The organism is Pseudoalteromonas sp. SR41-8, from assembly GCF_014163915.1.
Lineage (GTDB): Bacteria > Pseudomonadota > Gammaproteobacteria > Enterobacterales > Alteromonadaceae > Pseudoalteromonas > Pseudoalteromonas rhizosphaerae.
On sequence record NZ_JACJEE010000015.1, the window covers coordinates 57,672 to 110,047 of the forward strand.

The following is a 52,376-nucleotide window of genomic DNA, read 5'->3' on the forward strand; positions in this document are numbered from 1 at the left end:
GTAATTTTACTTGACGTGAGTATGCCACAAATGAATGGTTATGAAGTATGTAGAAGACTAAAAGCAAACCCTCGTACGGCTCATATCATAGTCATGTTTGTATCAGCCAGAGGCACAGTAGAGGAGCGGATGGAAGGGTATGCTGTAGGTGCTGAAGATTATATTGTTAAGCCATTTGGACAGGATGAACTTAAATCGAAACTGAAAATTCTTAATCAAGTACTGATTGAAAAAAAATCGTTAGAACAGCAAATTGAAGAGGCCACATCAACTGCATTCAATGCTATGGCAAACAGTAGTGAAATGGGGCAAATAGTTAATTATATTGAGAAGATTGGTATGATTAACAACACCAAAGCGCTTGGGGAGGCCCTAGTTCATTGTTTAAGATCGTTTGATTTACAAAGTAATATTGAGTTTAGAGTTATTGCTGATGCTCCTGAGCACTTTGCCCTCAATGGTACGTGTTCGCCAATTGTAATTGAGTTGTTTGATATGCTCAAAAATAAGGGCCGCTTACATGAGTTTTCTCACCGTATCTTAGTTAACTATGAATTAATTAGTTTATTGATTTTAAATATGCCAGATCACGATCCTGATAAGCATGGCCGGATCCGTGACCATGTGTGCTTTATTGTCAGTGTCACAGAGCAACAGCTACGAGCAATCATGACTCGTGAAGCTTTACAGTCGCAACAAACAAAGCTAAATGATGCAATTACTATGGTGAATAGCAAGTTTCATGGCTTAATTGAGCTGTTAAATGAAAACCGTAAGAGTAATGAAGCGGTGTTCAAGCGTTTACAAGAAGAGTTAGAACAGCGTATTCCATCAATGGGGTTAGACGAAGATCAAGAAGTGTTTATTTATCAGAAGGTAGATCAAGCGATTCAAAACTCAGTTGCCCGTGAAGAGTCTGTGCAGGGAGTGAAAGCCGCTTTTCATGAAATTGAGCAAGACCTATCTATCTTATTGAAAAAGTAACAGTAAATAATCAAGGGGTGTGAAGCTACGCATCTCTTGGTAAGCCCTTTTCTACGATACGTATCAAACGGGCGGTTTTTCGTAGCAATTTATCTTGTTTTGAGCGTTGTTGCTTAAGCGCCCACTCTATATGCTCTTTTACCAACTCGGTTGATTGATCATAGCTGGCGCTGAGCGCGTCAACGATCGATTGGCTAAATTGCGCATTACCTAAACCTACAGCAATATTTCGTAGCCAGCGCTGATGGCCAATTCGACGGATCGGACTGCCTTCGGTATTTTTTAAAAAGGTAGCTTCATCCCAACTAAATAAATCAAGTAAATCTTTATCTTTTAGTTGTGTTCGTGGGTGAAAGTCGGCTTCATCGGTAATTTGCCCGTAGCGATTCCATGGGCAAACTAATTGGCAATCATCACAGCCGTAAACGCGATTACCTAATAGTGAGCGATACTGCTCAGGGATTGGTCCTTGCAGCTCAATAGTAAGATAAGAAATACACTTGCGTGCATCAACCACGTAAGGCTCTACAATTGCGCCGGTTGGGCATAAAGTAATGCAGGCTACGCATTTTCCACATCCCTCAAACTCATTGGGCTTATCAATTGGTAAAGGGATATCAACAAATAACTCACCCAAAAAGAACCAAGAACCGGCTTCTTTATTGATTAGCAAGCTGTGCTTTCCACGCCAGCCTAAACCTGCTTTTTCAGCAAGTTGACGTTCTAATACTGGTGCTGAATCAACAAATGGCCGATAGCCTAATTGACCGATTTTCAGCTCAATTTTTTGACCTAATTTCTTTAATCGATTACGCATCAGTTTATGATAATCACGCCCTAACGCATAACGACTAATATAAGCTTTATCGGTATTTTTGAGGGTTTTAGCAAAGCTTGCATCGGGGGGCAGGTAATTCATTTTTACTGATATAACCCGCACAGTACCAGGGACTAGCTCCGCAGGGCGAGCGCGTTTCATTCCATGAGCGGCCATATATTCCATATCGCCGTGATAGCCTAAATCAAGCCAGCGCTGTAATTGTGCTTCGTGTTTGCTTAAATCAATGTCAGTGATGCCAACTTCAGCAAAGCCAAGTTCTTTACCCCACTGTTTTATATCAAGGGCTAACTGCGTGTGATCGGATATTGAACTACTCACATGGGTACATCATTAAGAAAAAATAACGGCGCAATTTAACACATTTACAGCGCAGTTAAAACGCTTGTACTTAGACAAAACGCTTTAACTGCTGCTGAGTTTGCTCACTTAGTTGTTGTGATAATTGACAATCACCTAACGCTACATCAATTTGTGCTTTTGCTTGGCTGCCTAATGCAACGATTTGTTCAACTGATTGATGGGTTTGATTTTGTGTCTGTTCGAGTAAGTGCACAGCGCTTACAATTTGCTGTAATTGTTGTTGATTGTGTTCAAATTCAACAAGCCGATCGGTAAATCCATGGGATGTATTACTAATGGTTGTTTCTGCATTATGTGAATAACTGACAAGTTGCTCAGATTCTTTATTTGTTTGATTTACTAAAGAATCCATTTGGTTGATGAAATCGCTGATCTGGCGAGTTGCATCACTTACTTTAACCGATAAAGTTCTTACTTCATCTGCTACAACCGCAAAACCACGACCTGCTTCACCCGCACGAGCGGCTTCTATTGCAGCATTGAGCGCCAACAAATTAGTTTGATCTGAAAACTCTTCAACCATTTTCAGGATGCTACGAATATTCTCGCTGTTTTGTTTTAAGCCAGAAATCGTTTCTGAAAAACTGCTCAATACATGACTAATCGATTTAACTTGAGTGACTAGTTTTGTGAGTTCTTGTGCAGAGTGTGTAACAAAGTTTAAATGCTCTGCGTTTACTTGATGAACATCATCGGTATTGGTAACGATACTTTGCAGACTATCAGTTATTTGATTACTGGCTGCGGTTATTGTTTGGCTAAAATCAATTTGTTGTTCGCTTAGCTGCGCCGTATGTTGCATTGACTCAGTCACTTGATTATTACTTTGTGCGCTGGCCTGCGAACTTTGGTAAGTGGTAGCGAGTAATTGGCTTAGATGATCAGTAAAGGTATTGTACTGTTGGCTGATCTCACGAAATTCATCATAGGTAAAGTGGGGGAGTTTAGCTGCTAAGTTTGCATCTTGGCGGTTAATTTTTATTAAAGTATCACGCATTGCTGTAACTGGGCGCACGATCAGAAAGCGCATGTAAAAGAGTGTAAAGGCAAAGCCGGCAATAATAATCACCGTGAGTAACCAAAATAGGCTAGTGTCTGCGTCTTGCGTAGTTAGACTTTTATATAACCAAATCAAAGTAATAGCTTGGAAAAAAAATACAAAGCTAAGATTGCCAACAATCTTTCGGGTTAAAGTAAAAAAGAAGCTTTGTTCTATAAAGTTATAAATACGCATATACCCACTCATCAATTGCCCGCTCGGCTGTTGTATTGTTTTACTCAGTATCGTTCAAATTCACTTTAATTCAAGAATATAGGATGAACGGCAGCCATTTTTGATAACTACAGTGAGTTTAAAATCATTTTCGTGTTGCATGGGTAATTAGTAAAAATTCCGTCGACACCAAAACTCAGCATTAACTCAATATCTTCTTGTTTATCAACCGTGTATGCATAAACTTGTAAGCCGCGTTGTTTGGCATCCGCGACAAACTCATGGTTAATAAAGTTTTTATCAACATGAATACTAAACGCCTGTAAGCGTTGGGCAAATTCGGCATAGTTGATAGGAATGGAGCCCGTTAACGCGCCAATTTTTAGCCAAGGTAGTTTTTGTTTAAGCCACATTAATTGATGATGATCAAATGAAGAGACTAACAGCATATCCTGAGATAGTTTGTTATTAACGATATTTAACTCAATCAGCTCAACAAATTTATCCAACGAGAAAGTGTGTTTTAACTCAAGGTTTAAGAGCACTTTATTGGCTGTCCAATCAATAGTTTGCTGTAGGGTTGGGACAAATTCGCCATTGCCAGCATCAAAACATTGAATTTGCTCTCGGGTGAGTTTATTTATTTTGCCACGGCCGCTGGTGGTGCGATCTAGCCAAGTATCATGGATGATCATGTAATCATCCAAACAGCTTTGTACATCGACTTCAATACCATCGACTTCAATTTCGACTGCTGCGGTTATCGCACTCTGGGTATTTTCTGGATAAGTGCCACTGGCGCCGCGATGAGCAAAAACTTTTATCATAATGTGTGTTTCCGAGTAACTGACCATGTTTCGTAAAATGCTGCACTGATCACTAAAGCACCGCCAAGCAGGGTCTGTAGTGAAGGTTGTTCATGCAACAGCAAAAAAGCTAAAAATGTGCCGTATAAAGGCTGTAAACAAGAAATAAGTCCCGCTGTTGATGCTGATAAATACTGTAAACTTGCTGCAAATAAAGAGTGCGGAGTTGCAGTAAAAATTACGCCAGCGACGAGCAATAACCCTAGATCTTGGTTCGATATATTAATCACTGGTACTTCAATAAAAGCACATAATAACAAGCTAGCCACTAATGTTTGATAAAACATAGTTTGTGGCCCACCGTAGTGGCTAAAGTATCGCTTATGAACAATATTTCTAAATGCGAAAAAAAATGCTGAAATAACACCTGTTACCACGCCTAAGGTGACATCATTACCCATATCTGCATTTGGGGTCAGCAAATAGATCCCAGTTATTACTACACCTGCGCTGAGCAAATCGTTTACTTTGGGTTTACTACCATTAAAGAATGGTTCAATAAATACGGTGATCACAGGGTAGGTAAAAAATGCAATCATGCCAACCGCAATCCCAGCCATTTGCATACCAGCAAAGTAGGTGACCCAATGTATACCTACAGCAGCTCCTAACAACAAAGCAATTAAGTAATCTTTAGCACAGCTGAGTTTAATTGCTTTTTTTTGCCATAACAGCAATATCATAATAGCCAGACCCGCGATGGCTGCGCGGTACACGGTAATATCTAATGCGTTTAGATTTATTAATTTGGCAAATAGTGCTGTGCCACCAAAAAGTAATACCGCAATGTGTAAATAAACTAAACTTTGCTGTTGAGCCTGCATCTATGAACCTTTTTATTTTTTTAATACCAGCACTTTGCCTGTTATCAAAGAGCTTAGTGTCTAGGTGTTATGACTAGGTATTGTGTATCTTTATGTATGACAAAAGTCAGTTTTATTCATGACAATTTACACTACACTCACTCATCATTAAAAGGGATAGTTAAGTTATTAAAGGTAATAAACACCATAAATTTAATAACTAAGGAGTGATAAATTGATGAATATTGCAGCGTGGGTTAGTTTACTAATAGCAGGTATATTTGAGGTCGTGTGGGCGTTGTCTATGAAGCAATCCAATGGTTTCACTAAATTATGGCCAAGTGTGATTACTTTTTTAGCGATGTGGGTAAGTTTTGCATTTTTATCATTTGCTTTAAAGTCTTTACCTTTGGGTATTAGTTATGCTGTATGGGTAGGAATTGGTACTTTAGGAATAACGATTATGAGCTTTGTGTGGTTTAAAGAGCCATTATCTGCTTTTCAAATTGGTTGTATTATTTTGATTCTTATAGGTATTGTTGGTCTGAAAGTGCAAGGCAATTAAATTAAGGATGAGTATGCTACTTAATAAATTAACCCCAAAGACTAAAGCAAAATCCTTTTGGAGTTGGGGGCATTTACTTTTTTCGGTTTTTTATTTATTGCCTACCATTTTTAATTTTTCCCACTTAAGTACACTTAATATCAGTGCTACTTTAGGTTTTTATATAACATTTATTACACTGTATATTCAGGCTGTAAATAAAAAACAAGGGGAAGTAACGAAATTATTTATTGCGATGCTCTTAGTGTGTATTTTTGCAAGCTTTTTAACGACAGGTAGCTCTACATTATTTGGTTTTTCAGCTTTTATTGCCGGTTTTAGTTTTGCAAAATTATCTCGAGCGATGTCAGTTACAGGGGTCTTTATTGGTGTGGTGTTTAGTACTTATATTACAGATATTGATAACCCACAATATTTTTTAGGTGGCTCATTAATATTGAGTATTGCACTTTTTAGTTTTGGTGTCGCTACGCGTAAAGAGCATATTCATAAAATTCGTGAGCAAGAAAGTGCAAAACAATTAGAGCAATTAGCAGCTATTGCTGAGCGCGAGCGTATTGCTCGCGATTTACATGATATTCTAGGCCATTCTCTTTCATCTATTGCTTTAAAAGCAGAGCTTGCTAATAAATTAAATCAAGGTGAACGTTACACACAAGCAAATACTGAAATTGCCCAAGTTGCAGAGCTTGCAAGGCAGCTATTGAGTGATGTGAGAAGTGCTGTCAGTGATTTAAAACAGCTCAATCTTGCGAGTCAAATTTCACAATTAAAACAAAGGCTAATCGAGCAAGGTTTTGAGGCCGATTTTAACGTGAAGTTAAATGCGTTACCTGCGAAAGTAGAAGGCATAGCAAGTCTTATAATTAAGGAGGTTGTTACTAACTTACTACGCCATAGCAGCACCAAGAAATGTATAATTAGCATAACGCAAAATCAGCAGCAATTAATAATCAATGTGATTGATCATGCACCAGGCAGCTCAATAAAACCTGGAAATGGCTTAAATGGCATTAAAGAACGAGCAGAGCAGCTAGGTGGTAAGGCTACATTTACCTGTGAGGATAACTTTAGTTTAAATGTAATGCTGCCTTTAACAGCGAAGGGTTTCTAATGATCAAGGTGTATTTAGTAGAAGATCAGGGGCTTGTGCGCGACGCAATCGCAGCATTATTAAGTCTAGATTTTAATATTGAGGTAATTGGTCAAGCAAGTAACGGGCAAGATGCATTAACAGCCATAAACATGCTAGACAGTAACTCTCTTCCTGATATTATTTTAACCGATATCGAAATGCCTAGCATGAACGGCATCGAACTCAGTGAGCAAATTGCATCAAAATACCCTGCTATAAAAATAGTTATTATGACCACCTTTTCGCGAGCGGGTTATATTAGGCGTTCTTTAAGTGCTGGCGTTAAGGGCTTTATTTTAAAAGAAGCCCCGAGCGATGAATTAATTAGCGCGCTTAAAAAAGTAATGCACGGGCAAAAGGTTATTGATCCTGAGCTTGCTATTAACGCATTAGATGATACTGATCCGCTGACAGATAAAGAACGAAAAGCATTACAACTCGCAAGTGAAGGGTTGAAAACAGCCGATATTGCCGCAAGGTTATACTTAAGCGAGGGCACGGTACGTAATTACTTATCAGACGCTATTGCTAAATTAAATGCCATAAACCGAGTAGATGCAGCGCGTATAGCCAAACAAAAAGGTTGGTTATAACGCCGTAATAAGCTGTTTAAAGCAAGTAAAAGCGCTTTCTTAAAAGTTTCATAGCTTTTGCCTGTCTCATTGATCGGTTATGGGTTAAAATAACATCATAACCAATTAACAAGATAGTGAATGTCAAACCAAGATCCTAATCTCAGTCGAGAACAAGAAAAGTACGAAAACCCTGTCCCAAGTCGTGAGTTTATACTTACTCATATAAAAGACCGTGCCAAGCCTGCTAATTTTCATCAATTATGTGAGGAGTTAGCGGTAAACGATGATGAGCGTCAAATTGCTTTTAAGCGTCGTTTACGTGCCATGGAGCGTGATGGTCAACTCTTCTTTAATAAATTTAAATGCTACGCCTTAATTGATGAAGCTGGGCTTGTTAAAGGCAAAGTAATCGGTCACCGTGACGGGTTTGGCTTTTTAGAAGTCGAAGGCGAAAGTAAAGACTGGTTTATTGCCAAGCATCAAATGAGTTCGGTGCTGCATGGCGACATAGTACTGGCTAAAGGCACCAAACGAGGCTCCGGCGGCAAGTGCGATGCGCGTATTATTAAAGTGCTGGCTGGCGAGCGAGCACCGATTGTTGGTCGCTATTTTGTTGAGCATGGCATAGCAGTGGTGGTGGCGGAAGATCCACGTATCACCCAAGATATTATTATTTTGCCGGGCAGTGAAAACGGCGCACGTCACAACCAAATGGTGCAAGTGCAAATTACCCAAAACCCTAACCGTAATATGAATGCGGTAGGGAAAATCATTGATGTACTGGGTGAGCATTTAGCCCCTGGTATGGAAATTGAAGTGGCACTGCGTAATCACGATATCCCGCATGTATGGCCAGAAGCGGTTGAAAAGCAGGTTGAACACTTAGGTGAGTTTGTCGAAGAAGGTGACAAGCAAAATCGAGTTGATTTACGTGATTTACCATTGGTTACGATTGATGGTGAAGATGCTCGCGATTTTGATGATGCGGTGTATTGTGAGCCTGTTGAATCGGGTGGTTGGCGGTTATGGGTAGCGATTGCTGATGTATCCCATTATGTCGCAATGAATACCCCACTTAATGCCGAGGCAATCGAACGTGGTAACTCAGTGTATTTCCCTGAGCAAGTTATTCCTATGCTGCCAAAAGTATTGTCCAATGGCTTGTGTTCATTAAATCCAAAAGTTGACCGTTTATGTATGGTCGCAGAAATGCTGGTATCGGCTGAAGGTAAATTATCAGGCTATCGTTTTTACGAAGCGGTGATGAATTCGCATGCTCGCTTAACCTACACCAAAGTAAACGCTATTTTACAAGGTGATGAGAAGTTACGTACTGAATACGCACCGGTCGTGCCACATTTAACTGATTTACAGCAAATGTATATGGCATTAAAAGCCGCCCGCCAAGAGCGCGGAGCGATTGAGTTTGAAACCCTTGAAACACGCTTTGTATTTAACGCTCAGCGTAAGATTGAATCAATAGTGCCGGTGCTGCGTAATGACGCTCACAAGCTGATTGAAGAATGTATGATTTTAGCCAATGTGTCAGCGGCTAAAATGCTTGAAAAACACGAAGCCAGCGCGCTTTATCGTGTTCATGCTGAACCAGATGGTGAAAAACTGGCTAACTTTAGACAGTTTTTATCAGAGTTGGGTATTGAATCAACACTCAGTGATGAGCCAACACCAAAAGAAATTACCCATGTGTTAGCCAAGCTTGGCGACCGCCCTGATGCTGAACTTATCCAAACTATGCTACTGCGTTCGATGAAGCAGGCAGTATATCAAGCTGAAAACATCGGTCACTTTGGTTTGTCATTAGGTGAATATGCACATTTCACCTCGCCAATTCGTCGTTACCCAGATTTAGTCGTACATCGTGCGATTAAAGGCATTTTGAAAGCCCAAGGTATGGTTACGTCGGGTGCGTATGTTTATAGTGACGAAGAAGTCGCGCAATTGGGCGAGCAGTGTTCGAATACGGAGCGTCGTGCAGATGACGCAACCCGTGAAGTAGCTGATTGGCTGAAATGTGAATACATGCAAGATCATGTGGGCGACGAATTTGAAGGAGTGATCTCATCGGTTACTAACTTTGGTTTGTTTATTCGCTTAGCTGATTTACAAATTGATGGCCTTATCCATGTCACTAATTTAGGCGATGAGTATTTTCAATATGATGGCGCTAAACATTGCTTGATTGGTGAGCATTCTCGTAAAGTTTATCGTTTAGGCGATAAAGTCACGGTTCAGGTGGCATCGGTAAGCTTAGATGAGCGTCGCATCAATTTAACGCTCAGTGGCGATGTTGCACAAGACAGATACGCGCGTCGTCGTGGTGATGCAAAAGGGCATCAGCCGGCAAGTGTTCGTTCGCAGCTAAAACGTGGCAAAATACCAGGTAAAAAAGCTGAGGCGAAAGAGTCAGGTGAACTTAGTGGTCGTTCTGATCAGGGAAAACCAAAGCCAAAAAAAAACAGTGCCAGTCGAGGTAAAAAGAAGCCTGCAGGAAAATCAGCGGATGCTGGCACTACAACGACTGCAAAAAAAGCAAAGAGAAAGGCCGTGAAAAAGCCGAAAAGACCCGGCAAAAATGCCCGTAAAAGTAAGAGTTCAGGAGCAAGTGATAAGTGAGTAATGAATTGATTTTTGGCTTTCACTCTGTTGAAGCAATTTTCGCAAGTGAGCCTGAGCGTTTTATTGAGATTTATGCCCTAAAAGGACGTGATGATAAACGCTTATCTCCAATTATTGAAGAAGCGCGTAAATTTGGTATATCAGTGCAGTTTATGCAGCGCAAAGCGCTTGATAACAAATCAAAGGGTGAGCAGCATCAAGGTATTATTGCAAACGTTATAGCGGCACCGACTTTTAACGAAAAAGATTTGGATGCAATCATTGCGCGTGAAGAAACGCCATTTTTACTGGTTCTCGATGGCATAACAGATCCGCATAATTTAGGTGCTTGCTTACGTAGTGCAGACGCTGCCGGTGTTCATGCCATTATTGTGCCAAAAGATAAATCAGCAAAACTAAATGGCACAGCGCGTAAAGTTGCCTGTGGTGCAGCTGAAACAGTACCGCTGATCCAAGTGACTAACCTTGCGCGTACTTTGCGTGAAATGAAAGACGCAGGCGTGTGGGTAGTTGGCACTGCGGGCGAAACCGATGTGCATGTATTTGATGCCAATCTGACCGGGCCTATGGCGATTGTTATGGGCGCTGAAGGTGAAGGTATGCGCCGCTTAACGCGCGAACATTGTGATGTGTTAGTTAAAATCCCAATGGCAGGCACTGTTTCAAGCTTAAACGTATCTGTAGCAACAGGTATTTGTTTATTTGAAGTACTGCGTCAGAGAAATGCGACACAGCCATAAAAGAAAAGCTTTAAGCTTGTAGCCGTCAGTTTAGAGATAAAATTTGAAACCATGCTTGACTTAATAAGCATGGTTTTTCTTTTTGAGCGGATAGCTGATTTTTCAACTTACCACTTAAAGCTAAAAACCTACTTGCTTAATTTTCCGACTAAGCGTAAAATGCGCGCTCATTTCGGCCTATTTAATATTAATTCCTTGCCTTAAACCGACCGGCTGAAACGGTAGAAGGCTCTATTAACCGTAAGGAATATCCATGCGTCATTACGAAATCGTATTCATGGTTCACCCAGATCAGAGTGAGCAAGTTTCTGGTATGATCGAACGTTATACTGGTTCTATCACTGAAGCTGGTGGTGTTATCCACCGTCTTGAAGACTGGGGCCGCCGTCAACTGGCATACCCAATCAACAAGCTTCATAAAGCTCATTATGTTCTTATGAACGTTGAAGCACCTACTGAAGTAATCAGCGAGCTAGAAACTACTTTCCGCTACAACGATGCAGTGCTTCGTAACTTAGTTATGCGTACTAAAGACGCTGTAACTGAAGCATCTCCTCTTGTAAGAGAAGAGAAGAAAGAAGCACCAGCTGCTTAATTGTTTTGAGTCCAAGCATGGCACTTGATCAGCGATAATTTTAAGGTAAACCATATGGTCAGTCCTTTTATGAATCAGCTGGTTATTTCTGGGGTTGTTTGTAAAACACCTAAGTTTAGCCAAAGCCCTGCTGGTATCCCGCATTGTATTTTTGTTGTAGAACACAAATCAATGCAAATTGAAGCAGATCTTAACCGTAATAGTTATGTACGGCTTCAAGTGGTTGCTAGTGGTAAGCAAATGCAACAACAGACTCAACATTTGCACGTTGGGCAGGCATTGCAAGTGAGCGGTTTTTTAAATCGTCACGAAGGTCGTAACGGCCTTAGCCAATTGGTTTTGCATGCTCAGCATATAGAAAGAATTATTTGAGGAATTTATCTCATGGCACGTTATTTCAGACGTCGTAAGTTCTGCCGCTTTAAAGCGGAAGGCGTACAACAAATCGATTATAAAGATCTAGCTACTCTTAGAAACTATGTTACAGAAAGTGGCAAAATCGTACCTAGCCGTATTACAGGTACTAGCGCTAAATACCAGCGCCAGCTAGCAACTGCTATCAAGCGTGCTCGCTACTTAGCCCTTCTTCCATACACTGACTTACATAAGTAAGCAGCGGATTAACACGTTTTTAAAAGGTGTAGAAACATGCAAGTTATTCTACTAGATAAGATCGCTAACCTAGGTGGCCTAGGTGACCAGGTTGTAGTTAAATCTGGCTTCGCACGTAACTTCCTTTTCCCACAAGGTAAGGCAGTTCCTGCAACTAAAGCTAACGTTGAAACTTTTGACGCACGTCGTGCTGAGCTTGAAGCGAAAATCGCTGACCAGCTTGTTGCTGCACAAGCACGCGCTGATAAGCTTGAAGCATTAGCTGAAGTTACATTAGTATCTAAAGCCGGTGACGAAGGTAAGTTATTCGGTTCTATCGGTACTCGCGACATCGCTGACGCTATCTCAGCTGTTGGTGTTGAAGTTGCTAAGTCAGAAGTTCGTTTACCTCTAGGTACTATCCGTGAGACTGGCGAATTTGACGTATCAATCGCAGTTCATTCAGAAGTAACGGCTACTATCAAAGTAATCGTAATCGCTGAAGCTTAATTTCTAATTAAGCGAAAAAAGCCGTGCTGAAAAGCACGGCTTTTTTGTTTATTATTCTCACACATATCACTAGCTAGCATATCATTTCCCACATAAATATTGATTAAAGTCCCTTTTTTAGGTTTTTTATCTGGTATAGTTTGATTTAAAATAAAAACTAATTATTTATACCTATTAAAATGTAGCTGCATTGTAATTAGGTTACAGATTATTGACAGTGACAGCGTTGTCACTGTATATTGTTTGTGCACTGGGCATAGTGTTAAGGATGTTTAAATTGAAAGAGCAGATGATAAAAAATGCGAAGCTTTCTTCTGGTTTCACATTAATCGAGTTATTAATAGTCGTTGCCATTCTAGGCATATTATACAGTGTAGCTATGCCTTCATATATTGAGCATATGGAGCGTAGTCGCCGTGCCGATATTCAACAAGTAATGTTGCAACATGGTGCAGTATTAGAGCGTATTTATTCGCGTAATGGTGGTTATCCAAATGCTTTTGATACGGCAAAAAATACAGATTTTTATACTTTTACTTATACAGCGCTAAACCGCGTTAGTGGCGCTGCAGCTGATGCTAATTTTAAAAGTCGTGCTTTTACATTAACTGCAACCCCAAAAATCGGTTCTGCCCAAGCAGGAGATCGCTGTGGTGCATTAGTGATTAAGCATGATGGCACACAATCAGCTGATGCTAATAGTTGCTGGGAGTAACAATGACTAGAACAGCCGGTTTTACATTAGTGGAGTTGATGATTGTGGTTGGGATCGTTGCGATTATGGCGGTATTAGCGTTTCCTTCTTTTAGCCAGCAAATCATGCAAGATCGGGTTGTTACCACCGCAAATCAGCTCAATAGTGTGTATAAATATGCGCGCAGTGAGGCGGTAAAACGTAATCGTGAGATTAAGCTAGTGGTAAGTGGTGATAAATGGCAGGTAACAGCAGCTGTTGATGGTGTTGATACAGTATTAAAAGAATTCGTCATCCAACATCATGGTGTAACAGTTGGTTTAGTTGATCGTACCGTGTGGTCAAGTGGCGAAATCTCTGCGGCGAGCGAGATTTTAATTAAAGATGACAATGATAAAACGGTAGATTATTACTTGTGCATTTTAAAAAGCGGCCAAAATTGGTTAGCTGAAAAATCAGTGGCATGTGCATAATGATTAAACAAAGTGGCTTTTCATTATTAGAAGTGATGCTGTCAGTTGTTATCGCCGGTATTGCTTTATTAGGGTTGGCAGCAGCTCAGCTCAAATCGCTACAATATGCCACTAACAGTTTTAATTACACTGTATCGCTGGTGCAAGGGCAAAATACTTTAGAGCGTATTTGGCCTCGCTTGTGTGAGTTACAAACGACAAATCCAGCTTTATTCACGGATGCTAACTTTCGTGCCTCTTTAGACCCGCAAATCGATGATTATCAGCTGAGCTTACCTGTGGCGTATGCGCATGATATGCAAATCACAGTTTCATGGGCTGATGAGCGGATCAAGCAACAAGACCCTGCTCAATTAGAAAATCAAATTACCTTAAATGCTAGTTACCCTGAGCTACCAGTTGGGTGTATTTGATGATGGCAATTTATCGTCCGCGAGGTTATACCCTTGTAGAACTGATGGTGGCTCTAGCCGCTGGTTCATTCCTACTAGCTGGAGTTAGCCTTTCATACTCAGCTATTAAAGGCACTATTTCAGTTAGTAAAGAGCTTGAAAATGCGCAAGAAGTAATACGTTACACAAGTAAGGTTTTTACGCGTAGCATTAAACAAACACCAAGCGCACCTTTGGTTGCAGCAGATGGCTCGGCAATTACTGTTACTCAGCCAGCAGGGGTTATCACCTGTAATGGCAGTGTATCAACAGCTGATATAAATGAAGTTTATAGCCTAGTAGGCAATAATTTAATGTGTACATTAGGAGCAGCTCCAGCAGAGCGGTTATTGACGGGAGTCGCCCGGTTGAGTTTTGCAATTGATAATAACATTGTCACTATTAATGTTGGCCCAGATAATTTACCTGCGCAATTTGGAAACACTATTGCCATTGATATTGCGGTCTCTAATGTTATTTTAAACAATGCTTTTGGTGGTGTGTAATGGCTAAAAAACAAAGTGGTTTTACGCTTGTAACAGTACTTATCCTCACCAGTATGGCGAGTATTGTGGTACTTAATTCATTGCGTGAAAATATTATTCAAGAGCGTATGAGTGGCAATTTTCAAAAGAAAATAAATAGCCGTTTACTCGCTGAAAAAGGTGTTTTCGAAGAAGCTAAGTTATTACAGCAAGCTTTTTCAGATGATAAAACCTTAGATATCGATGGCTTGATCGCAGCGACAGGCACAGCATCAGGCCGCGGTTTGATTGGTGAAGATGCAACTTATAATGCCAGTATTAGTAAAAATGCTGCTGGAGAGCTGGAAATCATCAGCTTGGGTGAGCGTTATGGTGGTGATGCACAAAGTAATTTAGTCGCACGGTTTGGATTTACGCCAGGTAAAGGAGGCTCTGTTTTTGAGAACGCAATTGTGGGCTGTGAAGGGGTGTCACTCAGTGCCAGTGGTCGAATTGATAGCTATGACTCAAGTAAAGGGGATTACGATCCTGACAAGGCTGAGGCTGGCGCTGTCATAGGCACGGTTTATAAAGATAAGGATGTTACATTATCAGGTGCTTCAACTATTTGGGGGAGTGTTCATGCGACTGGCAGTATTACTTTTTCCGGCTCATCTCCAATCACAGGCACATTGCGTGCAAATAACCATATTACAATTGATTCGAATTTTACAGTATCGACTGATCCTGTTTTACCCGATGGTTTTCCACTTGATACAGCTGTAGGCGGAGATGTTTTATCGGCGGGAGGGGTTACCTGGAAGCAAGGAAAAATATTAGGCGTAGTTAGAGCAAATAAAGATCTTAACTTCCCTAATAACAGTGCGAGTACTGTGCTAGAAAATAGAAATAATGACGGCTTAGACGTTTTATATGGCGGCAAATTAAATGCAAAAGATTTAGCACCACACCTTGAACAAGGTGGTATTCCTTACTCAGATCCACGTTATAATGTATCACCAAATGTTGAGTTGGTACCTTTTCAAGATCCTGATAATTTTACAGCAGGGCAAACACAGTGCGATTCAATAAATATAACAACGGTTGTTGATGGCCTGGTTGATCCTAGCGCCGAAAATATTATTGTGAAACACGGTAGTTCAACACTAGTCTCTGATAAGCCAGAAACACGTGTTATCTACGAGTTAACGCCTGAGATAGCTCAGTCTAAGATTGAAAATCAAGGTGATTATGTATGGGAAAAGTGGTTAGGCGCACGTCCTGCGACACTTAATTATACGTTAAACACAATTGAGAACGTTGTTGATGTAAAAGTATTAAAAGCAGGTAACTTCTCATTAAATAATGGCATTTTAAAAGTCGCGGGTGGTGATGTAACCTTGATAGTAAATGGTCACTTCATGATGGAAGGCGCTTCAGAGATCCATATAGCACAAGGCAGCAGCTTAAGCCTTTATGTCAACGGTAAAGTAAAATTGAAAGCGTCTCCAGGGTCGATCACAATGAAGCATGGGTTAACCAAAACTGGTAAACCGGTATTCAGTATTTATTCCAGCAATGAACAAGCCAATGGTATTGATATTGATGCTGATGCTAATTTGTATGCAGCCATCTATGCGCCAAAGACTGATGTTAAAGTCGTCGCTAATGGTGGTTTCAGTGGCTCAATTCGGGGCAAAACGGTTTCAGCGTCTGGCAAAGGTGGTATTCACCATGATTCAAATCTAGCAAATATAAGTAGTGGTGGGGGCAGCGCGTCTGACGGCAAATTAGTTTTCCTTGGCTGGTCATATAAAGTACCGGAAAAAACCACTGAAGGGCCCGAAGAAGATCCCCCAGAAGCAACGTTATAAAACCACTTGATAAAACGGCTAGCTGATAAGTTAGCCGTTTTTTGTTAAAAATAATTTCATGTCATTTAAACCTTTTCACTTACATCTCACGTCTAACTATTCAAGAAACTTAAAATTCTGAAAGATCGTATTTCCTGAGTGCTTAGGTATACTCATTTCATAATAATAATCATAAAGGGACAACATCAACGATGTTGATAGATGCAAAACATGCTTTTACACAGCTAAGCGAAGATGCACTTATTACCCGTGTAAAAAGCGGTGATCAAAATGCTTATGCTGCACTTTATGAATTACATGTAAAGCGGGTTTATGGATTGTGCTTACGGTTACTCGCAGATCGCGAACATGCCGAAGATGCAACTCAAGAAGTATTTGTGCAGCTGTGGCATAAAATCGCTAGCTTTGAAGGACAGTCACAGTTTTCAACTTGGCTGCACAGTGTCACCAGTAATATTGCGATTAGCTATTTACGTAAACATAAGAATTGGTTGCAAAAAGTAGTGAGCTTCGAGCAAAGCGGTATGGATGAACAAAGCGCAACAGATTGCCAAGGTCTAAATGGACTCGACAAGTTAGTATTACGACTACCTGAGCGAGCTCGTATGGTATTTGTGCTGCACGCCATTGAAGGTTATCGCCATGAAGAGATTGCCACTATGTTAGGAATGGCAGTGGGTTCTAGTAAGTCGCAATTTCATCGCGCCCGTCAGTTATTAAAAGAGTGGTATGAAAATGAGTAAGCCTAATTTTGAAACATTTTTAGCTGAGTCAATCAATAACACTGAGTCAGAGATCTCACCACAAAAAGATTTATGGCCAGGTATCGAAAAAGCATTAACGCATGCTCCTCAGGCGCAAGGTAAAGCTGCGCTGTGGCCTAAATTAGCGGGTGTGGCAGCATGCTCAGTGGCGGCTTTATTAACCGTGCAGTTGCTGTTTTCCGGCTCTGAGCCTGCGACAAGTGTGGTGATGAGTGACTATTTTACCCAGCAAAAACAAACCTTGTTGGTGCAATATCAAAATCAGCCTGCATTGACAGATAACTGGCAACAGCAATTAACAGAATTAGAGGACGCTGAGCGGGCAATAAAGCAAGCCCTCGACAATGAGCCTGAGAATCCAGCGTTATTAAAAATGCTAGCACAGGTTTATCAGCAGCAATTAGATCTAATCAATAAGGTGCATGCACCGAAGTGGCAACAAATTTAGGAGTATCAACCATGAAAACATTACTATTAGCACTAACTTTATTGCCGTTTTTCGCCTCTGCTGGTGAGAAAATCAATGAACAAATTGAGGTGCCCGCTAATAAGCGTATTTTTATAGATAACCAACGCGGTGATGTACGTATTGAGGGCTGGGATAAATCACAATTACAGATCACCGGTGAGCTTGATGATAAAGCACAAGGGTATCGTTTAGAAGTGGCAGGAGATCGTATCGAATTTATCGTTAAAATGCCGCGTAACAATAATAACGGTTGGAATAGTGGCGATGGTTCTCAATTAGTTATTTATATGCCAAATAGCAGCGAACTTGAATTTACCGGTGTTAACGCCACTATCAGTGCTAAAAATTTGATCGCCGGGGCTGATATTGATGTCGTTAATGGTGATATTAACTTACAAAACATCAGTGGCAATATTAGTGTGGATACCGTTAATGGTGATGTCAGTGCGATAGGCTTAAAAGGTGATATACGCTATGAAACCGTAAACGGCGAAATTAATGACAAAGACTCACAAGGCACGCTGCGCTTTACTGCTGTCAATGGTGATATTAAATCCAAAACAACAGCTCAAGAAGTTCGCTTAGAGAATGTTAATGGCGATATCGACTTTGCTTTTCAGGCATTAAAAAGCTTACGTATTAGCACGGTAAATGGTGAGAGTGAAATACATATTAATGAGTTACTAAAAGGTGCGCAAATTACTTATGAATCTGTTAGTGGCGATGCCGATTTTTACTTCCCGACGGATGTTTCTGCGCGGTTTGAAATTGAAGCGCATGCCAATGGTAAAATTATTAATGAGTTGAGTGACGATAAAGTTAAAAAAGCGAAATATGGGCCATCAAGTGAATTGGAGTTTGCGGTTAATGGTGGTGATGCTGATATTGAAATAGACACTATCAGTGGGCGCATAGAATTACGTAAGCAAAAGTAATCTCCCGTAGCAAAGTAGGAAAAGAAATCCTGCTTTGCTCTTTGCACAACGTAGCCAAGTAGATAGAATAGAGGCCATTCATTGTTAGTATTGCGAAGTTATGGCTAAACCAGATAAACAAGTCGACACTCTTAAAGTTCCTCCTCATTCCATTGAAGCAGAGCAATCTGTTTTAGGTGGCTTAATGCTTGATAATCAAGCCTTTGACCGTGTTGCCGAGTTGGTCGTTTCGCAAGATTTCTATACACGTACCCATAAGCTTATTTTTGAAGCCATGGTCGAGCTTGCTGAAATAGGCGATCCAATCGATTTGATCACCATATCAGAGAGCTTAGAGAAAAAGAATTTACTCAGTGGTATCGGTGGTTTTGCTTATTTAGCTGAAATTGCTAAAAATACGCCAAGTGCGGCGAACATCGACGCCTATGCTAATATCGTACGCGAACGTGCTGTGGTACGTGAAATGATTGGCGTTGCCAATGAAATAGCCGAAGCAGGTTTCAATCCGGAAGGGCGCACCAGCCACGATTTACTCGACTTTGCAGAGAGTAAAGTGTTTAAAATTGCTGAGCAGCGGACAAAAAGTAATGATGGTCCGCAAAGTATTCACAGCATCTTAGAAAAAACAGTCGATAAAATCGAAGAGTTGTACCAGTCGCCACAAGATGGTGTGACGGGGGTAAGTACCGGTTATGCCGATCTAGATAAAATGACCACTGGTTTGCAGCCATCAGATTTAATCATTGTGGCCGCCCGTCCGTCGATGGGTAAAACCACATTTGCGATGAACTTAGCTGAACATGCCGCAATGACACAAGATAAGCCTGTGCTTATTTACTCATTAGAAATGCCCTCGGAGCAAATCATGATGAGGATGTTGGCATCCCTTGGTCGAATTAATCAGACCAAAGTGCGCACCGGTCAATTGGATGATGACGATTGGGCGCGTCTTTCATCAACCATGGGGCTACTGATGGAAAAAGGAAAGATGTATGTTGATGATGCATCAGGTCTAACTCCAACAGATGTTCGCTCACGTGCGCGTCGTATAGCTCGTGATCACGGTGGGATAAGTATGATCATGGTCGATTACTTGCAGCTGATGCGCGTTCCCAGCCTCTCTGATAACCGTACTTTAGAGATTGCTGAAATCTCACGGTCACTTAAATCATTAGCAAAAGAACTCCAATGCCCAGTCGTAGCACTGTCGCAGCTAAACCGTACTCTAGAGCAGCGTGCCGATAAACGCCCAATTAACTCCGACTTACGTGAATCAGGCTCTATCGAGCAGGATGCCGATTTAATCATGTTTATCTACCGCGACGAAGTATATAACGAAGACAGTACTGAGAAAGGGATTGCTGAAATTATCATAGGTAAACAACGTAATGGTCCAATTGGTAAAGTACGTTTAACTTTCCAAGGTCAGTTCTCGCGTTTTGATAATTACGCCGGACCTGCGGTAGACGACGATTACTGATGCGTTTAGCTATTGCCGAAATTAACTTACAAGCACTTGCTCATAATTTAGCGCAAGTGCGACAGTTTGCGCCTAACAGTAAAGTTATGGCGGTATTAAAAGCCAATGCTTATGGCCATGGTTTAGTGAAAATAGCGCAGCACCTTAATGATGCTGACGCATTTGCAGTGGCACGAATAGATGAAGCTCTAGCACTGCGGGCGGGTGGGCTGACCAAGCCTATTGTGTTGCTGGAAGGTTTTTTCCATCAAGATGATTTGCCGATTTTATTAGCCAATAACTTTCAAACCATTATCCATGATGAAAATCAGCTCAGAGCACTTGAAAATGCAAAGCTCGATGAACCAATCAGTTGCTGGTTAAAAATCAATACCGGTATGCATCGTTTAGGAATTGCACCAACGCAGTTGCATGATTTTTATCAGCGCTTGCAAGCAACGAATAACGCTAAAGATACAATCAATTTAATGACGCATTTTTCCAGTGCCGATGATGTTAATGATCCCAAAACAGCTGAGCAAATTGCTTTGTTTGATTCATTAGTGCAAGGCAAACAACAAGCACATTGTTTAGCAAATTCGGCTGGTATTATTGCTTGGCCTGCGGGTCATGGTGACTGGGTACGTCCAGGCTTGATGATGTATGGTGTATCACCAATGCTTAACACTTCTGGCAAAGATCATCAGCTGAAGCCGGTGATGCGCTTAACCACTAAGGTCATTGCAATTCGCGATGTTGATGCCGCGCAAGGTGTTGGTTATGGTGGCTGTTGGCAAAGTGCTCAGCCGACTAAGCTTGCAGTGGTGGCCATGGGCTATGGTGATGGTTATCCGCGCCATGCTAGACATGGCACACCTGTAGTGATTGCTGGCAAACGTTATGGTATTGCTGGCAACATCTCTATGGATATGATCAGTGTTGATATTGGTGCAAATGCTGATGGCATCAAAGTCGGCGATGAGGTGGTGATGTGGGGCCCAGAATTACCCGTTGAAGAAATCGCCCAATGTGCCACGACAATCCCTTACGAGTTAGTCTGTAATATTACCCCACGGGTAAGCTATGAATATTTAGAGTAATGCTAAGCGTTACTCTTTGATAAAATACACATCGCTAAAACCCATGCGAGCAAACTCTTCATCACGAAAATTACGCACTGCCGCAGAACCTTTTGAAGTCATAGCAATTTGCTGTTCCATCTTTAAGTAATTTGTTAAATCAATCCCTTCAGCCGCGGCAATAGCCTGATACATATCGCGATATTTATCTTTTGCAAAATTAATTTCGCGAGGCTGATTTTTAAATTTGTACGTAATGCGTCGTGCCATGAGTCACTCATAAAATAATTTAATTGCGTTAATTTTACACCTTCTTCGACATCCGCTCTACCTTTGAATGACTTGTAGCTTAGCTCAAGTTACAATAACGGCCATATTTTTAAATAAACCAAGGAATTGTCATGAAATTATCTGTAGAGATCAGTAAGTACCCACTTCATCAAGATTATATCCCATTTATTAAGGGGTTTATTGATCGCTTAAATGAATATGACGATTTAAAAGTAATAACAAATACCTTGTCGACGCAAATTTTTGGGGATTACGATTTAGTAATGTCAGTGCTTAGTACAGAGATAAAACGTTCATACGAAGAGTTTGGCAAAGCTATTTTTGTTTGTAAATTCCTCAATGGTGATCTCTCTCCCCAATAGCAGCTAAAGCCTTAGTGGATCAATTATGGAATTTATTACAGAAACTCTCGCAGGGTTTACTGCAATGTCGCACTGGGAATATATCGCAGTGGCGCTCTCTATGGCATATTTGCTATTAGCAATAAAAGAAAATCTGTGGTGTTGGCCTGCGGCATTTTTTAGCACCCTTATTTATACCATAATGTATTGGAATGGTGCTTTATTAATGGAATCGCTATTGCATTTTTACTATATGTATATGGCGGTTTATGGGTGGGTAATATGGCGAAAAGGCGACGCTAATAAACATCAATTAGTGATTACCTCATGGTGCTTGCATCAACACTTATTCATTATTATTGCGACTTCGATTGTGGCATTAATATTTGGTTATGTGATGAACAATCACACCCATGCAGACTTTGCTTATTTAGATAGTTTTACAACCTGTTTTGCTGTTGTTACAACGTATTTAGTTGCGAAAAAAGTACTGGAAAATTGGCTGTATTGGATTGTTATTGATGCGGCTTCGATGTATTTGTATTACGAGAAAGGCTACTACCCAACATTAGCGCTGTTTATTTTCTACACCATAATGGCAGCATGGGGGTTTAAAACCTGGTATGAAGAGTATGAGCAAAATCAAGCTAAGCCTTTGGCGCAATTATAAGAAGCAGTATGACAGGTAAAGAAATTAGCGGCATTTTTGCCGCTTTTGATCCACAACTAAAGGTATTGAGCAATGAGCGGCTATTTAGCGGTTTAAGTAACGATAACTTTTTAGTGCGTACTGCACAGCAGGCTTTTTTATTAAAGTGCTATCGCGAGCATTGGCCAGCGCAAGGCTTGGCAGCACAAACTGTATTTGCGCAGCAGCAGGTATGCCCCAAACCACTGTGGACTGATGAAGTTAACAAGCTGGCGATTTTTGAATACCTAGAGGGGGATATTGCACAAGGGGATTACACTTTAGAGTTGTTGCAAAAGTTGATTGCTTTTCATTGCCATGATGTTGTTACTGAGGCGATGGATATAAAGTATGAGCTGGATTTTTATAAAAAAACTCGCTTATACCAGCAATATCAAGCAAGCGTTGAGGATGCATTAAAGCAAATCGCGTTATTACCCCGTGATGAAGGTTTTTGCCATAATGATTTAGTAAAAGAAAACATTATTGTGAATAGCGAAGGCATGTTTTTAATTGACTTTGAGTACGCTAAAAGTAATGACGTATACTTCGATTTAGCAGCACTAACTGTTAGCTTTGCGTTGAATGATAGGCAAAAAAATAGCTTACTTTCAAACTACCAACAGCAATTGCCTGCTATTCAAAAATTTCACTATTCACTGCAAAAGCTTGAATGCTATCAGTTGGTGTTTTTAGTGTTGTGTATTTGTTGGTATAGCGCACGCTCAGTCGATAATAAAGTGACTGAGTTGCGTACGCAGTTGGATTGTTTGATTAGCTCAATGGAGCATCGTTAAAGACCACCAAAACGCGCCGCAAGTTCTTTGTATTTTGCAACTTCATCTGCATCAAATAGTGGTTCGCCGTTTTCATCAACAGATTTCGATATTAATAAACTTTCCCGGGCAAGACGCTTTACACGTTCAACTTTAACCCCTAAAAACTCCGCTACTTGCTCGGTTGACATTAAACTCATAGATACTTCCTCATGTTAAACCTTTTACAAGCGCCTTAAAAAGTCGTTAAACGGGCATTTATATGTTGCAAAATGGTTAGTGATTTTTATTAAGTATAATTTAATAGCTGTTTTTTGCTTGCTTGTGAAGTAATTTATTATAATTTGCTGAATTATTAAGCATCTAAGCGATAGAAGCTAGCATTTAATTGCATATGCCTTTATTATTGCTCGGCCTAAGCACTGATATCGCGAGTTGGTGTGGTGGCACAAATGTGCTCTCGTGGTGAAATGGATATCACGTGGCCCTCCGGAGGCTGAGTTGTAGGTTCGATCCCTACCGAGAGCGCCATTTGCAATAATGCCAAGCCTTTCATCAAAGGCTATCAATAATAACTCTCTATCTTACTCCACTGTGTTTGCCCTCAATTACACTCTTTTAGTACTCATGATGTAAATAAACCCCTACTAATATTTTGAATTAAATAAATTGCACAAGTGGTAAAACTGACAACTGGACTATACTCATAATTCATTATCTTAGGGAATTGTATTATGCACTACAGCTCGCCTCCATTAAAAATGGGGGGATTACAGTTTCATGTCCTTTTGCATACTAAGTAAGTCGAGCACAGTTGTTATTAGGCAATGCCTGTGAGTGTTGTGTTAAATGAGCTCTTTAGCAAAGGGTACTCTGGAGATTGAATGAATATTAAAACCCGTATTCTGGTGTTTGTCATTTTGTTTGAGATATTGGCTTATTCAACCCTACAGTTATTCAACACGCTAATTTACAAAGAATCTTTGGATGAATTTAAGCAAAATGAAATTCAGGCTGTGTTTAATGGCACTATTTCCCGTATCAATCATCTTACAGAACAAATGCAAGGTCATGCGATCGATCTGGCTCTAAGTGGTGAACAGTTATACTTTCTGCGTCATCAAAAATCTACTCCCATGGCTGATATCAAGGAACTGGCTCAGCGCACGTTACAAAACAAGTTTACTAGTTTTGAGCAAGCTATGGGCGGAGGGCTTTGGTATCAACCGCAGGTACTGGATGAGCAGTATCGTTATTTTGGCCCATATGTATATAAAGAAAATAAACAGCTGCAATTTACGTGGGATCTCAATACACCACAGTACGATTATTTTTCTCAGGATTGGTACCAGCTTGCTGTACAGCAAGGGTGGGGATTAAACCAATCAAGCTATCGTCCTATATTTTGGACTAACCCTTATTACGATGATGCAGGCTCATTCTCGTTGATGATGACCATAGATGCGGTGATGCTTGACGATAACCGCAGTCCGATTGGTATGGCTACGCTCGACTGGTCTTTAGCTGAGTTAAGTGAGTTTTTAGTCAGCATTAAAGTGACCGAAAATGCACAATCATTTTTATTTCACCGGGATTCTGAGTTAATTATTGGCTTTACAGACAAGCCTCAAACGGTACAGCAGTTGACCGATGACTTTCCTTGGGCGGCAACATTAGTAGCTCAAAGTCGGTTAAGTAAGGTCAATAGCTTTGGGTTTGAGCAGCTAGCAATTGAAGATAAGTATATTTTTTATCAGCTTAGTGAGAGCGGTTTTATCTTTGGCTCATTAGTTCCTAAAAATGATTTAAGTAAACAAGTTGATAAAGTGTCTTCTTGGGCTTTAATCACAGGCAGTGGCATAGGGCTCGGCTTTATTATACTGATGATTTTTATCCTCAAAGCTTTGTTTAGCCCTTTTGATCAGGTCTTAAATATCATAAAAAGCTCTATTCGTTATGGTAGTAATAAGCAAGTTAATCTACTGCCAGTTGAGTATGCTAAACGCAATGAGTTTACCCCAATTATTACTGCTTTAAATGATGTGTACTTACAAGTAAAAAGCTACGTCAGTGAGATTGAAGATGCGAATACCAAGTTGATGTCTTCACAGCAACAAGTAAAACAGTTAAATGCGGTACTTGAGCGTAAAGTGGCTCTGCGTACTGCTGAGCTTGAGACTAAGACCAAAGAAGCAACATTATCGCTGGAACAGCTAAAACGTACTCAGCAACAGTTAATTGAAAATGAAAAGCATGCGTCGTTAGGACGATTAGTTGCTGGAGTTGCTCATCAAATAAATACCCCATTGGGCATTTGCGTCACGGCTGCATCAGTACTGGAAAGCACCTCGAAAACTATTCATGGCAAAGCGGCTGCGGGTAACATGTCGAGAGAGGAGTTTAATCAGGCCTATGATCATATAATACAAAGCACAGAGTTATTGAGCGTTAATCTCCACAGAGCTACAAATCTAATCAATAACTTTAAACAAGTTGCGGTAGACAACGATACACAGGAAAATCGCTGGTTTAACTTAGGTGAGTATATCGATAATATTCTGCTGTCAATCCACTCACGTGTTGACCAAACCCCTCATAAAGTTAAATGCCAATACCAGCAAGAAATTCGTTTTTTTGCCTCACCAAGTGCATTCTCGCAAATTTTAGGGCAGCTAGTGGAAAATGCCTTAGTTTACGCTTTTGATGATTCAACGCCTGGGGAGGTGAACATTACAGTGAGTAAACATGATGAACAACTTCAGCTGATAATCAGCGATAATGGTAAAGGCATGCCAGAAGATGTCCGCAAGCAAGTATTTGACCCGTTCTTTTCTACGAATAACGCACAACTGAGCTTAGGTTTGGGGTTGCACATTGTTTATAATTTAGTAATACATAAACTAGCCGGTACGATAGAGTGCCAGAGTCAATTAGGTACTGGCACTACTTTTATCATTACTATACCAATCAATGTAATTGAACAACCGTGAGTATTTTTAAAGCCACTTTTTATTTTTGAAGTAAACGCCGATGGCACCGGTGATCACGACTAAAAATATAACAAAAAAACTAAATGCGTAAGGGCTCTCTGTACCAGGGATACCGCCTACATTTACGCCAAGTAAACCGGTTAAAAATCCTAGCGGTAAAAACAGTGCCGCAACCACCGACATCACATACATACGCTGATTTAATTGTTCAGAAACCTGATTAGTAATGGTTTGTTGAATAATTTGCGCACGTTCAATAGAGCTGTCTAATTCTTCAATAAAGCGGATCAGTAGATTGGTGGTTTCGTTTAACTTGGCTTTGTCGTTTTCACTAAGCCAGCTGTATTTGTTTGCCATTAAAGTACTGAGCGCTTCTTTTTGTGGCCTTAAGTAGCGTTTTAAACCAATTGATTGACGGCGTAACTGCGACAGTCCTTGGTTATCAAAGCGCTTGGTCGGCTCGTCAATTTCATCTTCAAAAATATCTAGAGTGTCATCTAAACCATCAATTACCCCTTGCATACGTGAGGTAAGATTTTGTGTAAGTTGGCAAACTAATTCAGAAATGCTAACTGGCCCATTTTTTTCTTCCAGTGCAGCTAAAATATCTTGGACTGAAAGTAAACGGCGTTTTCGGGTAGTGACCACTACATTTTCATTGATAAATAAACGAATTGAGACCATGTCTTCAGGGCTCTGCGCAGGATTTAAATTCACGCCTCGTAAAAACAACATACAACCGTTAGTTACTTTGGTGATACGAGGGCGTGTTTCATCGGCTGTTAATGATGCAAGTTCATAATCAGTCAACAATTCACTGTTTTGTAACCAATCTATGGCTTCACTTTGGCTATAATCAAGATGAACCCACAATTTACCTTGCTCAGGCTGCCAGTTATGTAGGTCTGCGCTATTATCAATTGTGCGTGCGCCGCCTTGTTCATCAAGTATAAGTGCGTGTAGTAAACCATTGAACATAGTAAATTCTCATTAATCCTGTATGTTAATATAGTTGACTATTGAGTGACTTAGGTCAATTAAATTAGCTTATCATTTGGATAAAATTATTTCATTTGTGTTTTTATCCGTGTAGCGTATAAGACAGTTTTTTATTAAAGGGCACATTTATGACGGCAAAGATAATTGTTGGTTGGCGTGAGTGGTTAAGTTTACCTGAGCTTGGCATTAATCAAATTAAGGCTAAGATTGATACGGGCGCCCGTACGTCATGTATTCATGCTCTTAATATTGAAGAATATGAGCGAGAAGGCGAAAAGTGGGTTAAATTTATTGCTCAGCCTTTGCAAGAAGATGAGCACACTCAAATTGAGTGTGCTGCTAAAGTAAAAAAGATGAAATATGTAACCAGCTCAAGTGGGCAGCGTGAGTTGCGGTATTTTATTGAGACTAAGCTCTGCGCTGGTGATAAAAGTTGGCCAATAGAAGTCACTTTGACCAGCCGAGCGAGTATGAAGTTTAGAATGTTATTAGGGCGCACAGCCATGGAAAATCGTATAGTCGTTGATCCGGCTTTATCTCATTTATTAGATAGTTAAGGTTTTAACTATGAAAATTGGTATTTTATCTCGTAACAAGAATTTATATTCAACGCGTCGTTTAATTGAAGCAGCTGAGATGCGTGGTCATGAAGTAAAAGTGATCGATGCATTACGTTGTTACATGAACATTAACTCTGAGCAACCAGAGATCCATTATCGCGGTGAAAATTTAAAAGATTTTGATACCATAATCCCGCGTATTGGTGCTTCAGTTACTTTTTATGGTTGTGCAGTACTGCGTCAGTTTGAAATGATGAATGTATTTCCTGTTAATGAATCAGTTGCTATTTCACGTTCGCGAGATAAATTACGTTCGTTACAGTTGTTATCACGTAAAGGCGTTGGTATGCCGGTAACCGGTTTTGCCAGCAAGCCAGATGACGTTAAAGACTTACTAGAAATGGTTGGCGGTGCACCTGTAGTTATTAAGCTGTTAGAGGGTACTCAAGGCATTGGTGTGGTGTTAGCTGAAACACGTAAAGCAGCTGAGAGTGTTATTGAAGCCTTTATGGGCTTAAAAGCTAATATCATGGTACAAGAGTATATTAAAGAAGCTGGTGGTGCTGATATCCGCTGTTTCGTACTTGGAGACAAAGTGATTGCCGCAATGAAGCGTCAAGCACAAGATGGTGAGTTCCGTTCTAATTTACACCGCGGTGGCAGTGCAACATTAGTGCGTATTACGCCAGAAGAACGTAGAACAGCAGTAGCTGCAGCTAAAGCAATGGGCTTGAACGTAGCTGGGGTTGATTTACTTCGTTCATCTCGCGGACCTTTGGTAATGGAAGTTAACTCTTCACCAGGTCTTGAAGGTATCGAAGTAGCAACAGGAAAAGATATTGCAGGTATGGTGATCGAATTTATCGAAAAAACCGCTGCAACCAAAAGGACCGCAACGCGTGGCAAAGGTTAGAATCAATAGTGCGTTTACTTTATTAGGTGAAACGGTGGGTGTCGGTGAGCGTAAGACGCTGGCTCTAGAAGCAGCTAAACTGTACACCCATTCGCCGTTGAATATCCCAATAGAGGTAGTGAATGGAGTTCAAGCAGGGCCTGTTTTAATGGTCTGTGCGGCTATTCATGGTGATGAACTCAATGGCGTAGAGGTCGTACGCCAATTATTAGCAAAAATAGATGCTAACCAGCTGCGTGGTACGCTGATTGCTGTGCCGATTGTTAACGTATTTGGTTTTATTCATAAGTCACGTTATTTACCTGATCGCCGTGATATGAATCGCAGCTTTCCAGGTTCTATTCGTGGATCGCTTGCTGGACGTATGGCACATATGTTCTTTTCGCAAGTGGCCATTCATTGTACGCATATTATTGATTTACATACTGGCGCAATACATCGCACCAATTTACCGCAAATTCGCGCAGATTTGAGTGATGAAGCAACGGCACAAATGGCGAATGCATTTGGTACACCAGCCGTTATTGATGCGTCACTTCGTAATGGTTCACTGCGAAGTGAGGCCGCGAACTTAGGTATTCCGGTGATCACATACGAAGCTGGAGAAGCGCTGCGGTTTGATCCAATTGCAATAGCGGCTGGTATGCAAGGCGTTGATTATGTCATGCGTCATTTAAAAATGATCCGTGGCAAGCGTGCTAAAAAGTTACCTGAGCCAATTATTGCCAGCTCAACCAGTTGGGTGCGTGCTGAAGTCGATGGCATTGTGCGTGCGCAAGTATCATTGGGTGAGCGAGTAATGAAAGGGCAAATATTAGCTTATATCAGTAGCCCGCTCGGTGATTCTGAGCTGGAATTATTAGCGCCAAGAAGTGGTATAGTGATTGGTCAACAAACTATGCCACTGGTTAATGAAGGGGATGCAGTGTTTCATTTAGCATATTTTGCTCACGCAAACAGCTTGGTAGAACAACAGCTTGAAACCTTTATTGATGAAATAAGTGATATTGAAGATGAGTTAAAAACAGCGGAATTAAATAATTAATTGCTGATTGTAACTAATCAAAAAAGCCGTTTAAGGATATTCTTAAACGGCTTTTTGTTATGTGCTTTTCGTTTATTGCAGCTTTTTAGGTCCAATAGCGCGCTTAACCGCGATTGCTTTAGTAGGTTTCGGCTCTTTATTTAAAACCATCACCGGACGAGTAACAAATAGGTTATTAGGATAAATAACTCGGTGCCCATCAACATGTTCTAATACCACATTCATCAAGCCCATCTCGACAATACGCCCCTCAACAAAGTTCGCGCCGTCAATAACTCTAACCCAATAACCAACACGACAGTCATTTTGAATAAACATTAGCAAAAACGAGGTCAGATTGCTTAATAGCGACCAAGCTGCAAATAGTGCAACACCTAGCATGGCAAACAAAGATGAGCCAAGTACCAGTAAACCCCGTAATTCAATACCCCAAAAAACTAACACTAAGCACAGCATTACAAATGCGAGAATAATTTTCAGTAATAGTTCGGCACGATATTTACGGTGAATATCGACTTTGCCCTTAATAGTTTTTTCGAGTAATTTTTTAGTCAGTTTTAATAGTACAGGAAAAAGTAACAGAGCAACTAAAGTGACGACGAGTTTATACTGCGTGCTAAGAATATCTAACAGTTCCACAATCAATCCAAATGCGGTTTAGGAGCAACTAGTTTAGCGTTTTTAGCACACTTTAAAAGGAATTTTTTACAGTGACTAGCCATTGAATAGAATCAACATCATCACTTTTATCAAGTGGAGCGGCGATATCTAAATGGATCACAGTTCCTGCATTTGCTCTGCTTGGAGCGAGCCGTAACCCGATACCTATATTTTTCAATACTTGGCCATTTTTACCGTTATTTTGGTCATTAAACCAAGCGCGACCAATATCAAAAAATGCAGCTCCACCAACTTTAAACAGCTGAAGCAGGTCGTATTCCCAATAATAGCGTTTTTCAAGATTAACTAAAAAACTACGATCGCCTTGTTGGTAGTCTAGCGGATAGCCACGTAGGCCATTTTCGCCGCCTAAGATTAGCTGTTTGTCGGGAGTTAGGTTTTTAGCATAGTCTAAGCGTATTTTGGCATACCACGATTGTTCAAAACTGGTGTTTAAATAATACTGCACTTGAGTGCTCGCGAGTAAGTTCTCTACTTTGCTTTGTTGTTCGTTCCAATTACCATCTAGGCTAGCATGAAAGCGCCAAAGGGTATTATCGCCACTAAAATGAGCTTTTTTCGCATCAAAAGAGTAAATAGCGCGGCTATCGTCATTGCTTAGTTCTTCACTTGCATAGCCTAATAAACCTTGCACATTCCAACCAAGATTTAAATCTTCAGTACGATAAATACTGTCGAAATTACGCACTTTTATGTAGTGATCTTCAAACCAATGACCACTGATATATGGATAGCTTAGCTCCCGTTTTTCAGCCAATGGTGTGACGGTATTTACTGTGCTCTCAAAAGCTTGCTGTTCATGGGTATAACCGACGCTAATGCGTTGAGTCCAATTATTAGCAAGCTGTTTAGAGTGGCCAAAGTGAATGCGATTATAGTCTGTTTTCTGGATAAATTGACTGAATACTTCACCACGTTTGTAAAGAGATTCAGTTCGTTGATCAGAAAAGCTTAATAAACCATAGCTGTAAGGTGTCTCAATAGAGTAAAAAGGGTAGCTAAGCTCGAATAAATGGCGTTTACCATCGTCGTTATCAGAGTATTCTATGCGACCACGGTAGCGGCTAGAAAGTATATTAGGATCATCATAAACAAACAGGTAACCATTTCGTTCAGCATCAGTAGTGCGAGCGAGTGATAAACGTTTACCCCAGCCAAATAAATTGGATTCACGAAAACCAATACTCGATTTATTTTCGCCACCGCTGCGGCTAAAGCTAATTTCTGGTAGTAACGTCCATAAGTCGCGGGTGATCACTTTCACATCTATGTCACCATCGCAGTTAGTTTCTGCTTTTATTCTGGCATCGTATAGATAACTTTGGTGACGTAATAAGCGCTCTGATTCGGCGAGTTTTTTCGGCTCATAGTGATCACCAGGTTCGAACAATAAAATACTTTTTATAACATTAGGCTCTGTGGTCATATGAACGCGATTAGCAAAGCGAAATAATGCGTTATTTTCTGCTTCTAAATTGGTATTGAAAACGTTAAGTTGCTCAAGTTCGACCTGGGCTATTTTTGCATTATTAGTTTTTTCTGGCAGCTGTATATCAACATCAAGTTGGCGACGTAGATTTTTTTCAGTGGGTGTAGTTGTGCGCTGATTACTGCAACTTTGCTGCCCGTCATCAAACGATTGCGCTAAGCCATAGGATGAATAGAGCAAAGTGCTGCAACAGCTAGACAATAAAAGTGCATAAGCGTTATTTATCACCATTGAAATCCTTGATTATGGGTTTTTAGCGTTTACCCACTACACACTAAGTTAGTGTATAAGTCTACCTCATTGTTGCAATAGTGTAAGAAAATAGTGTGCTAAAGCTGCTAATAAATGCTCAGCTTCAATGCCTTCGCCATTAATCCAAATGCTGTTACTGTAATGTTCAAAGTTTAAATTAAAGCTCTGCTGCGCATACGTAAAGCGGCATTGGTGGCGATCCGCTCCCGCTGCAAATTCACCAATTACTATTTCTGGGCCATGTAAAAATAACTGCGCCCAAAGCTCGAAATCATCATCGTTGGGCATTTCGCTGGGGATAATAATAATAGCATTATGTTGATTATCTAGTTGCAGCTGAGTCATCAATTTTCTCTTTATTTAAGACTGGGCTAAGTAGTCGCGTATGGCGTGTAAAAAAGGGCTGCCGTACTTATTGAGTTTAGTAAAGCCAACTCCTGACACTTTGAGAAATTCACTGTCATTGGTTGGCATTAGTTGCGCCATTTCTGCGAGGGTTTTATCGTTAAACACCACATATGGTGGCACATCATCCGCATCGGCAAGCTCTTTACGTAAGGCACGTAGTTTGGCAAATAGCTTTTTATCGTAATTAAACTGAGCGAGCTTGTCTTGGTATACGTGCTTCGCTTGCAGACGTGGTTCAGCCATTTGCAGCGCGTATTGACCTTTCAAAATAGCGCGAGCTCCTTCGGTTAAGCGCAGTGCTGAGCCTTGGGTGATATCTTGACTCAGTAAGCCTTGGTGAATCAGTTGGCGTAAAATACTGAGCCAAAATTCACTACTGTGGTCTTTACCAATGCCATAAGTGCTGAGTTGGTGGTGATTGTTATCCCTAATGCGGCTGGTATTTGCTCCGCGCAGTAGCTCAACTATGTAGCCTAAACCAAACCGTTGTTCGGCACGATACACACACGAAAGGGCTTGTTGTGCCACTAAAGTACCATCAAAACTTTTTGGTGGATTTAGGCAAATATCGCAGTTACCGCACGGTTCGCGTTGATATTCACTAAAATAGTTAAGAAGTATTTGTCGACGACATGTTTGTGCTTCTGCGAAGCTGGCCATGGCGTTAAAACGTTGCTCTTCGACACGACGACGTTGTTCATCTTCAATGTCTTCAAAAAATCGCCTAACACGGCCAATATCGGCCGGATCAAAATACATAATAGCTTCAGCGGCCAAGCCATCACGGCCAGCACGGCCAGTTTCTTGATAGTAAGACTCGATACTTTTGGGAATATCATAATGCAGTACAAAACGGACGTTGGGTTTATTGATGCCCATGCCAAAGGCTACAGTAGCCACCACAATTTGGATATCATCACGGGCGAAACCGGTTTGTACAAATTGGCGTTGCTCGTTACTCATACCAGCATGGTAAGCCGCTGCGTTCATTCCCGCATCAGCGATCTTTTCAGCTATTTCATCAACTCGTTTTCGACTGGTGCAATAAATAATACCACTTTGATTTTGTTGTTCTTTTAAGTAGCGAAGTAATTGCGCCAGCGGTTTGAATTTTTCTTCAATGGTGTAACGAATATTTGGTCGATCGAAACTACCAGTGTGTATATAGGGGGCATTTAAACCAAGCTGCTGGACGATATCAAACCGCGTGGCTTTATCAGCTGTCGCTGTGAGCGCCATCATAGGCACATCTGCAAAGCGTTGTTTTAGTTCGCTTAAGCGGCAGTAGTGAGGGCGAAAATCATGACCCCAATGTGATACACAGTGAGCTTCGTCAATCGCAAATAAACTAATATTAAGGTGACTTAAGCGCTCTTTAAATTCATGTTGCAGCACTTTTTCAGGTGCAACATACAGTAGCTTAAGCAAACCACTGTGCAGTTGTTGATATATTTGCTGCTGTTCGTCGCGGTTTAAACTGTTATTGATATACGCCGCTTTCACCCCGAGCGCTTGCAATTGTGATACTTGATCTTGCATAAGGGAAATTAATGGCGAAATAACGACTGTCAGACCGCTTAAGGCAAGCGCGGGCACTTGGTAGCATACTGATTTGCCGCCGCCAGTTGGCAGCAATACTAGCGAATCTTGGCCGTTAAGGGCTGCATTGATCACCGTTTCTTGGCCATCACGAAATTCGCTATAGCCAAACACTTGTTTGAGTATAGCTGCGGGACTGCGCACTACGGTGCTTGCTGTGGGATTTGGTGTATTCATCGCGGACATTTTAGAGCTTTTAGGCGACCTTGCATAGGTGCTTTTTATCGCACTTTCTTTTTAGTTGTGCTTTACTCATCTTACCAGTTATAAAGTTGCGGATAATAATAATGAATAAAGCCCAATTAATTGACCAAGTTGCTAAAGTTTTTGTAGAGCAAATGCCGTTTAACCAGTTTTTACAAATAAAAGTTAAATCACTAGATGCGGAACAAGCGCAAATAAGCTTTCCTTGGCAGGATGTCTTTATCGGTAATCCCGCTCAAAAAATTCTCCACGGTGGTGTGATCTCTGCGGTGCTTGATAATGTGGGGGGGATGCTCGCTGCGGCGGCGATGATAGATAAGCTCACTGAGCTTAATATAGTTAGTATTCAAACCAAGCTAGCGACACTCGGCACCATCGATTTGCGCACTGATTACTTGCGTCCAGGCAAAGGGCTTGAATTTACCGCTAGTGCCAAGCTAATTCGCTCCGGTAATAAAGTATGCGTATGTCGGATGGAGCTCCATAACGAACAAGGTATTCAAATAGCTTTTGGCACGGCAACTTATTTAGTTGGATAAAGCGTAGCTGGCAGGTAAAATAGCGGCCTTTCATCTACATCAGAAACAATCTATGCCAACTAATCCTGAACAGCGTAAAGGTATTATCTTAGCCTGTATGGCTTTTTTTATGTGGGGCTTAGCACCTATTTATTTTAAATTACTACAGCATATATCAGCTTTTGAAATACTGATGCATCGTGTGGTTTGGTCGGTATTATTCATCGTCATCATTGTTGCAGTAATGAAGCAATGGCATAAAGTGCAGCATGTGCTTAAACACCCTAAACTCATTGCTATGCTGGTTATTACGGCCACCTTACTTGGCTTTAACTGGGGGCTATTTATTTGGGCGGTTAATAATGATCATATGCTTGATGCAAGTCTTGGTTATTATATCAATCCGTTATTAAACGTACTGCTAGGTATGCTTTTTTTAAGTGAAAAACTACGCAAATGGCAAGCGCTAGCGGTTGCTCTGGCGTTATGTGGTGTGGTGATCCAAGTTATTAGTTTTGGCTCATTTCCGGTGGTCGCACTTTCATTAGCAGGGTCATTTGCGGTGTATGGCTTACTTCGTAAAAAGTTACCTATCGAATCATTGCCGGGGTTACTACTAGAGGCATTAATATTATTGCCAGTTGCTTTAGTATATTGGTGGTTAATGGCGCCATCGAATAGCTCTGATTTCGTAGCGAATGATTGGCATACTAATGTATTGTTGATCAGTGCAGGCGTTATTACCACACTGCCACTACTTTGCTTTACAGGTGCTGCCAAGCGATTGCAGTATACTACCTTAGGGTTTTTCCAATATATTGGGCCAAGTTTAATGTTTGTGTTGGCGGTGGTATTTTATGGTGAAGTATTTAGTGCTGAACGAATAGTAACATTTGCTTGTATTTGGAGTGCGCTGGCTATCTTTAGTTGGGATTCCTATCGACAATCACAAAAGCGTAAACGTGAAAATATCCCTGCACCCACTAAGCCTGTTTAAGCAATGACTTTATTGCGGCCAGTTGCTTTGGCCTCATAAAGCTTAATATCGGCCTGTTTTAATAATTCATCAATTTGATAAACAGGCCCGTGTGCGTAACCAATAGAGAGCGTAAATTGAATTTTTTCTTTGCTAAATTCAGGGCTATTGAGCTCAACAAAGTGACGAAAATTATCCAGACGTTTTAATACTTCATCTTTATTTGTGTCATTAAAATACACAGCAAACTCTTCACCGCCTAAACGAGCCGCCAAGTCTTTTGTAAAATATTTTGCAAAACAAATTGAAAGTCCTTTTAGTACTTGATCACCAGCATCGTGGCCATAGGTATCATTGATTGCTTTGAAATGGTCAATATCGAGCATCGCCAAAGAGGGAATTAACTCTTTTTTCTGCAGTTGTTTTAATGATTTTGTGGTTTCTTCAAAGAAGTAGCGACGATTAGGTAGTTTAGTTAAATAGTCAGTGTTCGCTTGCAAGCGAATGGTGGCAATTTGTTCCAGCATGTCAACGTTCTGGCTCAAACGGCAATAAAATTCTTCGTTATTAAATGGTTTGCGTAAATAGTCGTTTGCGCCATTTTTCAAAAAACGCGCCGAAAGATGCGCTGCATTTGAGCCGGAAATACCGATTATTGCTTTTTCATCATTACTGTATAAGCGACGAATTTCACCACATAACTCATCACCATTCATGTTAGGCATTTCGTTATCTGCAATTATAACGGCTATGTCGGGTGTTTGTTCGAGCACTGCAAGTGCTTCAATGCCATCACAGGCTTGTAATATTTGATATTTATGACGTCTAAGCAAGCTGCATATATGCAGTCGTGCTGATTGTGAGTCATCAACGACTAATACTTTAACGTTTTCGTTGCGAGGTAAGCGCTGTAGTTGCTTTTCTAAATAATGGTAGGCTTGCTTGTTCTCTTTAGTGATGTAATCAATTATTGGATATTTTTCGACGATATCACGGGTCTTTTCATCTATATTGCCGGTCATTACTATGGTAGGAATTTGAGCTTCAATAGTGCAGGGTACAGCCTCTCCTTGTGGTGCGTCAGGTAGAATAAAGTCTACTACAGCGCAAAAATAGTTATTTTTACTAATTAACTCTTTTGCTTGCGCTAAAGAACAGGCTATATCTGCATCATAGCCAACTTTAATTGCAATGTGTTTTTGCACTCGCGCTATAGTTGGCGTATCTTCAATGATGAGTATTTTTCGTGTCACGTAACACCTTGTTTTTGGCATAGCCAAATTTATTCAGTTATACAAGTTGTAACTGTTAAAACACGAAAAAGCAAATAACACCATTACTTTTATAAACTATCAGACTCCGAATAGTAGTCTGGATTTTGTGGTGCAGGACTTGAAATTTTAGAACGCCCAAACAGAGTATGAAACTTTGCTTTACAGGTCGTTAGCTTTAGGTATTTAATCCACGCACGTTCAATTGCGTTGGTTGGTTCTTGATTACCAGAGACAACGGCAAAAAATTGTTCTTGGATTTCATTTTGTGGTTCAAGGGTTTTATTATATAACCCTTTTAGAACAACACCGTGTTGTTCAAGGATACTGGCTTCTAGTAAGGTGAAATTACCGCTGCGGCCGAATCCGCGCGGAAAGTTTTGATCATCATAAAACTGACGTTGGCTTACAAATGCTTGGCGAAGTAGTGAAATATCATTGCTCATGGCTGTTTCCTCATACCCTATTTTCAAGCTGGAGTATGGATCAAGTTGCGCAATTTATTAAACAAAAAATTTTTATCGTGAGGATAAATAATTGGATATAGATTTATTGAAAACCTTTGTCGAAGTGGTACGTACTCGTCACTTTGGTAAAGCGGCTGAAAACCTTTACATTACGCAGTCTGCGGTGAGTTTTCGAATTCGTCAATTAGAACAAGGACTAGGGGTTAATTTATTTATCCGCCAACGTAATAACATCCAATTGACTGCACCAGGGGAGCGCTTATTACCCCATGCGCAAATGATTATTACTGGTATGCAACGAGCTAAAGTCGATGTTGCTCTTGCTGATAATATGCATAAGCAAGTAAGTTTAGCAGGGACGCCCAATATTTGGGATGCTTTTTTACAGTTTGGTATCACTAATATTGTTTCTGCAATGCCAGGGGTATCGCTGGTGGCTGAAGTTAAAGCACAGCAAGAAAGTACAAGGTTATTATTAGAGCGCACCTTAGATCTAGCGATTTTATTTGATCCACCAAAAGTGGATGAATTAGTAGTTGAGCGTATTTGCACCTTGCCAATTATACCTATCAGTGCATTTGAAGGAGCTGCTAATGATAACTTTTTTGATAATCAATATGTCTATGTTGACTGGGGAACTACCTTCTCACTTTGGCATGCACGGCAATTTACTGGCCACACTCCACCATATTTTCGTACCAGCACAGGACGCATTGCATTAGATTTGATACTACAATGTGGAGGTAGTGCATTTATTCCTGAAGTTTTAGCGAAAAGCCATATAGATAAAGGGGAGCTACATCGAGTGTCTGATGTGGAACATACTTCTCGGGATATTTTTGTCGCTTATCACAGAGATAATGAACAAAAACCCTTGCTTGAGACGTTGGTTAATTTATTACTGGAATTAACACCAACAATAAGCAGTGAATTTAGTGCTAAGTAAGCTATATATGACAGTTTTGTGTTGATTTGATGTCTTTTGTTGTTCCTTTTTATGAATAATATGAGTCATAAATATTTCTGTTGTAATATTTCTGTCATTTACCGCAGGCAAAATGCAGCGAATTAAAAATTAGTCTGTTGCGTTTATTGAGGAAATAATATGAAATTTGCAAAGTCGAGCCTATTACTAGCTGTGTTAAGTGGTTTATCTTTTTCTGCATTTGCTGATGTTGATGTGTATGGTAAAGCAAATGTCTCTGTGCAATCTTCGGATGACGGTGAAGGGTCATTCAGCGAAATTAAAAGCAATGCATCGCGAATCGGTTTTAAAGGTTCTGAAAACATCAGTGATGGCTTAGAAGCTATTTATAAGTTCGAATTTCAAGTTAATGTTTCTGATGATTCAAAAGACACGGTTACATCACGTAATCAATACGTTGGTTTAAAAGGTGGATTTGGTCAACTAGTGATTGGCCGTAATGATACTGCTTTAAAGCAATCACAAGGAAAGTTGGATTTATTTGATAACCTTGAAGGTGATATCAAAAATTTATTTAAAGGTGAAAACCGTCTTAGTGATACAGTTACTTATTCATCAAAGGATTTAAGTGGCTTTAAAGTGCTTGCAACTTACGTTGCAGAAAAAGACAGTGATGGCGATAGCGGTTATTCATTAGCACTTACTTATGGCGATGCTGGACTGAAGAAAAGCAATGTTTATGCATCAGTTGCTGCCGACAGTGAAGTTAATGGTTATGATGTTGTACGCGCTACCGTGCAAGGGAAGGTAGCTGATTTTAAATTAGGTGCAATGTACCAAAGCCAAGAAAAAGTGGATGGTAGCGGTGATGCCGATGGTTATTTAGTTAATGCGGCTTACACTCTTGATAGCAATACATTTAAAGTTCAATACCAAGTAATGGATTTTGATGCGGGTGATAAAAAGTCTGCCATCTCTGCAGGTGTTGATCACTCCTTGAGCAAAAACACCAAGTTATTTGCCTTCTACACTAATTTTGATATGGACAGCAATGTTGATCAAGATTACTTAGGTGTTGGCATGGAATACAAGTTTTAGTCTTTAGACTGTTGAAAAAGCCTTACTTATTACAGTAAGGCTTTTTACTATTAAGCTTGTGCATACACTGATTTACCCGCAAGCCAGCGATTGATTAGTTGTTCTACTTGTTCAGGATACTGGCGGAGCATTTGTAGTGCGATAGGTCTGACTAAGTTGAGTGTGTGCTTATCTCTGGTTAAGTCAGCAATTTTAAATTCCGCTAAACCTGTTTGTTTTGTGCCGAGCACTTCACCTGGACCACGAATTTCCAAATCACGTTCTGCAATTACAAAACCATCATTGCTATCTCTTAGAACAGCCAAACGTTTTTGTGCAGTATGAGACAGCGGTGCGTGGTATAAAAGCACACAATGGGATGCGATTGCACCACGACCAACTCGACCACGTAACTGATGTAATTGTGCAAGGCCAAGCCGTTCAGGATTTTCAATGATGATCAAACTGGCATTCGGCACATCTACACCGACTTCAATGACCGTTGTCGCCACTAATATATGAATTTTTCCAGCTTTGAACTCGCTCATAATAGCTTGCTTTTCTGCTGCTTTCATACGGCCATGAACTAATCCTATAGTTAACTCTGGCAGTGCATGAGTTAATTGCAGTGCGCTATCTTCTGCTGCTTGGCATTGCAATGCTTCCGATTCATCAATTAAGGTGCATACCCAATATACTTGACGACCTTGCTCGGTACAGGCTGTTTTTACACGAGCAATAATTTCATCACGACGCGTATCAGGTAGTGCAATGGTTTTAATTGGGGTACGTCCTGGTGGCAACTCATCAATCACGGACGTTTCTAAATCGGCATAAGCTGTCATCGCCAGTGTACGTGGGATCGGTGTTGCTGTCATAACCAGTTGATGGGGATAGCAATCACCAAAACGGCCTTTTTCTCGTAGCGATAAGCGCTGATGGACGCCAAAGCGGTGTTGTTCGTCAATAATAATAAGCACTAGGTTATTAAATGTTACTTGCTCTTGAAATAACGCATGAGTCCCAACAATCATTTGCGCTTCACCTGATGCTATTTTTTCAAGCGTTGCGCTGCGTTCTTTTCCTTTGGTTTTACCACCGAGCCATGCTGTAGTTATACCTAAAGCCGTAAACCAATTTTCGAAAGTAATGCCATGTTGTTCTGACAGAATTTCGGTGGGTGCCATTAATGCCACCTGATAGCCCTGTGCGATAGCTGTTAAGGCGCTCAGTGCCGCAACCAGGGTTTTACCTGAGCCAACATCGCCTTGTACTAAGCGCATCATTGGATAAGGAGACTGCAAATCGTTTTTTATTTCAGCGACGACTTTGTTTTGCGCGTTGGTTGGAGCAAAGGGGAGCTGCGCTAAAAAATCATGCTCCAGATGATTAATAGGGTTCAGAGCAACTGCTTTTACTTGCTGTCCTTGTTGACGTAATTTTAATAAGCTCAAATTTTGCGCCAGTAACTCTTCAAACACTAAACGTTGTTGAGCCGGGTGCAGGCCTTGCTCTAATGCGGTGATATCTACATCATTAGCGGGGCGATGTAAAAGTAGCAGTGCTTGAGTTAAATCCATACCAGCGTGTTGGAATTGCACTGGCAATAACTCTTCTACCTGATATTTTTCAAGTAATGCAATCGCCTGATCACTTAATGCACGGATCGACAGTTGTTTTAACCCTTCCGTTGTCGAGTAAACAGGCGTTAGTGTGGTTGCTGTTGGTTGTTCGCTCGGTGTATCGCTGAGGCTGTATTCAGGATGAGTCATTTCATAACCGACTCTGCCACGTCGTACCTCGCCAAAACAGCGGATCACCTTACCGCTACTTAAGGTATTCTTTTGTGCTGCAGTAAAATTAAAAAATCGCAGGGTGAGTCGTCCAGTACCATCGTTAACTTGGCAAACGAGCATTTTACGTTTACCAAAGGTAATTTGGCTGGTTTCTATGGTGGCTTCAATACTGACATGACTATGCACAGCTAAATCACTGATAGCATAAATACGGGTGCGGTCTTCATATCGAAGCGGTAGATGAAAGAGCATATCTTGCACTGTGCTAATGCCGAGTTTTTTTAGCCGCTCGGCCATCTTTGGACCAACGCCTTTGAGGTCAGTGATTGGGTAGCGGCTTAAAGTTGGCTTTGACACAATACGCTCAAATCTTTCATTTTTAGATACTTTTTAGTTTACGTGCGAACAGGCCTGTCATCAAGCATGTTTTAATTTGTGCCAAAACTCATCATCAGCGATGATTTCACCATTTTCATCGAGGGCTGGATAGGGTTGCGATTTTTCTTTGCATTTTTGTGCAATGATTGGATGGCAACCTTCAAATAGCATCTTATGTTTTATGCTCTCATCCAGCATAGTGCGCTCATATAAGCCGGCTTGCAGGCGTTGGTTTTGTGCCTCAAATAATATCAGTGCAGCGGCCACAGACACATTCAGAGACTGCGCCATACCTTGCATTGGAATAATAATGTTTTTATCTGCGTGGGCAAGTGCTTGTGGAGAGATCCCGGTTTTTTCTTGGCCGACAATAATGGCTGTTGGCAGAGTATAATCAATCTCACGGTAGTCAACAGCATCAGGGCATAAGTTAGTAGCGAGTATTTGTACTTGCGGATTATGCAGGCGCATCATAGCCACAGCGCTGTCGATATCTTTATGTAAGTGAGTTGCGATCCAATTTTTACTGCCCCCAGAGGTATTATTGGTGAGCCATTTTTGGTTTTGTGGCCATACTGCATGAACATTATGGCAACCCACAGCATCAGCGCTGCGAACAATTGCAGACAAGTTATGGTGTTTGTGCACATCTTCTAAGCACACGGTTAAATCGGTTTGACGACGATCTAGTACGTGTTTAATGCGATGATAGCGGGTGTTTTCCATTTTTAGCCTTGTCTGAACTCATAAAATTGCCGCTATTATACGGGAATTACCGTCTTAAGGCATTACTGAGCGGCTAATTGGGTTTTGCAGTGATATTAGCGTTTCGGTTGACTGAATAGCTTCGATAGCTTGAATCTTATTGATCAATACATCTTGTAAATGATCAATTGAACGGGTCATTACCTTAATAAAAATACTGTAGTTACCGGTTGTGTAATAAGCCTCAACGACTTCTTCAAGTTCCTTTAGATGCAATAAGGTTTGTGGGTAGTCTCGAGCATTATTGAGGTTGATGCCAATAAAACAACATACATCGTAGCCTAACTGCTTGGCATTGACGCTAACTTGGGTGCCTGTAATGATCCCGGCTTGTTTCATTTTTTCAATCCGTACATGAATTGTACCTGCGCTAACGGCGAACCGTTTGGCTAATTCTGCATAGGCTGTGCGGGCATTATCCATTAATGCGTGGAGGATCTGTTTATCAAGATTATCGATTTGATAATTTTCCATATAAATATCATCTTTAAATTATTGAATCATCATTTTTTATACCACTAAATTAATCAAATTAATATGGTAAAGGTGTTTTTGTTATTGGTTATTGAATTAAAGTGCAAAATGATTGAGGATTGCTTTAACGACATGGTTGCTCGTAGTGCAATCATGCATTTATGCAAGTAACAATAACTGGGAATGAGGCCAATTATTATGAGTTCACACTTTGTCCAGCAACAGCTGCAAATTAGTAAAGTTAAACAGTATTTTTCACACCAGCTAGAACAACAGCTAGGGTTAATTGAAGTACAAGCGCCTATTTTGGCTAAAGTAGGCGATGGTATCCAAGATAACCTAAGTGGCACTGAAAATGCGGTTGCGGTAAAAGTTAAAACTATTCCAGCGAGTCAATTTGAAGTGGTTCACTCTTTGGCAAAATGGAAGCGAAAAACACTAGCTGAGCACGGCTTTGCAATTGGTGAAGGTTTATACACACATATGAAAGCGTTGCGCCCGGATGAAGAGTCATTAAGCCCCATCCATTCTGTTTATGTTGATCAGTGGGATTGGGAGAAAGTAATTTGTGCCAGTTCTGAGCGCTCTCTTGATAAGTTAAAAGAAACAGTACAAGCCTTGTATAAAGGCTTAAAAGCAACCGAGCAATTTGTTGCTGATGAATTTGGTATATCACCATTTTTACCCGCTGATATTACTTTTGTACACAGTGAACAGTTACGTCAAATGTACCCTGATTTTACTGCCAAGCAGCGCGAAAAAGCGATTACACAAGAATATGGTGCGGTGTTTTTGATAGGCATTGGTGGGGCATTAGCCGATGGTAATATTCATGATGTACGCGCACCTGACTACGATGATTGGTCGACTCAGACCTGCGAGCAATACAGTGGCTTAAATGGTGATATTTTACTGTGGAACCCTGTGCTTGAAGATGCTTTTGAAATTTCATCAATGGGTATTCGCGTATCACCAGAAGCATTAGTTGCACAGCTTGCAATTACCGGTGACCAAGCTCGTTTAGAATTTGATTGGCATAAGCAACTACTAGCTAAACAATTACCACAGACAATAGGTGGTGGCATTGGTCAATCTCGATTGGCGATGTTGTTATTACAAAAACCTCACATCGGTCAAGTACAAGTAAGTGTATGGCCGGAGGAGTTAAAACAACAAGTGGCTGGTATTTTATAACGTAGACGAGAGAATAGAGACTATCTGCTGTTAGTCTCTATCTGCTTGCGATCAACTGGTTTTAAATTCAATCTCTATTTTTCCTTCTTGCAGTTTTACGTTACAAGGAGGGTAGCTGCGATTTGTTCTTAATACTTTATCGAAAATGTGGATTTCTACCCCAGAATGCAATTTTTTATTGACCGCTAAATTAGCATTATCAAGTAGTTCATATAGACTTTGTTCTAGCGTTGTTAGGCGTTTTTCTAGCTGCTCTGCTTGTTGGCAATAATGTTGCTGAGTAGCTCCTATTTTAGCGAGCAATAGTTTTTTCTTATCTAAATCTTTTACTAAATCGGCCTTTTCTAGCGTTGCTTGCAGGGTGTCTAATTGCTCATCGGTTTTAGCTAATTCTTTAAGGCATTCATCGGTTTCAGTAGTAACAGACTTTCCTGAGGCAACCATGTTTATGAGCATTTTAGCGCCAGATTCATTACCAATTTCACCAGCGATAATCATTCCGGCATCCAGGATCTCGCCACCAAATAACTTCCCTTGTGGATTGTCTGCTTGGCCTATCTGTAAAAGCTTAGTCGCTTTCATTGCGCAGTGGCTAGCTTGGCGCTCAATAAAAATATTATTACCTTCAAGGTAGCTATATTGGGCGTGAGATAAATGAATATCACCGTTACAAATAATTTTGCACGAAAGTGTTTTATCATCTAGCTGGTGGCCAATCACACCTTGTTTAATGGTGATATTACCTTGCGCTGTCAGTTCTCCGGATTCAACCGTCCCCATCACAGTTATATCGCCTTTCGCGGTTACTTTCATGCCTGGCTCTATATTATGAGTGACAATAATGCTGCCATCAAAGTTTATATGGCCGCTTTTAACTGTGACATCGCCAATCGTAAAAATATCATCAACGCGCATGCCATTTTGTATTTCGACTGGTACGCCCGCAATACTTGAGATTAATTCAAGAGGATTAGTTTTTGATATTTCACTGCCCTCACCAGCAACTAGCGGGCTACTTTCTCCTGCTTTTGCCGGAAGTACATCGCCTTTTACGGTAAAACCTTCTTTACCAGGGGTTGCGGGTTGCTGTCGAACTAACAATGTACCGGGTTCAACACTTGCTAACTTGCCAAAGTCGCGCATATCGACAGTGCCATCTTCGCGCAGTTTCGGGGTATGCAAACGCTCTTTTAAAGTTAATACTTGAGGGAGTAATTTTGATGATTTGCCGTCTTCTGGTAAGCGACCTTTAGCGAGGATACCTTTAACGGTAGTGCCAGCGGGTAATTCAAATTGTTTTTGTAGCAGCTGCTCTAAAAATGCTTGTTTGTAGCCCCGAGCAACCCCAGCTTTGATCAGCTGCTGTTTCGCTTGATCAAGGGCTAAAACTTTGCCACCTTGTGCGAGTGTTAGTTCGCCTGTTGCTAACATTTTATCATCACTGAGTGTAACAGTTAGTGTGGCGTCATGCTTACTGGCAACCACTAAACTACGTTCGCTACTAGGCTCTTTAAAAAAAGCATTGATAGCATCATAGTCTATGCGACATTCACAGAATGTTGATTTTTCTAGAGCCTCAATAACAAAAGCGGCACTAGGCGGCGAATGTTCTATAACATCGAGTAGTACATTACCGTTATGAGCAAGCTTAAACACGGATCATCCTTTTACAACACTTAAGTTAAAGGTTTTTATAATTATATAAGGATAGAGTGCTAGAGATTTGAATAACTGTCAAGAAAATCGAGGAAAAGGGGACTGATGAGTTAATACACCTAAGCATAAATACCTAGGTGTATTGCTGTAAGCTTAATTTGTTGAAGGCAATTCCATAATACCGTCAATTTCAACTTGCACGTTTTTTGGTAATGCGCGCACGCCAATTGCTGCTCGGGCAGGGTAAGGTGCTTTGAAGTATTGGCTCATTACTTCATTTACCGTCGCAAAGTTAGATAGATCAGTTAAATAGATATTAACTTTTACCAAGTCTTGGATGTTGCCACCGGCTTCTTCACATACCGCACTAATATTTTTAAATACTTGATGTGTTTGTTCTGCGAAATCTTCAGAGATCACTTCCATCGTTGCTGGAACTAATGGAATTTGACCCGATAAGTAAACTGCTGTACCAACTTTTACTGCTTGGCTATAAGTGCCGATGGCAGCAGGTGCTAGATCCGTAGAAATAAATGCTTTATTCATGATTTTCCTATGTTATTTTTTACGATAGACTTTTTGCACATCAGGCATTACGCGAATGCGGCGCATGATATTAGCAACATGGACACGGTTTTTCACGGTGATCCCTAAATCTATCACGTATAAATTACTTTCTTTTTCATCTGTGGCAATTTCCACTATGTTTGCTTGGGTTGTAGCAATTACATTGGTTAGTTTTGCGAGTGCGCCTTGGTGGTTTATGATTTCCACACGCAGTGCTGCAATATATTCTTTTTCTGGATTATCATCCCATTTAACAACCAAGTACTTGGAGCGTTCAGTTTCCCAGCCGCGAATATTTTTACATTCTTGGCGGTGAACCGTGATGCCTTTACCTTGGCTTATATGTGCGGTGATAGCATCCCCAGGCACTGGTCGACAACATTTAGAATAATTAACTAGCATGCCTTCAGTGCCAATAATGGTCGCTTTAGCATTTTTAGTCATATCGCCTAAATCATCATTGTCATTTTGCAGTAAGCGGCGTGCGATCAGCATGCTCATTAAATTACCGCAGCCAATTTCAACTAATAGCTCTAATACAGTATTGAGTTCATGTTCTGCTAATACGCGACTAATATTTTCGTCAGGCAGATCATCGAACTTCGTTTCACCTAAAGCTGAGTCGAGTAAGCGACGGCCAAGTAATAAAGCTTCTTCATGATGTTGGCTCCTCAGGTAATTGCGAATTCCTAAACGTGCTTTACCGGTAACAATAAAGTTTAACCACGTTGCGTTAGGGTGCGCACCTGAGCTGGTAATCACTTCAACTGTTTGACCCGTATCTAATGCTTTACTTAACGGATGAGGTTTACGGTTAACGCGTGCACCCACACAGGTATTACCAACATCGGTATGGACCGCGTATGCAAAATCAACGGCGGTTGCACCCATAGGTAACTCGACTATGCGACCATCAGGAGTGAACACGTAAATTTCTTCTGGGAATAGCTCTGTTTTAACGTTTTCAACAAATTCAAATGATGAGCCTGCGCTTTGTTGTAATTCCAACAAACTTTGCATCCACTGACGTGCACGTTGTTGTGCAGTGTGGCCTGCGCTATCACCGGATTTTTTATACATCCAATGAGCAGCAACTCCTTTATCTGCCATGTGATCCATATCGTGAGTACGGATCTGGATCTCAACAGGGATCCCATGTGGACCAACTAATGAGGTATGCAACGATTGATAACCATTAGTTTTAGGTACTGCTATATAATCTTTAAAGCGAGTTTCAATTGGCTTATATAAATTATGGGCAACACCAAGTACCCGATAGCAGATATCCATTGAATCAACTGCAATTCTAAATGCGTAGATATCCATGACTTCATTAAACAGTAACTCTTTATTAAGCATTTTTTTATAAATACTATATAAGTGTTTTTCGCGCCCGGAAACAGTGGCTGTAATGCCAGCTTCTTCAAGGCGTGCTGTTATCTCGGTTTGAATATTTGAAATGACTTCTTTGCGATTGCCGCGCGCTTTGGCAACTTCTGACTTTAAAGCGCGATGACGCATCGGGTAGAGGGCTTGAAAACCTAAATCCTCTAACTCATTTTTAATATCGTGAATACCTAAACGATTAGCAATCGGCGCATAAATCTCTAACGTTTCGCGGGCAATACGTCGACGTTTGTCAGGACGTAATGCTCCAAGAGTGCGCATATTATGAGTACGATCAGCAAGTTTGATTAAAATAACACGAATATCTTGTGTCATTGCCATAATCATTTTTCGATAGTTTTCAGCTTGGAATTCTTTTTTATCTTTAAAGCTGAGCTTATCAAGCTTGCTTACGCCCTCAACTAATTCGGCGACTGTCTCGCCAAAAATTTCGGCTAAATCTTGTTGGCTAAAGTCGGTGTCTTCAATCACATCATGCATTAATGCAGCCATTAACGTTTCGTGATCTAAATGCATACCAGCCAGAATTTGGCTTACTTCAACAGGGTGAGTAATGTAAGGTTCGCCACTTGAGCGAGTTTGACCCTCATGGGCCTCTCGGGCTACCACATAGGCTTTTTGTACCAGCTCTACATCAGCAGCAGGTAAGTATTCTGATATTTTCTTTTTTAGACCTTCAAAAAGATACATTCACACTCCAATGTTCTCGTGAAGCAAATAGGTAACGGTATGTTAAGAATATACGATGAAAAGAAGGGATTGCCAACGGCTAGAATAGAAATACTATACCGTTGGCTAAATCAGACAAGGAAGTCAGATTATTGGTTGCCGCCTACAATAGCTGCAACTGCAGCCATTTCAGCCGCCTCTTGATGTTGTTGCTCTTCACGATCAATAAGATCCATTGATGAGCTATCTACTAAACCAAGTTCAATTTCACGTAAAGCAACAACCGTTGGTTTATCGTTTTCAGGATCAACCAGTGGCTTTTTACCACCGACCGCGATTTGACGGGCACGACGGGCCGCAACTAAAATTAAATCAAAACGATTACCAATTGCATCTACTGCATCTTCAACAGTTACGCGAGCCATCTTAGCACTCCAAATAAATTTTTAAGCAAAGACGTAGTTTACTGCACCGAGTCAGATTCGCCAATAGCTTGTGGTTAATTTAAACAAATAAAATACTTACTGAACCCAAATTAGGATTTAACGCAGTAAGTCTACGAGTAAATCTTGATGGCGAATAGCTTGGCTTTGTAGCGATAAGCGTTTTGCCAATACGATCGTCTCAATTTCCTTCAGCGCAGTTGCAAAATCATCGTTAACCACGACATAGTCATATTCATTGTAATGAGACGTTTCAGATTGTGCTTTTGCCATGCGACCAGCAATGATTTCTTGTGAATCTTGGCCGCGATTATTTAAGCGCGCTTCAAGCTCAACTTTTGACGGTGGTAGGATAAAAATGGTTTCAACATCAGCGACCAGATCACGAACTTGACGTGCACCTTGCCAATCAATATCTAAAAATACATCAATACCTGCTGCAAGCTGCTCTTCAATTGCTTGCTTTGATGTACCGTAGTAATTATCGAACACTTGCGCCCATTCAAAAAAATCATTCTTTTCAATTAATGATTTGAATTCATCAACATTTACAAAGTGGTAATGCACGCCATTTGCTTCGCCCGGACGAGGCGAGCGAGTAGTATGCGATACAGATACTTTCATATCATTATACTTAGTTAACAATGCATTGATTAAGCTGGATTTACCCGCACCAGATGGTGCCGATAAAATAAATAAGTTTCCGCGAGTTTGCGTCATTACTTTGCTCTCTACTAAAAATAAATAGGCTTGAGTTACAAGTAACTCAAGCCTTAGATAACACCATTATACTTTAATAACCAAACACTGCTCAAGTTGAGCCAAGAAACACTTACTCAATATTCTGGATCTGCTCACGCATTTGCTCTATCAATACTTTAAGCTCAACCGCAGCATTGGTGATGTCGCTATTGATTGATTTAGAGGCGAGGGTGTTTGCTTCGCGGTTAAACTCTTGCATCATGAAATCTAAACGACGACCACAAGCGCCACCTTTTTTAAGGATTTTTTTAGTTTCTTTGACATGAGATTTTAAACGGTCTAGTTCTTCAGCTACGTCTTGTTTTTGTGCAAGGTAGATGAGCTCTTGCTCAAGGCGAGCTTCGTCAATATTTGCAGTTAAATCTTCTAATTTTTGTGCTAATTTTTCACGCTGCCATTTGGCAATTTCTGGCATGTGAGTTTCAACTATCGCTACTTGCTCTAAAATAGCATCAAGGCGAGTGGCTATCATCTCTTCAAGATTAGCGCCTTCATCACCACGTGCAGATTTAAAATCTTCAATCACTTGATCAAAACCAGCAATGAGTGCGGTGTTAACGCTATCCATATCTAGCTCTTCAGCTTCCATAACACCAGGCCAACGTAAGATGTCGACAGGATTAATATCGCCATTACTTTGTTGTTGCACCCATTTGGCGCTATTGATCAGTTGTGCAGCCAACGCCTCATTAATTGAAAGTTCACCAACATGGGCTGGGTTTGCCACAAACTTTAAGAACACTTCAACCTTGCCGCGTTGTAAATGTTTACGTAGGCGCTCACGGAGCACCGGCTCCATGCCACGAAATTGCTCAGGTGCGCGAATAAAGGTTTCAAGGTAGCGTTGGTTAACTGAACGAACTTCCCACGTGCCAGTGCCCCAATCGCCTTTTATTTCGCGACGCGCGTAAGCAGTCATACTGTGGATCATGGATGGTTTCCTAGTTTTATTAAACAATATTAAAAGTGATTATACCGTAACACTGGTTAAGCTCTAGCGGAAATTTTTGTTGCTGCGAATTTTACAATTTGCTTTTGTTTAAATCAGCATGGCATCTACAGCTATATATACATATAATGTGGGAAATTCTGAATTAAGGGGATCGTGAATGCGTCCAAGCGAAAGAACACCTAACCAAATTAGACCGGTTACATTTACACGTAATTACACTTTGCATGCTGAAGGCTCTGTGTTGGTTGAGTTTGGTAACACAAAAGTACTTTGTACAGCCACTGTTGAATCAGGTGTACCGCGTTTTATGAAAGGCCAAGGTAAAGGCTGGATCACAGCTGAGTACGGTATGTTACCGCGCTCTACCCATACCCGAAATGGCCGTGAAGCGGCGCGTGGCAAGCAAAGCGGTCGTACTATGGAAATTCAACGTTTAATTGCACGCGCACTTCGTGCCGCAGTTGATTTAAAAGCGTTAGGCGAAAATACCATTACTATTGATTGTGATGTTATTCAAGCTGATGGCGGAACTCGTACTGCATCAATCAGTGGTGCTTGTGTTGCTCTAGTCGATGCGTTAACACATATGCGTAGCAAGGGTATGATCAATTCAAATCCTCTTAAATTTATGATTGCAGCTATTTCGGTAGGTATTTATAAAGGCCAAGCTATTAGCGATTTAGAATATTTAGAAGATTCTGACGCTGAAACAGATATGAACGTAATTCTGACCGAAACAGGTAAAATTATTGAAGTGCAGGGTACAGCCGAGGGCGAACCTTTCTCGTTTGATGAGCTTGATGAATTACTCACTCTTGCGAAGCATTCAATCCGCGAAATCATTGACGTTCAGAAGCAAGCATTAGCTTAATAAGTAATAGGTTTATAGTAATGAAAGATTATCAAATAGAGTTTATTGAATTCGCCTTAGAAAAACAGGTGTTAAAGTTTGGTGAGTTTACTTTAAAGTCTGGCCGTACTAGCCCTTACTTCTTTAATGCGGGGTTGTTTAATACAGGTCGTGACCTTGCACGTCTTGGTCGTTTTTATGCTGCCGCCCTTGAAGATGCAGGCATTGAATATGATGTTTTATTCGGTCCTGCTTATAAAGGTATTCCAATTGCAACAACTACCGCAGTAGCACTTGCAGATCATCACAATAAAGATGTGCCTTATTGCTTTAACCGTAAAGAGAAGAAAGCACACGGTGAAGGCGGCACATTAGTAGGCTCTGAGCTAAAAGGCAAAATCATGTTAGTAGATGACGTGATCACTGCTGGCACAGCAATTCGTGAGTCTATGGAAATTATTGCAGAAAATGGTGCGGATCTAAGTGGTGTCTTGATAGCTCTTGATCGTCAAGAAAAAGGCAAAGCTGAACTGTCTGCAATTCAAGAAGTAGAACGTGACTTTAATACTAAAGTAGTTTCAATAGTAAAACTTGCAGATTTAATTAGCTACCTTGAAACTAAAGGTACTATGAACGAGCATCTTGCATCAGTAAAAGCTTATCGTGAGCAATATGGTATAGCTTAATCTAAGTATACTTAAAGCTATTCAACAAAAGCCCGATGATTTTCATCGGGCTTTTGCGTTTTATAACCGTATAAAGTTATTTTGAAGTTAAAAAAGTATCTCTTTTGTAGGGTTTGGCTTGAATTTTGAACGAACAGCACTTTATTTCAAGTTTTCTTTAAAAAACGCTTGCGTAAAATTCGCCGCGCCCTATAATGCGACCCCACTGAGACGGCAGACAGCAACGCTTAGCGAGGCAAGAGTTAATCAG

56 protein-coding genes and 1 tRNA gene (1 of these 57 only partly in view) are annotated in these 52,376 nt (G+C 40.7%); 35 read left to right on the forward strand and 22 right to left on the reverse strand.

All coding sequences use genetic code 11. From position 1 onward, the window contains the following. On the forward strand, positions 1 to 984 hold the 3' portion of the coding sequence (locus H5162_RS11835) for a PleD family two-component system response regulator (protein ID WP_182735139.1). The gene continues 147 nt to the left of window position 1, outside the view; 984 of the gene's 1,131 nt are visible here — the last part of the coding sequence; its start codon lies beyond the left edge, outside the window; the stop codon is at positions 982 to 984. A 25-nt stretch (positions 985 to 1,009) separates the two neighbouring features. On the opposite strand, the gene queG is transcribed toward H5162_RS11835, so the two are convergent. The 4 genes from queG to H5162_RS11855 form a co-directional block, all read right to left on the reverse strand. Next, entirely contained in the window at positions 1,010 to 2,143 is a 1,134-nt protein-coding gene (gene queG / locus H5162_RS11840) for a tRNA epoxyqueuosine(34) reductase QueG (RefSeq protein WP_182778606.1), read from the reverse strand. 70 nt (positions 2,144 to 2,213) lie between these two features. Continuing rightward, on the reverse strand, positions 2,214 to 3,431 hold the full coding sequence (locus tag H5162_RS11845) for a methyl-accepting chemotaxis protein (RefSeq protein ID WP_182731630.1): 1,218 nt from the start codon (positions 3,429 to 3,431) through the stop codon (positions 2,214 to 2,216). A 95-nt stretch (positions 3,432 to 3,526) separates the two neighbouring features. Further along, entirely contained in the window at positions 3,527 to 4,225 is a 699-nt protein-coding gene (locus H5162_RS11850; protein ID WP_145236954.1) for a glycerophosphodiester phosphodiesterase family protein, read from the reverse strand. Continuing rightward, complete coding sequence (locus H5162_RS11855) at positions 4,222 to 5,088, reverse strand: DMT family transporter (protein ID WP_182731629.1); 867 nt, start codon at positions 5,086 to 5,088, stop codon at positions 4,222 to 4,224. The genes H5162_RS11850 and H5162_RS11855 overlap by 4 nt, the downstream gene beginning before the upstream one ends. A 217-nt stretch (positions 5,089 to 5,305) precedes the next feature. Between H5162_RS11855 and H5162_RS11860 the strand changes: the two genes are divergently transcribed. The 19 genes from H5162_RS11860 (at position 5,306) to alr (ending at position 21,078) form a co-directional block, all read left to right on the forward strand. After that, positions 5,306 to 5,632 (forward strand): multidrug efflux SMR transporter, encoded by a 327-nt coding sequence (locus H5162_RS11860; protein WP_182731628.1) that lies wholly within the window; start codon positions 5,306 to 5,308, stop codon positions 5,630 to 5,632. Between the two features lie 13 nt (positions 5,633 to 5,645). After that, positions 5,646 to 6,746, forward strand: a complete 1,101-nt coding sequence (locus tag H5162_RS11865) for a sensor histidine kinase (RefSeq protein ID WP_404936220.1) — start codon at positions 5,646 to 5,648, stop codon at positions 6,744 to 6,746. Next, on the forward strand, positions 6,746 to 7,360 hold the full coding sequence (locus H5162_RS11870; protein ID WP_182718062.1) for a DNA-binding response regulator: 615 nt from the start codon (positions 6,746 to 6,748) through the stop codon (positions 7,358 to 7,360). Before H5162_RS11865 ends, H5162_RS11870 begins: the two co-directional genes overlap by 1 nt. A 120-nt stretch (positions 7,361 to 7,480) precedes the next feature. Beyond that, positions 7,481 to 9,976 carry a ribonuclease R gene (rnr, locus tag H5162_RS11875; RefSeq protein WP_182778608.1) on the forward strand — a complete coding sequence of 832 codons (2,496 nt, stop codon included), beginning with the start codon at positions 7,481 to 7,483 and terminating at the stop codon, positions 9,974 to 9,976. After that, positions 9,973 to 10,719 (forward strand): 23S rRNA (guanosine(2251)-2'-O)-methyltransferase RlmB, encoded by a 747-nt coding sequence (rlmB, locus tag H5162_RS11880; protein ID WP_182778610.1) that lies wholly within the window; start codon positions 9,973 to 9,975, stop codon positions 10,717 to 10,719. Before rnr ends, rlmB begins: the two co-directional genes overlap by 4 nt. 253 nt (positions 10,720 to 10,972) lie before the next feature. Further along, positions 10,973 to 11,314 carry a 30S ribosomal protein S6 gene (gene rpsF, locus H5162_RS11885; RefSeq protein WP_145236974.1) on the forward strand — a complete coding sequence of 114 codons (342 nt, stop codon included), beginning with the start codon at positions 10,973 to 10,975 and terminating at the stop codon, positions 11,312 to 11,314. A gap of 54 nt (positions 11,315 to 11,368) precedes the next feature. After that, a complete protein-coding gene (gene priB / locus H5162_RS11890) occupies positions 11,369 to 11,686 on the forward strand; it encodes a primosomal replication protein N (RefSeq protein WP_182731625.1) in 318 nt (105 codons plus the stop codon). A gap of 12 nt (positions 11,687 to 11,698) precedes the next feature. Next, a complete protein-coding gene (gene rpsR, locus H5162_RS11895) occupies positions 11,699 to 11,926 on the forward strand; it encodes a 30S ribosomal protein S18 (protein ID WP_002962753.1) in 228 nt (75 codons plus the stop codon). Positions 11,927 to 11,962: 36 nt separating this feature from the next. Then, a complete protein-coding gene (gene rplI, locus H5162_RS11900; protein WP_145236982.1) occupies positions 11,963 to 12,415 on the forward strand; it encodes a 50S ribosomal protein L9 in 453 nt (150 codons plus the stop codon). A gap of 277 nt (positions 12,416 to 12,692) precedes the next feature. Continuing rightward, on the forward strand, positions 12,693 to 13,130 hold the full coding sequence (locus H5162_RS11905) for a type IV pilin protein (protein WP_310736427.1): 438 nt from the start codon (positions 12,693 to 12,695) through the stop codon (positions 13,128 to 13,130). A gap of 2 nt (positions 13,131 to 13,132) precedes the next feature. Next, a complete protein-coding gene (locus tag H5162_RS11910; RefSeq protein ID WP_182731624.1) occupies positions 13,133 to 13,582 on the forward strand; it encodes a GspH/FimT family pseudopilin in 450 nt (149 codons plus the stop codon). After that, positions 13,582 to 13,995, forward strand: a complete 414-nt coding sequence (locus H5162_RS11915) for a prepilin-type N-terminal cleavage/methylation domain-containing protein (protein ID WP_182778612.1) — start codon at positions 13,582 to 13,584, stop codon at positions 13,993 to 13,995. The genes H5162_RS11910 and H5162_RS11915 overlap by 1 nt, the downstream gene beginning before the upstream one ends. Beyond that, positions 13,995 to 14,519 (forward strand): PilW family protein, encoded by a 525-nt coding sequence (locus H5162_RS11920; RefSeq protein ID WP_182731622.1) that lies wholly within the window; start codon positions 13,995 to 13,997, stop codon positions 14,517 to 14,519. The genes H5162_RS11915 and H5162_RS11920 overlap by 1 nt, the downstream gene beginning before the upstream one ends. Beyond that, positions 14,519 to 16,351: a hypothetical protein gene (locus tag H5162_RS11925; protein ID WP_182731621.1), complete on the forward strand. Its 1,833-nt coding sequence runs from the start codon at positions 14,519 to 14,521 to the stop codon at positions 16,349 to 16,351. The genes H5162_RS11920 and H5162_RS11925 overlap by 1 nt, the downstream gene beginning before the upstream one ends. 191 nt (positions 16,352 to 16,542) lie before the next feature. Then, positions 16,543 to 17,094 carry an RNA polymerase sigma factor gene (locus H5162_RS11930; protein ID WP_182718069.1) on the forward strand — a complete coding sequence of 184 codons (552 nt, stop codon included), beginning with the start codon at positions 16,543 to 16,545 and terminating at the stop codon, positions 17,092 to 17,094. Beyond that, positions 17,081 to 17,563, forward strand: a complete 483-nt coding sequence (locus tag H5162_RS11935) for a hypothetical protein (protein WP_182731620.1) — start codon at positions 17,081 to 17,083, stop codon at positions 17,561 to 17,563. Before H5162_RS11930 ends, H5162_RS11935 begins: the two co-directional genes overlap by 14 nt. Before the next feature lie 11 nt (positions 17,564 to 17,574). Next, on the forward strand, positions 17,575 to 18,519 hold the full coding sequence (locus H5162_RS11940; protein WP_182778614.1) for a DUF4097 family beta strand repeat-containing protein: 945 nt from the start codon (positions 17,575 to 17,577) through the stop codon (positions 18,517 to 18,519). 100 nt (positions 18,520 to 18,619) lie between these two features. After that, entirely contained in the window at positions 18,620 to 19,999 is a 1,380-nt protein-coding gene (dnaB, locus tag H5162_RS11945) for a replicative DNA helicase (protein ID WP_145237015.1), read from the forward strand. Next, positions 19,999 to 21,078 carry an alanine racemase gene (alr, locus tag H5162_RS11950; protein WP_182778616.1) on the forward strand — a complete coding sequence of 360 codons (1,080 nt, stop codon included), beginning with the start codon at positions 19,999 to 20,001 and terminating at the stop codon, positions 21,076 to 21,078. Before dnaB ends, alr begins: the two co-directional genes overlap by 1 nt. A gap of 9 nt (positions 21,079 to 21,087) precedes the next feature. Here alr and H5162_RS11955 read toward each other — a convergent pair whose 3' ends face one another. Continuing rightward, positions 21,088 to 21,327 carry a DUF2960 domain-containing protein gene (locus tag H5162_RS11955; RefSeq protein ID WP_145237021.1) on the reverse strand — a complete coding sequence of 80 codons (240 nt, stop codon included), beginning with the start codon at positions 21,325 to 21,327 and terminating at the stop codon, positions 21,088 to 21,090. A 131-nt stretch (positions 21,328 to 21,458) separates the two neighbouring features. Here H5162_RS11955 and H5162_RS11960 point away from each other — a divergent pair, with 131 nt between their 5' ends. Genes H5162_RS11960 through H5162_RS11970 form a run of 3 tightly spaced genes read left to right on the forward strand, consistent with a single transcriptional unit; the run spans position 21,459 to position 23,174 of the window. Continuing rightward, on the forward strand, positions 21,459 to 21,710 hold the full coding sequence (locus H5162_RS11960; RefSeq protein ID WP_145237024.1) for a hypothetical protein: 252 nt from the start codon (positions 21,459 to 21,461) through the stop codon (positions 21,708 to 21,710). Between the two features lie 25 nt (positions 21,711 to 21,735). Beyond that, positions 21,736 to 22,359, forward strand: a complete 624-nt coding sequence (pnuC, locus tag H5162_RS11965) for a nicotinamide riboside transporter PnuC (RefSeq protein WP_145237027.1) — start codon at positions 21,736 to 21,738, stop codon at positions 22,357 to 22,359. 8 nt (positions 22,360 to 22,367) lie between these two features. Next, on the forward strand, positions 22,368 to 23,174 hold the full coding sequence (locus H5162_RS11970; RefSeq protein ID WP_182778618.1) for a phosphotransferase: 807 nt from the start codon (positions 22,368 to 22,370) through the stop codon (positions 23,172 to 23,174). Here the strand turns inward: H5162_RS11970 and H5162_RS11975 are convergent. After that, entirely contained in the window at positions 23,171 to 23,353 is a 183-nt protein-coding gene (locus H5162_RS11975) for a helix-turn-helix domain-containing protein (protein WP_145237033.1), read from the reverse strand. The genes H5162_RS11970 and H5162_RS11975 overlap by 4 nt on opposite strands. Positions 23,354 to 23,609: 256 nt before the next feature. On the opposite strand from H5162_RS11975, the gene H5162_RS11980 reads away from it, so the two are divergent. Beyond that, positions 23,610 to 23,684, forward strand: a tRNA-Arg gene (locus H5162_RS11980). A gap of 353 nt (positions 23,685 to 24,037) precedes the next feature. After that, positions 24,038 to 26,143, forward strand: coding sequence for an ATP-binding protein (locus tag H5162_RS11985; protein ID WP_145237036.1), 2,106 nt, complete (start codon positions 24,038 to 24,040; stop codon positions 26,141 to 26,143). Between the two features lie 6 nt (positions 26,144 to 26,149). On the opposite strand, the gene H5162_RS11990 is transcribed toward H5162_RS11985, so the two are convergent. Continuing rightward, positions 26,150 to 27,121: a zinc transporter ZntB gene (locus tag H5162_RS11990; protein ID WP_182735129.1), complete on the reverse strand. Its 972-nt coding sequence runs from the start codon at positions 27,119 to 27,121 to the stop codon at positions 26,150 to 26,152. A gap of 149 nt (positions 27,122 to 27,270) precedes the next feature. Between H5162_RS11990 and H5162_RS11995 the strand changes: the two genes are divergently transcribed. From H5162_RS11995 to H5162_RS12005, 3 genes are read left to right on the forward strand one after another with little or no spacing between them, the layout of a single operon-like run. Continuing rightward, complete coding sequence (locus H5162_RS11995; RefSeq protein WP_182778620.1) at positions 27,271 to 27,699, forward strand: ATP-dependent zinc protease; 429 nt, start codon at positions 27,271 to 27,273, stop codon at positions 27,697 to 27,699. Between the two features lie 10 nt (positions 27,700 to 27,709). After that, complete coding sequence (rimK, locus tag H5162_RS12000; RefSeq protein WP_145237045.1) at positions 27,710 to 28,615, forward strand: 30S ribosomal protein S6--L-glutamate ligase; 906 nt, start codon at positions 27,710 to 27,712, stop codon at positions 28,613 to 28,615. Further along, positions 28,602 to 29,660 carry a succinylglutamate desuccinylase/aspartoacylase family protein gene (locus H5162_RS12005; RefSeq protein ID WP_145237048.1) on the forward strand — a complete coding sequence of 353 codons (1,059 nt, stop codon included), beginning with the start codon at positions 28,602 to 28,604 and terminating at the stop codon, positions 29,658 to 29,660. The genes rimK and H5162_RS12005 overlap by 14 nt, the downstream gene beginning before the upstream one ends. Positions 29,661 to 29,732: 72 nt before the next feature. Here H5162_RS12005 and H5162_RS12010 read toward each other — a convergent pair whose 3' ends face one another. The 4 genes from H5162_RS12010 to recQ all read right to left on the reverse strand — a co-directional run bounded on the left by H5162_RS12010 (position 29,733) and on the right by recQ (position 34,266). Beyond that, positions 29,733 to 30,299: a mechanosensitive ion channel domain-containing protein gene (locus H5162_RS12010; RefSeq protein ID WP_145237051.1), complete on the reverse strand. Its 567-nt coding sequence runs from the start codon at positions 30,297 to 30,299 to the stop codon at positions 29,733 to 29,735. Positions 30,300 to 30,351: 52 nt separating this feature from the next. Further along, positions 30,352 to 32,058 carry a hypothetical protein gene (locus tag H5162_RS12015; protein WP_404936103.1) on the reverse strand — a complete coding sequence of 569 codons (1,707 nt, stop codon included), beginning with the start codon at positions 32,056 to 32,058 and terminating at the stop codon, positions 30,352 to 30,354. A gap of 69 nt (positions 32,059 to 32,127) precedes the next feature. Continuing rightward, on the reverse strand, positions 32,128 to 32,427 hold the full coding sequence (locus H5162_RS12020; RefSeq protein ID WP_145237057.1) for a DUF3630 family protein: 300 nt from the start codon (positions 32,425 to 32,427) through the stop codon (positions 32,128 to 32,130). 15 nt (positions 32,428 to 32,442) lie between these two features. Further along, entirely contained in the window at positions 32,443 to 34,266 is a 1,824-nt protein-coding gene (gene recQ, locus H5162_RS12025) for a DNA helicase RecQ (protein WP_182760422.1), read from the reverse strand. Between the two features lie 110 nt (positions 34,267 to 34,376). Between recQ and H5162_RS12030 the strand changes: the two genes are divergently transcribed. Together H5162_RS12030 and rarD are read left to right on the forward strand one after the other, a co-directional pair. Beyond that, the gene (locus tag H5162_RS12030) at positions 34,377 to 34,832 is read left to right on the forward strand and encodes a thioesterase family protein (RefSeq protein ID WP_149980646.1); all 456 of its coding nucleotides are present in this window, start codon (positions 34,377 to 34,379) and stop codon (positions 34,830 to 34,832) included. A 52-nt stretch (positions 34,833 to 34,884) separates the two neighbouring features. Further along, entirely contained in the window at positions 34,885 to 35,808 is a 924-nt protein-coding gene (rarD, locus tag H5162_RS12035; protein WP_182778622.1) for an EamA family transporter RarD, read from the forward strand. On the opposite strand, the gene H5162_RS12040 is transcribed toward rarD, so the two are convergent. Both H5162_RS12040 and H5162_RS12045 read right to left on the reverse strand, forming a co-directional pair. Continuing rightward, on the reverse strand, positions 35,805 to 37,040 hold the full coding sequence (locus H5162_RS12040) for a response regulator (RefSeq protein ID WP_182778624.1): 1,236 nt from the start codon (positions 37,038 to 37,040) through the stop codon (positions 35,805 to 35,807). The genes rarD and H5162_RS12040 overlap by 4 nt on opposite strands. 89 nt (positions 37,041 to 37,129) lie before the next feature. Then, a complete protein-coding gene (locus H5162_RS12045) occupies positions 37,130 to 37,504 on the reverse strand; it encodes a DUF413 domain-containing protein (RefSeq protein ID WP_145237075.1) in 375 nt (124 codons plus the stop codon). Positions 37,505 to 37,595: 91 nt separating this feature from the next. Between H5162_RS12045 and H5162_RS12050 the strand changes: the two genes are divergently transcribed. After that, complete coding sequence (locus H5162_RS12050) at positions 37,596 to 38,471, forward strand: LysR family transcriptional regulator (protein ID WP_145237078.1); 876 nt, start codon at positions 37,596 to 37,598, stop codon at positions 38,469 to 38,471. A gap of 159 nt (positions 38,472 to 38,630) precedes the next feature. After that, entirely contained in the window at positions 38,631 to 39,548 is a 918-nt protein-coding gene (locus tag H5162_RS12055; protein ID WP_182735124.1) for a porin, read from the forward strand. A 50-nt stretch (positions 39,549 to 39,598) separates the two neighbouring features. On the opposite strand, the gene recG is transcribed toward H5162_RS12055, so the two are convergent. The 3 genes from recG to asnC are packed head-to-tail and all read right to left on the reverse strand — an operon-like array spanning position 39,599 to position 42,940. After that, a complete protein-coding gene (gene recG / locus H5162_RS12060) occupies positions 39,599 to 41,680 on the reverse strand; it encodes an ATP-dependent DNA helicase RecG (protein WP_182718081.1) in 2,082 nt (693 codons plus the stop codon). Between the two features lie 60 nt (positions 41,681 to 41,740). Beyond that, a complete protein-coding gene (gene trmH / locus H5162_RS12065) occupies positions 41,741 to 42,427 on the reverse strand; it encodes a tRNA (guanosine(18)-2'-O)-methyltransferase TrmH (RefSeq protein ID WP_182732244.1) in 687 nt (228 codons plus the stop codon). A 54-nt stretch (positions 42,428 to 42,481) separates the two neighbouring features. Further along, positions 42,482 to 42,940, reverse strand: coding sequence for a transcriptional regulator AsnC (gene asnC / locus H5162_RS12070; RefSeq protein ID WP_145237092.1), 459 nt, complete (start codon positions 42,938 to 42,940; stop codon positions 42,482 to 42,484). Positions 42,941 to 43,138: 198 nt separating this feature from the next. Here asnC and asnA point away from each other — a divergent pair, with 198 nt between their 5' ends. Then, positions 43,139 to 44,134, forward strand: a complete 996-nt coding sequence (asnA, locus tag H5162_RS12075; RefSeq protein WP_182778626.1) for an aspartate--ammonia ligase — start codon at positions 43,139 to 43,141, stop codon at positions 44,132 to 44,134. Positions 44,135 to 44,185: 51 nt separating this feature from the next. Here the strand turns inward: asnA and H5162_RS12080 are convergent, their stop codons facing one another. From H5162_RS12080 to H5162_RS12105, 6 genes are all read right to left on the reverse strand, one after another. Further along, positions 44,186 to 45,790, reverse strand: coding sequence for a DUF342 domain-containing protein (locus tag H5162_RS12080; protein WP_145237098.1), 1,605 nt, complete (start codon positions 45,788 to 45,790; stop codon positions 44,186 to 44,188). Positions 45,791 to 45,943: 153 nt separating this feature from the next. Next, positions 45,944 to 46,336 (reverse strand): RidA family protein, encoded by a 393-nt coding sequence (locus H5162_RS12085; protein WP_145237101.1) that lies wholly within the window; start codon positions 46,334 to 46,336, stop codon positions 45,944 to 45,946. A gap of 12 nt (positions 46,337 to 46,348) precedes the next feature. Beyond that, positions 46,349 to 48,454, reverse strand: coding sequence for a bifunctional GTP diphosphokinase/guanosine-3',5'-bis pyrophosphate 3'-pyrophosphohydrolase (gene spoT, locus H5162_RS12090; protein WP_145237104.1), 2,106 nt, complete (start codon positions 48,452 to 48,454; stop codon positions 46,349 to 46,351). A gap of 128 nt (positions 48,455 to 48,582) precedes the next feature. Continuing rightward, positions 48,583 to 48,858, reverse strand: coding sequence for a DNA-directed RNA polymerase subunit omega (gene rpoZ, locus H5162_RS12095; protein WP_064667923.1), 276 nt, complete (start codon positions 48,856 to 48,858; stop codon positions 48,583 to 48,585). Positions 48,859 to 48,975: 117 nt separating this feature from the next. Then, positions 48,976 to 49,596: a guanylate kinase gene (gene gmk, locus H5162_RS12100; RefSeq protein ID WP_145237107.1), complete on the reverse strand. Its 621-nt coding sequence runs from the start codon at positions 49,594 to 49,596 to the stop codon at positions 48,976 to 48,978. A gap of 112 nt (positions 49,597 to 49,708) precedes the next feature. Continuing rightward, positions 49,709 to 50,569: a YicC/YloC family endoribonuclease gene (locus H5162_RS12105; protein ID WP_182778628.1), complete on the reverse strand. Its 861-nt coding sequence runs from the start codon at positions 50,567 to 50,569 to the stop codon at positions 49,709 to 49,711. Positions 50,570 to 50,747: 178 nt separating this feature from the next. Between H5162_RS12105 and rph the strand changes: the two genes are divergently transcribed. Continuing rightward, a complete protein-coding gene (gene rph, locus H5162_RS12110; RefSeq protein ID WP_145237114.1) occupies positions 50,748 to 51,461 on the forward strand; it encodes a ribonuclease PH in 714 nt (237 codons plus the stop codon). A gap of 20 nt (positions 51,462 to 51,481) precedes the next feature. Beyond that, positions 51,482 to 52,126 carry an orotate phosphoribosyltransferase gene (gene pyrE / locus H5162_RS12115; RefSeq protein ID WP_145237117.1) on the forward strand — a complete coding sequence of 215 codons (645 nt, stop codon included), beginning with the start codon at positions 51,482 to 51,484 and terminating at the stop codon, positions 52,124 to 52,126. Positions 52,127 to 52,376: the final 250 nt, after the last annotated feature.

Bases quoted from the DNA above. Each gene is read 5' to 3' on its own strand.
- H5162_RS12055 (WP_182735124.1), top strand. From the start codon at position 38,631: ATGAAATTTGCAAAGTCGAGCCTATTACTAGCTGTGTTAAGTGGTTTA.
- gmk (WP_145237107.1), bottom strand. From the start codon at position 49,596: ATGACGCAAACTCGCGGAAACTTATTTATTTTATCGGCACCATCTGGT.
- trmH (WP_182732244.1), bottom strand. From the start codon at position 42,427: ATGGAAAACACCCGCTATCATCGCATTAAACACGTACTAGATCGTCGT.
- asnC (WP_145237092.1), bottom strand. From the start codon at position 42,940: ATGGAAAATTATCAAATCGATAATCTTGATAAACAGATCCTCCACGCA.
- rpsR (WP_002962753.1), top strand. From the start codon at position 11,699: ATGGCACGTTATTTCAGACGTCGTAAGTTCTGCCGCTTTAAAGCGGAA.
- H5162_RS11935 (WP_182731620.1), top strand. From the start codon at position 17,081: ATGAAAATGAGTAAGCCTAATTTTGAAACATTTTTAGCTGAGTCAATC.
- H5162_RS11845 (WP_182731630.1), bottom strand. From the start codon at position 3,431: ATGAGTGGGTATATGCGTATTTATAACTTTATAGAACAAAGCTTCTTT.
- H5162_RS11960 (WP_145237024.1), top strand. From the start codon at position 21,459: ATGAAATTATCTGTAGAGATCAGTAAGTACCCACTTCATCAAGATTAT.
- rpoZ (WP_064667923.1), bottom strand. From the start codon at position 48,858: ATGGCTCGCGTAACTGTTGAAGATGCAGTAGATGCAATTGGTAATCGT.
- recQ (WP_182760422.1), bottom strand. From the start codon at position 34,266: ATGAATACACCAAATCCCACAGCAAGCACCGTAGTGCGCAGTCCCGCA.
- dnaB (WP_145237015.1), top strand. From the start codon at position 18,620: ATGGCTAAACCAGATAAACAAGTCGACACTCTTAAAGTTCCTCCTCAT.
- H5162_RS11975 (WP_145237033.1), bottom strand. From the start codon at position 23,353: ATGAGTTTAATGTCAACCGAGCAAGTAGCGGAGTTTTTAGGGGTTAAA.
- pnuC (WP_145237027.1), top strand. From the start codon at position 21,736: ATGGAATTTATTACAGAAACTCTCGCAGGGTTTACTGCAATGTCGCAC.
- H5162_RS12020 (WP_145237057.1), bottom strand. From the start codon at position 32,427: ATGACTCAGCTGCAACTAGATAATCAACATAATGCTATTATTATTATC.
- H5162_RS11915 (WP_182778612.1), top strand. From the start codon at position 13,582: ATGATTAAACAAAGTGGCTTTTCATTATTAGAAGTGATGCTGTCAGTT.
- H5162_RS11870 (WP_182718062.1), top strand. From the start codon at position 6,746: ATGATCAAGGTGTATTTAGTAGAAGATCAGGGGCTTGTGCGCGACGCA.
- H5162_RS11925 (WP_182731621.1), top strand. From the start codon at position 14,519: ATGGCTAAAAAACAAAGTGGTTTTACGCTTGTAACAGTACTTATCCTC.
- H5162_RS11955 (WP_145237021.1), bottom strand. From the start codon at position 21,327: ATGGCACGACGCATTACGTACAAATTTAAAAATCAGCCTCGCGAAATT.
- H5162_RS11970 (WP_182778618.1), top strand. From the start codon at position 22,368: ATGACAGGTAAAGAAATTAGCGGCATTTTTGCCGCTTTTGATCCACAA.
- rpsF (WP_145236974.1), top strand. From the start codon at position 10,973: ATGCGTCATTACGAAATCGTATTCATGGTTCACCCAGATCAGAGTGAG.
- spoT (WP_145237104.1), bottom strand. From the start codon at position 48,454: ATGTATCTTTTTGAAGGTCTAAAAAAGAAAATATCAGAATACTTACCT.
- H5162_RS11855 (WP_182731629.1), bottom strand. From the start codon at position 5,088: ATGCAGGCTCAACAGCAAAGTTTAGTTTATTTACACATTGCGGTATTA.
- pyrE (WP_145237117.1), top strand. From the start codon at position 51,482: ATGAAAGATTATCAAATAGAGTTTATTGAATTCGCCTTAGAAAAACAG.
- H5162_RS12105 (WP_182778628.1), bottom strand. From the start codon at position 50,569: ATGATCCACAGTATGACTGCTTACGCGCGTCGCGAAATAAAAGGCGAT.
- asnA (WP_182778626.1), top strand. From the start codon at position 43,139: ATGAGTTCACACTTTGTCCAGCAACAGCTGCAAATTAGTAAAGTTAAA.
- H5162_RS12045 (WP_145237075.1), bottom strand. From the start codon at position 37,504: ATGAGCAATGATATTTCACTACTTCGCCAAGCATTTGTAAGCCAACGT.
- H5162_RS11995 (WP_182778620.1), top strand. From the start codon at position 27,271: ATGACGGCAAAGATAATTGTTGGTTGGCGTGAGTGGTTAAGTTTACCT.
- rnr (WP_182778608.1), top strand. From the start codon at position 7,481: ATGTCAAACCAAGATCCTAATCTCAGTCGAGAACAAGAAAAGTACGAA.
- rph (WP_145237114.1), top strand. From the start codon at position 50,748: ATGCGTCCAAGCGAAAGAACACCTAACCAAATTAGACCGGTTACATTT.
- H5162_RS12030 (WP_149980646.1), top strand. From the start codon at position 34,377: ATGAATAAAGCCCAATTAATTGACCAAGTTGCTAAAGTTTTTGTAGAG.
- H5162_RS11865 (WP_404936220.1), top strand. From the start codon at position 5,646: ATGCTACTTAATAAATTAACCCCAAAGACTAAAGCAAAATCCTTTTGG.
- H5162_RS11860 (WP_182731628.1), top strand. From the start codon at position 5,306: ATGAATATTGCAGCGTGGGTTAGTTTACTAATAGCAGGTATATTTGAG.
- alr (WP_182778616.1), top strand. From the start codon at position 19,999: ATGCGTTTAGCTATTGCCGAAATTAACTTACAAGCACTTGCTCATAAT.
- rarD (WP_182778622.1), top strand. From the start codon at position 34,885: ATGCCAACTAATCCTGAACAGCGTAAAGGTATTATCTTAGCCTGTATG.
- H5162_RS11985 (WP_145237036.1), top strand. From the start codon at position 24,038: ATGAATATTAAAACCCGTATTCTGGTGTTTGTCATTTTGTTTGAGATA.
- H5162_RS11930 (WP_182718069.1), top strand. From the start codon at position 16,543: ATGTTGATAGATGCAAAACATGCTTTTACACAGCTAAGCGAAGATGCA.
- rimK (WP_145237045.1), top strand. From the start codon at position 27,710: ATGAAAATTGGTATTTTATCTCGTAACAAGAATTTATATTCAACGCGT.
- H5162_RS11990 (WP_182735129.1), bottom strand. From the start codon at position 27,121: ATGTTCAATGGTTTACTACACGCACTTATACTTGATGAACAAGGCGGC.
- H5162_RS11940 (WP_182778614.1), top strand. From the start codon at position 17,575: ATGAAAACATTACTATTAGCACTAACTTTATTGCCGTTTTTCGCCTCT.
- H5162_RS12085 (WP_145237101.1), bottom strand. From the start codon at position 46,336: ATGAATAAAGCATTTATTTCTACGGATCTAGCACCTGCTGCCATCGGC.
- rplI (WP_145236982.1), top strand. From the start codon at position 11,963: ATGCAAGTTATTCTACTAGATAAGATCGCTAACCTAGGTGGCCTAGGT.
- H5162_RS11910 (WP_182731624.1), top strand. From the start codon at position 13,133: ATGACTAGAACAGCCGGTTTTACATTAGTGGAGTTGATGATTGTGGTT.
- H5162_RS11850 (WP_145236954.1), bottom strand. From the start codon at position 4,225: ATGATAAAAGTTTTTGCTCATCGCGGCGCCAGTGGCACTTATCCAGAA.
- H5162_RS11920 (WP_182731622.1), top strand. From the start codon at position 13,995: ATGATGGCAATTTATCGTCCGCGAGGTTATACCCTTGTAGAACTGATG.
- priB (WP_182731625.1), top strand. From the start codon at position 11,369: ATGGTCAGTCCTTTTATGAATCAGCTGGTTATTTCTGGGGTTGTTTGT.